We start from the raw sequence: 55,483 nt of genomic DNA, 5'->3' as shown, positions 1-55,483 counted from the left end.
GTGCGGCCGGAGACCGAGCGGACCGTCGGGGGTGAACTGCGCACCAGACTGCGCGTCGTCCTCGACGGCGGCGAGGAGGCGCTGCTGTCCTCCGCCGAGCCGGAGAAGCTGCGCGCCCTGCTGGCGAGTACGTGCCCGGGGCCGCTGGAGACGTCTCCCTCCCACCCGGCGGTGGAGGGGGACGACGGCGGCCGGGCGGTCTTCGAGGGCCACCTCTGGTACCACGAACCACGCCGGGGCGGCCCCCTGTGGCGCGGCGGTCAGGGCCGGCTCACCGCGGACGGGCTGGTGTGGAAGTCGCCGTTGGACGCCCGTCCCGCCCTGGTCCTGCCCGCCGACGACATCGCCGCGGTCCGGACCGTGCCGGCGCGCGCGCCGGCCGGCGGGGGAACCGTGGTCGCCGTGGAGACGGCCTCGCAGGGGACGGTGACGCTCGCGGCCGACGAACCGCGGCGCTGGGCCGAGTCCCTGGGCTCGCTGCTCGGCGCGCCGCCCCTGCCCTCGGCGTGACGCGCGCGGACGGCGATCCCGGAATGCAGCAGGTGGGAGGAGAAGGACATGGCCATCACAGTCGACGAGAAGAGCCTCAAGCAGGGGGTGCTGTCCCTGGTCGTCACCCTGGTCGAGGTGATCCAGGAGGCCCTGGAGCGGCAGGCGCTGCGCCGGATGAACGGCGGCGACCTGACCGAGGAGGAGCTCGAGCGCCTGGGCGACGCCCTGCTGGAGCTGGACGAGGCGATCGAGGAGATCAAGTCGGACCACGGCATCACCGACTCCGTCGCGGACCTGCACCGGGGCCTGGACGAGGTCGTGGACGACGTCGTGGACAAGCTGGTCAACCCCGGCCGCTGGGCCGAGGAGGCGCGGCGGTGACGGAACGGGCCCTGTACGTGTACGCGGTGGTGCCCGACCGGCCGGGCGCCGCCGACGGCGTCACCGGCGTCGACGGGCGCCCCCTGCGCCTGCTGACCGCGCCGGGCACGGGTCTGGCCGCCCTGGTGCACGACGCGGACCCGGTCCCCTACCAGGGCCCGGACGAGGACGTGCGGCGCTGGGTGGCCGAACAGGACCGGGCGGTGGTGGAGGTGTGGGAGCGCACCGGCGCGCTCCTGCCGATGACCTTCAACGTCCTGGTCGCGCCCGACACCTCCCCCGGGGACCCCCGCGACGCCGAGGACCGCCTGCGCGACTGGATCGCCTCCCGCGCCGCCGGGCTCCGCTCCCGGCTGGAGGCCCTGGCCGGACGGGCGGAGCTGCGGGTGGAGATCACGGTGGACCGCACGGCCGGCGCGCGGGACGACGAGCGCGCCCGCGCGCTGGAGGCGGAGATGGAGAACCGCTCCCCGGGACTGCGCCGCCTGCTGGCCAAGCAGTTGGAGCAGATCCGCCGGGAGTCCTCCGAGCGCCTGGCCGACGTCCTCCACGCGGACGTGCGCCGCAGGCTGCTGGCCGTGACCGAGGACCTGCGGGAGCGGTCGCGGACCGTGCGCGACCCGGGCGAGGTGGACGTCCTCTCGGCGGCCCTGCTGGTGCCCACCCGGGACATCGAGGCGGTGGGCGCGGTGCTGGCGGCCGTCCGGGAGGAGCGGCCCGCCGCCCGCATCCGCTTCCTCGGGCCCTGGCCGCCGTACACCTTCGCCGACCTCCCCGAGGGCCCCCGCGATCCCGCACCGGCGCAGGCGTACGGCGGTCAGGGCCTGCCTGGCGGGTCGTGACGGCTCCTGGGCGCGGGAGGCGCCACGCCCCGCGAGGGCGGGACGGCCGCCCGGCTACCATGTCCCGCGGTCGCGCACGGCCGGGGAGGGGACATGGGCGAGGGAGCCGCCGGCCCGGCGGCCGGGGGGCGAAGCGCCGGGTCCCCGCGTGCCGTGCCGCGGCACCTGGGCGCCATGCACCTGAGCGGAGCCGTACTCCTGCTCACGTTCCTGGTGCCGCCGGTGTGGATGCTGGACGCCGGCCACGCGACGCCGCCGGATGATCCCACCGCGGACGGCCCCTTCCTCCTCCTCTTCGCCGTGCCGCTCGCGTGCGCGGGCTTCCACGTGCTGGTGCAGATCCCGGCCGGGCTGCTGGGGACCCGGCTGGGCAGGGGCCGCACGGCAGCGGTCGGGTACGGGAGCGCGGTGGCGGTGGCGGGCGTGCTGAGCTGGTTCCTCCTGCGGAGCCTGGGGTGGGACGTCCGGAGCGGCATCGTGCCCGTGTGGGCCGACGCCGTGGTGCGCGGCTCACTCGGTCTGGCCGGGTACCTGTGGGTCATGCGGGCGCGGTCCGGGCCCGCGCGGCCCGGACGAGGCTGATCGCCGGGCGCCGGACTCCGTCCGGTGAACCGGGTGCCGGGTCCGCCGGCGCGTCCCGCCGGCGGGCCCGGTACGGCGCTCCGAACCGGGAACGGCCGTGCCGTCCCGGCCGTGAGCTGGTCCTCAGAGGCCGAACTCCGCCGGGGAGACGCCCAGCGCGGCGCAGGCCTCCCGGATGACCTGCTGCTCGGCCTGCTCGATGTGGCCGTCGGCGCCGGCCATGACGATGCCGGTCTGGACGACGGCCCTGGCCTCCGCCGGCTTCTTGGCGGCCTTGGCGATCTCCTGCAGGGCCTCCGCCTTGCCCGCCTGGAAGTTGGCCGCGAGCTGGTCCACGTGCCGGTTGAACCGCTGGCGCAGCTGGTCCGGCGGGAAGTTCTGCAGGACGTCGTTGCCGACGATCATCGACTCCATCTGCTGCCGCTCGGACGGGTCCACATGCCCGTCAGCGGCGGCCACCAGCGCGCACATCGCCATGCTCGCGTCCCGGTACGCGCCGCTCTTCAACTCCGCCTTCGCCGAGGTCAGCTGGGACTTCAGCATGCTCACCAGCTGGGCCTTCGACCCCCCGCCGGCCCCCGGGCGACGGCCCTGGCCGGGCCCTCCCGCGCCCTGCGCGCCCCGGGACTGCTGAAGGTTCTTGGCCTGGTCCTTGAGTCGGTCCCACATCGCCACCGGTGCCACCTCTGCTTCGGGCGCCGCCCGTCTCGCCCGGGCCGCCGCGTCTTCACTGTCCGACATCACAACGTGTCCGGGCGTGTCCGGGTTCCGCGGGCGGCCGGATCGCGGCACCGGGACCGGCCGGTCAGGAGTCGAGCACCGCGGCCACGGCCTCGATCTCCACGAGCTGGTCGTCGTAGCCGAGCACCGTGACCCCCATCAGGGTGCTGGGGACGTCGTGGTCCCCGAAGGCGTCCCGGACCACCTCCCAGGCGGTCACCAGGTCCTCCTGACGGCTCGACGCCACGAGGACCCGCGTGCTGATGACGTCCTCGACCGAGGCGCCCGCGTCGGCGAGCGCGGTCCGCATGTTCTCCACCGCCTTCGCCGCCTGCCCGGCGTAGTCGCCCTTCGCCGCCGTGGATCCGTCCTCGTTCAGGGGGCAGGCCCCGGCGAGGAAGACCAGCCGCGCGTCGGCGGGCGCGGTGGCCGCGTACGCGTACTCGGCGACGTCGGACAGGGAGTTGGAGCGGATGAGGGTGACGGCACGGGGCACGGCGGTTCCTCCCGGTCGGGTCTGCGGGCGTGAGTCGCCATCCTCCCAGAACCCCCCTGTCCGCGCCCCGGCGGGACCGGGCGGGGCCCGCCTCAGGCGGCCCCGTCGCCCAAGGCGGCGAGCAGCCAGTCGTGGGCGGAACCGGGGGTCGGCTCCGGCGGGCCGGACGGCGGGCTGATCAGCTCCGCGGTGAGGTCCCAGTAGCGGTCGATGCGCGGATCCGCGGCCAGCTGACGGCTGAGCCCGCGGCGGAAGGCGGGGGTGTCGCGCGCACCGCGCGAGCGGGCGTAGGCGGAGACGAAGCAGTCGAGCGCCTCGCCCCGGTGCGGTGGCCGCCCCTCCCGCATCCGCTCCGCCGCCAGCGCGTAGGCCTCCCCGAGCCCTCCGTAGAGCACGGCCGGACGGTAGCCCTCCCCCGGCCGGTGCGCCGCGGGCTGGCCGTGCGGGCCGGGGCCGGGACAGGAACCGGAGACGAGGGCGTGCAGCCGGGCGAAGGCCAGCACCTGGTCGGGGGCCGGGTCGGCGGGGAGCTGCGGAACCGTCTGTTCGAGGATCTCGGAGACCAGCCGGGCCGGCAGCCGCGGCGGCAGCCAGCGCCTCCAGAAACGCGCCAGCGCCGCCGTGCTGGGCGGGACGGACACGGCGCCGATCAGCCGCAGGCGGTCGGCGCGCTCCTCGGCGGCGCAGTCCCGCAGCAGGTGGAGCGCGGCCTCCCGCCAGCGCAGGGCGGCCAGTTGGGAGCCGAGTTCCCGCAGCCGCGCGGCGACGACGTCCTCCAGCACGTCCCCCCGCACGTCCTCCCGGCCGAGGACCCTGCCCAGCTCCGCGACCGGCACGTCGAGGGTGCGCAGCGAGCGGATCAGGCGGAGCCGGTCGAGCGCCTCGGGGCCGTACCGGCGGTGGCCCCCGGCGCTGCGGCCGGACTCGGGCAGCAGGCCGCGGTCGGAGTAGAAGCGGACGGTCTTGACGGTGACGCCCGCGTGCCCGGCGAGCTCCCCGATGCTCCACAGGCCGTCAGGGGACACGACTTGAACCTCCCTCAGGGGGAGTTCCTACCGTACCGGCGAGCGCGGGCGGCCGGTACGGGCGGCCCGCGGCCACGGCGCGCGAGGGGATGGTCATGACGGCATTCGTACTGGTACCGGGCGCCCACACCGGCGGCTGGGTGTGGGAGGAGGTGGCCGGCCGGCTGCGGGAGGCGGGGGCGCGGGCGCATCCGGTGACGCTCACCGGCATGGACGGCCGCCGCGGCGGCGCCTCCCGCGGCCGGCCGGCCACGGACCTGGAGACGCACATCGAGGACCTGGTGCGGCTGATCGACGGGTTGGAGGCGCCGCGGGTGGTGCTCGTCGGCCACTGCTACGGCATCCACCCGGCGCTCGGCGCCGCCGGCCGGCGCCCGGAGCGGATCGCCCGGATCGTCCACCTGGACACGGGGGTGCCCCGGGACGGCGACCCGGCGCTCAGGCTCGTGCCCGACAGGTCGGTCCACGAGCGGCTGTCGCAGGGGGCCGGGCGGGCGGAGGGGGACGACCCCCTGATCCCCCCGCCCTCGCCGGAGGGATGGCAGCGCTGGGGCAGCACCGCCGGCGTGCCCGGGGAGGCGCTGGAGCGGCTGGCCCGCCTCGCCGCGCCCCAGCCGCCGGGCACGCTCACCCAGCCGCTCCGGCTGTCCGAGGCGGTCTCCGGACTGCCCGCGACCGGCGTCCTGTGCACCGCCAACGGCCCGGGCATCGCCTCGATCGAGGCCATGGCGCGCCTGGGCGACCCCCGCGTCCGGGCCCTCGCCGATCCGCGGGTGGGCTTCTTCGAACTCGCCACCGGGCACTGGCCGATGCTCTCCTGCCCCGGCGAACTGGCCGACGTACTGCTGCGGGCCGCCGCGGGAGAGGGACGCCGGCTGTCGGTGCCGACCGAACGGCCCGCACACCTGCGGCCGTTCATCCTGGACGTACCGGAGGCGCCCCGCGAGCGGACGGGTCGGGTCGACCTCCACCTGCCCGACGCCGACGGCCCCCGCCCCGCGGTGGTGTTCGTCCACGGCGGCCCGGTTCCCCCCGGCACGCGCCCGACGCCCCGGGACTGGCCGGCCTTCACCGGCTACGCCCGGTACGCGGCGAGTCTGGGGGCGGTCGGGGTGACGGTGGACCACCGGCTGCACGACATCGCCGACTACGGGCGCGCCGCCGAGGACGTCGCCGAGGCCGTGGACCTCGCGCGGGCCGATCCGCGCGTCGACGGGGAGCGGGTCGCGCTGTGGTTCTTCTCCGGGGGCGGACTGCTGTCGGCGGACTGGCTGGCGAAGCCCCCGCCGTGGCTGCGGTGCGTCGCGGCCACCTATCCCCTGCTCTCGCCCCCGCCGGGCTGGCCGGTCGACGACGCCCGGTTCCGCCCCGCGGCCGCGCTGCGCACCGCGGGCCGGCTGCCGGTGGTGCTGACCCGGGTGGAGCTGGAACTACCCGAACTCGCGGCGACGGCCGAGGAGTTCCTGGCCGCGGCGGAGGACTGCGGGGCCGACGTGGAGGTGATCGACGTACCGGGCGGCCGGCACGGCTTCGAGACGGTCGACCGCACCGACCGGGCGCGCCGCGCCGTGGACCGCGCGGTGCGGTCCGTACTGGGCCACCTGCGGAGCTGATCCGCCCCGGGGAACCACCGGCGGGCCGCCGGCCGTCCCCTCCCGTACGGGGGTTCTCGTTCCGGACGGGAGGGGCGCGGTCACATGGCGGGGGGACGCGTCGCACGCGCGGCCGGGAGGACGCGCGAGCACGTGGCCGAATGCGTCGGCGAGGCGCTGTCCGAGATGGCGCTCACCATGGCCGCCTGCCTTCTGCCGGCAGTGGGGATCGCCGTCTTCCTGGCGGGCTGGAGGATCAGCCCCCTCGTCGCCGGCGGCTCGCTCGGCTGCTTCCTGCTCCTCGCCGGCTACGGCGCCCGGGAGGTGTTCCGGCCCGCGAAGCCCGGCCGGCGCGGGCGTCCGGCCACGACGGCCGTCACCGCGTTCGCCCTCGTCGCCCTGGTCCTCTACGGGGCTTCGTGCGGCTGCGTGTGACGCTCGGCCGCCACACACCCGCGACGCCGAACGCGGGGAGGGTCCCCGGCCCGGGCCGGGGGTCCCCCGCCGGTGGGCCCGTCACCGTCCCGGTCCGCGCCGTCGGCGTCCGGCTGCGTTGACGTCGCCCGCCGGTGCCGGGAAGGACGTCATGTGCTGCCGGTCAGGGGATGATCCGCAGGGCTCGGTAGTCGTAGCCGTCCTGCCGGAAACCCGGAGCCTCCCACACGAGGTCGACCTGCTGGCCGGCCCGCAATGTGCGGTACCCGTCCATCTCGATGCACGAGAAGTGGCCCCAGCAACCCCCCGGGGTCTCCGGGCAGTCGAGGACACCCCACCCCTCCTCCTCGTGCCACTCACGAACAGTCGCGATCACCATGTCCGGGACTGTACGACACGAACCGCTCCGGGCACGGCAGAGGCCCAGGTCTCCGGGTATCCACCCGCTGACCTGGGCCTCTGCCTCGTCCTGCTACCTGTGGGCGCAGACGGGTTCGAACCGCCGACATCTGCCTTGTAAGTTCGATCACGTCACCGCCCCACTGCTGGACTGCTATGCCATGGGTGACACTCTCACTCCACAGGACACCGCCGCGATCCGCCTGTGTCCGTCGCCGTTGATGTCAACCATGGATGTCAGCAGTGCGCCATCACTCCGCCCACGCGCCGACGAACACACGGCTCCGGAGGCCGCTTGAATCCGGAGTAACGCTGCTGATCAAGGCTGCTTCTGCGACTGGTTGGATACAGCCCGTCCACAGGTAGTTCACGCCGTCCTGACCGCGATCTTGGGATTGAGACGGGCAGCAGACCCTAACTGAGCCAACTGGTGTCCATGGCAATATCCGCGGTGTCAGTGCCATCGATTCGACTGGACAACACCAACACCAGTGCTGACTGGTCCCCGTCTGCAGCGGACAGCAGGCTCACGGACCGTCGTCCTTCCGGCTGGAGGGACACCTAGCCCACGGACCCGCTGGTGCTGGCGTGAGGCGCCTCTCAGCCAAGCTCCGATTCCATGTAAGATCGATCCCGAAGAGCGCGGGTCAGCTCCACAGAGTCGGCCGTGCCTCAGCGATTTTCGGTGACTATAGCGGCAGGGAAACGCCCGGTTACATTCCGAACCCGGAAGCTAAGCCTGCCAGCGCCGATGGTACTGCGAGGGGGACCTCGTGGGAGAGTAGGCCGTCGCCGAATCGGTTAAGGGCCCGTCCGGAGCTTTACCAGGACGGGCCCTTGTCATGCAAGTTGCCAGTGTTTCAGCTGTAGGGCCCGAGGAACCTTTCACCATTGAAATGGATCAGATGAGTAGGGTTGTCAGCGCACCACACATCTGTCTCCCATGCGATGTCCTTCAGATACTTGCGTAGTTCAATGCGAGACGGCAGAGCGGAAATGAACACCAGGCCGGCCGTCGAACCGCGGAACAAGTTGCTGAGTTCTCCGTATCTCTTGTGATCGACTGGGCCGTGGCTTGACGCGGCCTCAATAAGAACGAGCCAGCTCTTCTCCCGGAGGTAGACCACGACGTCAGGCATCTTCCCATGGGAGTCAACCGTTACGCCGAGTTCTGCAAATGCCTCCTTCTCGAAGACTTGCCATTTGTCGTCCGCATCTCCGATGTACAGCACCTCGCCGTTCGGCGTATATCGTTCGCAAAATTCTTTGATCACCTGGACAATTAGGACGTTCTGTCCGCCGGGGCTCAGAGTTACCTCCTTCCCACCGGGCAGTTGAAGGGGGATTCTGTTCATCTCACGCTCACGCGCGTACAGAGACTGCAAGCCGGGACGTTCAATAAGATAATCCTTGAGTCGCTCGCTGAAGTCGTCCCGCTTAAAAGCCGTAATGAGCCCATAGGCCACTGGCTCTATTTGATAGCACCACTGGGGCGAGTTCGTGGGACGGTCTGGCCGGTCAGGGTTCTGAACCACAAGTCCAGCCTCGACAAACTGATGCAATGTGGACCGACGAATCGTCTCCCGAGTGTTCGGCTTATAGTCTTTGCCGTACACATCGCGAAGCCACTGCATGATTTGTACTGTGCGCAACATGGGCCGCTCAGCTGCGTTCCACTCAGCCTCGGGCCTCAACTCCAATAGAGCAAGCAACACGAGGGCGGACCGTTCGTTGGAACGCTCGGCGTCGAAGTTCAACAAGCTGAGAATGTGTCGCGCCTCAGCTATCCGAGTTTCGCGCAAGTCGCTGCCGGAAACGTCTAATGCAGTCTGCTCGCTCACCTAGCTCCTACCTTGCCATTCACTTGATGTGCTGGCTGATCAACTCATCGATCTCTTCTTGCCCCAGCCAGGTGCCGTACTGCAACGAGCTACCCACTGCCGCAAGTTGCTCGATGCTCGGATACCGCATGTTTCTCAGGTCCGTTGCGTTGACCTGTGTATGCCCGTTGAAGCGTCGAATGAAGCGGTCGAGGAGGGTTGAGTTCAGCCAGATACACAACCCGCGCGCCACTTCGACGGGCAGGCCGGCGCCGTCGACATGGAACACGTTCACATGATTCTCGAAGCCGATCCGCTCACAGGGAACCTGCTCCGGGTCGAACACGGCAGCGATTACACGACGCTTCTCCTCCTTTGAGGAAAGGCGTTTGACGACTACGTAGTAGCCTGACGGGAACGTCAACTTCTCCGTTTCCCCGTTGAGCATGATCGCGTTGTTCTTCTTCGCTCCAGGGACCGGCCAGACGATGGCACCGTCCCGCATATGGAGCGGATAGATCAGCGGCACTGCCCCGTCAACATGGTCCGGGCGGAGATGCTCCTTGCTGCGGAAGTCAACAACCCGCCCTGTGGAGACCTGAAGCCCCAAGTCAGGAAGTGTGGCTGGCAAGTTCGCGTGTGATGCAGCGAGCTGGGCGTCCTCTTCATCCGCGCTGATGTGAATGAAAAATTCGCGGTCGTCAGGATTCACCATCTCCGCGTAGGCCACGGACCGTTGCTGAACCTCGTCGGAGTAGCTTCGGCTGGTCGACACCACGACCGGACCTCGCTCAGCAGTGGCCACCCGAGTTGCAGCGAAGATGACATTCTCTTGCAGTACGGCAGTATCGGCGAAGACCTTGTTACGTGCCTCGAAGACGTGCACGCGGTCGAGGTGCATCCGATCAAGGAAGTACTGGCGGAAGAGCCGGAAGTAGGGGCCATTAGCGAAGCTTCGAGGAGTGATTGCCACGAGCTGGCCGCCAGGACGCAACAGGTGGACGCCGAGCGCCATGAACGCCGAATAAAGGTTCGAAGTCTCGGTGCAAACCGAGGAAACGAGCTTCCTCTCGCGCGAACTTGCTGCGAGCTTTTTGTACGGCGGGTTCATGATCACCAGGTCGAAGGGCTCTGGCGGTCCAGCCAACAGGCCGTCTCCCTCGGTGGCCCAAGAGATGAAGTCAGCGCGCACCAGGTTCACCTCGACATGCGCGTTGAGGCTCTTGGCCGTCTCAACGCAGTCGTCGAGAGTGGTCTGCAGTGTCGGGTACAGCTGAGGGTCCACCTCGCACGCGGTGACGTTGATCTTCACCCCTGGACGCTCTACCAGAAGCCTCGCGACGAGAGATGCGGTCAGAGAGCCAGCTCCAGCCCCGGGGTCGAGGATGCGGAGAGTGTCCGCTTCTGCCAGCTCCGCCAGCGAGGCGATGAAGTCAGCAACCGGCGCGGGGGTGAAGAACTGGCCGAGCTTGGCCCGCAGGCTTGAGTCAAGAGCGGCCGAGGATGCCTGTCGCCGCGCTTCCGTCCTGAGGACAAGATCCCTCGCTACTGCGGGTGCTTCCGTTGCCATGCGCATAGCCTACGCATCCGGAAGCGCAGGCATGGCCCAGTGCCTCTCACGAACCTCCTGTCGCCGGCGCGCGTCGGACCAACGGTTGGGCGTCGGGCCAACGGTTGGGAAGCCATGAGGCTGCGGAGGGTGGTTCGGAGCTAGCGAGCCTCAGAGTACAGGCCAGACCTTCGCGCCCACGGTGACTGACGTCGTGGGCGAGTGACCTAGCGTGCTGCGAGTAGCAGCCTACTGGCCTGGATTTCTTGCTCGTGCACCGTTCATGCAGACAGACTGAAGGGAGAAGCTCTATGCTGCTCGTCAGCAGGCGCAGTTATAGATTGGCAGGGCGGGGAATTGATCAAAAGGGTGCAGTTCACTCGGTTCAAGCAGTTCGAGCAGGCGTCTTTTAATTTCCGCCCATCGGATGTCACGTTCCTGGCCGGTGGCAACAACTCTGGTAAGTCGTCGATACTGCACGGACTGGCAGTCTGGGAGTTCTGCAAGATCGCATCCTTGATGGAGCGAGGGGAAGATGCCTTCCTTGCGGTGGCCGAAGGAAGGCAAGGGTTCGGTTTGGGGGATGATGAGTTCTCGCCCATCAACCTGCCTTCCCTCAAGCACTTGTGGACCAATCTCAAAACAGCCAAAGGCGAGTCTGATCCTGACGGCTACACGCTGAAAATTCGATGCGAGTGGGACGGTGCCGCTGAAGAGAAGCATCTGGAATTTGCCCTGTCGCTGGCGAACGACCGATTGTTTATCAAGCCAGTCGCGAGTAATCTACAGGCTGGCGATCGGGTACCCACGGCTGCCTTGCTCCCGCCATTCGCAGGTATTTCTGCTCGTGAGGCTCGAATTGTGGGTGCACTCCGGCGCCGCAGGATCGGCGAGGGACTTGCGGGGGCCGTTCTGAGAAATCTCCTGCTCGACATGTATCAAGAAAATTTGCGTGAGCGTGAGCGCCTACGGGGAGGCAAGTCCAAGATTTCTGACAGTGACCTTCGGCGGCTTCGCGAGTCGGATCCTTGGGAACTTATCCAGGATGCCCTGAGGCGGACTTTTTCGGCTGAGCTGATTATCGGTGAATTCCGGGAGGAATATCACTCATACATCAATGTGCAGGTGGCCAAGGGGGATGTTGAAGGGTATAAGCTTACCCGTTGGCCTAAGTACAACCCCAAAGATCTTATGGTGGAAGGTAGTGGTTTCTTGCAGTGGTTGAGCGTATTTACTCTCGCTACAGCAGATGACGTTGACGTTCTGCTTTTGGATGAACCTGATGCTCATCTCCACCCGACTCTACAAGCTCAGATGGTAGAGCAGTTGGAGACCTTGGCCAGTAGAAAGAATAAGCAGGTACTGCTTGCCACACACTCAAGCGAAATTCTGAAAACTGTTGACCATCGAAAGATCTTCCAGGCGAGAAGAGGTAGGTCAGGATACCTGCAAGAGGATCACCAGAAGGTTGGCCTTCTTGCGGGAATCGGATCGGATTACGCGCCAAAACTTGATCGTGTGCGTAAGACTAAAAGGATCCTGTTCATTGAAGGGACCTCCGACCTCTCTGTTCTTAAGGCCTTCTCGGAGGTACTCGGCATCGAATGGCGTACGACCTGGGTGCCGTGGCATTCGACTGCTTCACAGAAGGAAAGAGCTCACATCTTCAGGGCAATCGCTGATGAGGTTCCGGGCTTGGTGGCGTACAGCCTACGGGACCGTGACGACGAAATTCTGAAGACAGTGGGCCCCGCCTTGGAGGACAAGAATGTCAATCCTGCACCGAACTTCATGGCTCGAAAATGGCGCAGGCGGTACATCGAAGGGTACTTGATCTACCCTCGCGCTCTTGCTGAGGCGGCTGGCCTTTCAGAGGGTGAAGTGGCGGATATTTTGCGTGATGAATTTGGTATTGCGATCGGGGATAGTTTTCGTCAAACAGAAGCGCCGTCGGCGATCTTGGATATGCGTGCTAAAGAGGTTCTAAAGAAACTCAAGGTGCCTGCTGCTGCCGTAGCATCTTCGTTCCAGGCCGATGAGGTTTGCGATGACATCGTGACCGTATTGAAGGAGCTGGATGCGCATGCTGAGTGATGGGTCACGTCCCACTAAAAGGTCGGTGGAGCGGCTTTGGGCTGGAGCTGCTTTGGCGCGAGTGATCATGGCCCCGTAAGCTTGTGGCGCGTCGGGCAGTCTGTGGACCTGCCCGCTAAAGCACGACGTTGGGGCCATGATCTGCGAGGCTCGCGCCAAAGTGGCTGCCTAAAGCCGCGGAGCCGACCGCCCCAGCCACGACGTACCCCTCTCTCTGACGGCAAGCGGCTGATTGCTGTGCGCGCGGCACGGGCGCTGGCCGGGCTGGAGCGGGGCGGAGACAGGAGCGCAGGCCCGGCCGGGGGCCGGGCCGCGCGCGGTGAGCGGAGCGAGCCGCCTTGAACTCGTAGAGAAGATTGTTACTCAGTCGGCCGGTTGGGCTGACGTTGGCGGTCGTGCTCGATGGTGTAGGCAACCGTTTCGGCGCACTGGATGACCATCTGGAGGCGGTTGAGCACGTCGCGGCGGGCGGCCTCGATCAGCTCGTGGTGCGTGGGCGTCGGCTCGGTGTCGGTTCTTGGTGTCCAGAAGCCCCGGTGGCTGTGCTCGGTGACGATGACGCGGCAAGCGCGGACGACGGCATTCAGGGCGGCGGTGATCTCGTAGCGGTACAGCTGCTCGTTGTCGGCGGAGCGGTCGTGGGTCATGGGCGGGACCTTGTGGTGGGTCGGGCGGTGAGCAGGTAGCGCACGGCGTCTTCGAAGATCGTGTGGCTGTAGGGCGCGCCATGGGCGAGATTGGCTAGCGCGTGTTCGTGGGCCTGGGCATCGCCGAGCCAGTGGAGGACCGGCCTTGCGGCTGGCGGGTCGAGCTGGTCGCTGATGTGGCGGGCGCGGTGCCGGAGCCAGCGCAGGGCGAGCCGCGGTGAGCCGGCTGCGTGGGAGCCGAGCCAGAACGTGCGGCCGTCATCGGGGGTGTGAGCGATCACTTCACACCAGTAGGAGCGGGTCAGCATGGTTGGGCTTCCCGTGCGGCCGGCTGCGGTGCAGAGGCGGGGAGGCGAGCGGTCACCGTGTGGCCGTGGCCGTCGTGGTGGATTTCCAACGCTGCGGCGAGGACGGTGACGATGGCCAGTCCTCGGCCGTGGGTGGCGTCCTGGTGAGGGTGGGTGATGCGCGGGTGCGTGGTGGTAGCGCCGGTGTCGGTGACGGTGAGCATCACGGCCTCAGGGGTGCGGGTGATGGTGACGCGGAAGGCGGGCCCGGTGGTGTGGGTGACGGCGTTGGCGCCCAGCTCCGTGACGATCAGTGCCGCGTCGTCGGCGCAGGGGCTGTCGTGGAGGATGTCGCGGGTCCAGCGGCGGGCGCGACCGACCTCGTCCAGGAGTCTCGGGCAGGAGAGTTCCCAGACTCGCACCGTACTCGTATACTCGTCCATACAAGTTCCTTCGTGCTGGTAGGCGGCCATGGGCAGTGGGTTCGGGCTAGACGAGTTTCACGCCGTCGTGCGCTCGGACGGCCGGCGGGGCTGCCGCGTCCAAGGCGTCCAGGACGCGCACGGCATACGCCTCGTCGGCGAGTTCGGTGACGTCCTCGCGGGTGGCCCAGCGCAGCGCGTAGGTCTCGTCGCCGGTGGTGGGGGTGCCGTCGATCGCCTCGCAGCGGAAGACGAGGGAGACGATCAGGCCGGTCATGTTCTTGTAGACGCCGGTCAGGGTCGCCGGAAGTGCGATCTTGATGCCGGTCTCTTCGAGGACTTCGCGCTGGAGGGCCTCGGGGATGGTCTCGCCCGGTTCGAGGACTCCGCCGGGCGGCTCCCAGTGCCCGTTATCCCTGCGCTTGATCAGCAAGGCTCGGCCGCGGTCGTCAACGATGACTCCGGCGACGCTCACGGAGTGGGGGCGTTCGGCAGTACTCACGGTCCTCGGCTTCCTCGGCTGGCTAGGCTCTCCACCGTAGCAACGACACTTAGCCTCTCGTCTAGATATCCAAAGGAGTAAAGATGGCGGCCTCCCCTTCCGGCGCTCTCGGAGCGTTGGACCCGACCAGTGACCGCGCGGTGTTTAGGCAGATCGCCGACCAGATCCGCGAAGCCATCGACAAGGGCCGGTTCAAGGAGGGCGACAAGCTGCCGTCCGAATCCGAACTGGTCGAGCACTACGGCGTTTCCCGGATGACCGTGCGCAACTCGCTGTCGATTCTCCAGACCGAGGGCCTGGTGGTCTCCGAGCACGGCAGGGGCGTCTACGTCCGGCCGCGTCCGCCGGTGCGGCGCCTGGCCTCGGACCGCTTCGCCCGGCGCCACCGGGAGCAGGGGAAGTCGGCGTTCATCGTGGAGGCGGAGGCGGCCGGGAGCAAGTCGGAGGTGGACAGTCTGGAGGTCGGGGAGGAGCGGCCCAGCCAGGACATCGCCGCGCGCCTGGGCTCGCCGCGCCGGGTGCTGGCCCGTCGTCGCCGGTATCTGCTGGACGGGCGGCCGGTGGAGTTCGCCACCTCCTACCTCCCACTCGACCTGGCGCGGAACACCCCGATCGCCCAGCCGAACCCCGGTCCGGGCGGCATCTATGCCCGGCTGGAGGAGCTGGGGCACCGCCTGGATCACTTCGACGAGGAGATCAAGGCACGGATGCCCACTCCGCAGGAGGTGCGGACGCTGCGGCTGGCCTCCGGTGTGCCGGTCATCCACCTGATCCGCACCGCCTACGACACCGAGGGGCGCGCGGTGGAGGTCTGCGACACGGTGATGGCCGCTGACGCCTACGTCCTGTCGTACCGGCTGCCGGCCACCTGACGGCCGGGGGTGGCGAGGTGTGGTGCGGCCCAGTGTGCGGCTGGTTTCGACTCGTACACACCCAGACGCATACTCGTATAGACGAGTGGGCAAGCTGTGTGGCACAGTGGTCCGCGTTCCGAACTGACTCGGGATCACTTCGACGCATCTTGTCTAGACGAGTAGGCGTCAGTGGTTCCGGTGCGACCCAAGGAGAGACAAGACGTTGCGCACCATCCGTGTGGAGACCTCGACCGCCACGATCCTGCTGACCGAAGCCCCTGAGCCCAAGGTCCGCGACCGGCAGACCGGCGAGGTGGCCAAGGACGCCGTGAGCGGCGAGACGCTGATGACGATCGGCGTCGTCTACATCGACGAGGGCGAGTCCGCGCTGATCCGGGTCACCGTGCCGGAAAGCGGCGTCGCCGAGGGCCTGGCTCTGGGCGCTCCGGTGTCCCTGCCGGGCCTGGTGGCCAAGCCGTGGGAGAACGTCTTCAACGGCCAGCAGCGCCACGGCATCGCCTACCGGGCCGCCGCCGTCACCCCCGGTGCCGTCCCGGCCGCGGTGGGGGCTTGACCGTGTCCGACCTGATGACATGGCTGGAGGTGGGCGGTCCCGTCGCCATAGCCGGTGGCGGGGCCGCTGCCTGGACCAAGTCCCGGCACCCGGCGGCCTACTGGTCCACGATCGGGCTGTCGGTGTCGGTGGCCCGGCTGGTCACCTCTTACGGGGCGGTCATGGACTCCTGCGGGCTGACCGTGCCGCCCTTCCGGCTCCGGGCGCTGGCCACCTGGGCGACCAGCCGCCGAGAGGTCCGCCCGGTGCCGCCTCGTCGGGGCCTGATCCGCCCCACCTCGACCGGCCTGCGGGTCCGGCTGCGGCTGGTGCCGGGGCAGGAACCGGCGGACCTGGCTGCCTCGGCCGAACGGCTCCGCCACGCCTGGGGCGTCCACGCCGTCTACGTGGCGGAGATCAAGCCGGGCGTGGTCGAGCTGCGCTTGGTCGGCTTCGACGTCCTCGACCGGGTGCGGATGCCGCGCAAAGTTGAGGGCGGGTTCCTCAAGGTGCCGGTGGCGCTGCGGGAGGACGCGACCGCCTTCGTCCGCGACTACCGCGCCATCCCGCACCAACTCACCCTCGGCGCCACGCTGTCGGGCAAGTCCATGTACCTGCGCAACCTCGTCACCGGCCTGGCCCGACAGCCGGTCGCGCTGGCCGGGATCGACTGCAAGCGTGGGGTGGAGCTGGCCCCGTTCGCCCCGCGCCTGTCGGCGCTGGCGACCGACCCGGCGGAGGCGACCGAGCTGCTGCCCGTGCTGGTCAAGGAGATGGAGGACCGATACGACCTGATCAAGGCCCGGCAGGGCATCGCCCCCGGCACCCCGGACGAGGAGATCACCTCCGACATCTGGGGCCTGCCCGACGACGAGCGGCCCGTGCCGATCGTGCTGGTCGTCGACGAGGTGGCCGAACTCTTCCTCACGGCCTCGAAGAAGGACGAGGAGCGGCGCGACGAGATGGTCACCCACCTCGTCCGCCTCGCCCAACTCGGCCGGGCTGCCGGGATCTATTTGGAGGTCTGCGGGCAGCGCTTCGGCGCCGAGTTGGGCAAGGGCGCCACCATGCTCCGCGCCCAGCTCTCCGGCCGCATCTGCCACCGGGTGAACGACGAGGCGTCGGCCAAGATGGCGCTCGGCGACATCGCCCCCGAAGCGGTGGAGGTGGCCTGCTCCATCGCCCCGGAACGGCCGGGCCTGGCCGTGGCCGGTGACACCTCCGGCGGCTGGTCCCGCATCCGCACCCCCTACCTGTCCCTCACCGACGCCGCCGCCGTCTGCCGACAGACGGCGCACCTCGCACCCGACGTGCCCGCCCTCGACCCGTTCCGGCCCGCTGCTCCGGCGGCTCCGGTCGAGCATTCGGCTCCGCTGGTCACACCGCGGCCCGTGACCGACTGAACCACCCCGCACCACGGTCGGCGCGACCGCCCTCGCGCCACGTCCCTACCCCTCCCATGCCGAAAACCGAAAGGAGGTGCCACCCATGCGCCGCTACCTGGCCCGCGTTGACGCCGTGCTGATCCAGGCCGTCATCGCCGGTGCCCTGTCGTTCGCGCACCTGCACGACCTGGCCGCAGCGGCCGGACAGCACGGCTGGAAAGCCTGGGCCTACCCGATCAGCGTCGACCTGCTGATGGTCGCGGCCTGGCGGCGGCTGCGCTCGGGTACCGCGACGGCGGCCGGGTGGTGCTGGTTCGTCATCGCCCTGGCCGCCTCGCTCGGCGCGAACGTCGCCACCGCCGGCCTCCTCGACTTGGACGACGTGCCCGACTGGCTGCGCATCCTCGTCGCCGGCTGGCCCGCCGTCGCCTTCCTCGGCGGAACCCTCCTCGCCCACTCACCGGGCATGGCGGCACCGGATGAGCCGAAGGAGGACGCCGCCGAGCTGCCCGCGGCTGCCGACCCTGAACCGGAACCCACACCCGAACCGGCCCGGCCTGCCGCTCCTGCTCCGGCGCTCCCGGCGGCACCCGCCGTCCCGGCCGCGCTCGTCGAGCACGCTCGGAAGGTCGCCGACGCCCACCGCGCCCGGACCGGTATGCCCATCGACACCAACACCCTGCGTACCCGCCTCGGCGTCCCGCCCGCCCTGGCCGACGCCATCGCCGCCCAACTCGCCTGACAAGGAGGACTGCTCATGCCCGCGCACCGCCGCTTCCGCCGCGTCGTCCGCATCGGCCCCGTCCAGGTCGCCACCGCCTACGACAGCCGGGGCCGTGAGAAGCACACCGCCGCCTGCACCTCGCCGCGCTGCGGCTTCTCTGCCGACTACGACAGCCGCTCGGCTGCCGAGCTGGCCGCCCGTACCCACCGCTGCCCCGTCCGCTGACCGGAGGTTCCCCGTGACCGTCTCCCTGCCCCTGGTCCTCGTCCTGGGCGTCATCGCCTGGGCCACCGTGAAGTTCCTCGGCATCCGCCTGTGGGTCGTCGTGGTGATCGCCCTCTTCGGCTTCTACCTCGCTGACACCTTCCTCGCCCCGGCCATCGACACCGGTACGCGCACCGGGGTCGAGGTCGTCAACGGCACCGACAAGTGAGAGGAGATCCCGCCGTGTTCCTGCGTCCGCAGCTCCCCACCACACCGCAGCTCCCGGCCATCGCCGAGCAGAGCCAGCCGCCAGCCTGCTCCTGCCACTCCGCCCCGGCCCGGCGCCCGATGCCTTCGGCCACGACCGGCGCGGTGGCCGCCGTGCTCGTCGGCGGCGTGGTGCTGACCGCGCTCCTGGCCGCCGTCGCCGTCACGGCGGTGTCCGTGGCCGTCGCGGCTCTCGTCCTGCGCTCCCTGCTCGCCACCGGCCACCGCCGCTGAACGGCCGGTCGGGGCGGCCTCGATACCGCCAAGCATCCCGCCGCCCCGACCGGCCTCACTCCCCCGTCCGACCCGCAAGCCAGACAAGGAGAGTCCCCATCATCCCCCGCACCACCGCACCGCCGCTGAAAGAACTCGGCATGCTGGCCTCCTGGGGCAGCCTGCCCGGCCTCGTCCGGCAGCTCTCCGGGCTGGGCGGCTGCGCGCGGCCGATCCGGCTGGCCGGCTACCGAGCCGAGCACGCCCTCAACACCACAACGGGCGAGATCGGCGCCGAACTGCACCGGCTGGACTCAACTGACCTGCCCGCCGGCCACCTGCTGGTGCGCTGCAACAACCGCCGCACCACCCGGTGCGCCACCTGCGCCGAGACCTACCGCCGCGACACCTACCACCTGATCACCGCCGGACTGCGCGGCGGCAAGGGCACCCCGGAGCAGGTCACCGCGCACCCGCGCGTCTTCGCCACCTTCACCGCGCCGAGCTTCGGCCCGGTCCACAACCGACCCGACTCCGGCCGCTGCCGCTGCGGCACCCGCCACCCGGCCGACGATCCCGCCCTCGGCACGCCGCTTGATCCGGAGGCTTACGACTACGAAGCGGCCGTGTTGTGGAACGCGCACGCCGGGGCCATCTGGCGGCGCTTCTCCATCTACCTGCGCCGGGAGGTCGCCAAGCGAGCCGGTCTCACCCAACGGGCCTTCCGCCAGTACGCGCGGGTGTCCTTCGCCAAGGTCGCCGAGTACCAGAAGCGCGGAGCGGTCCACTTCCACGCCGTGATCCGCCTCGACGGCCCGACCGGCGGCGACGCCCCGCCGCCGTCCTGGGCCAGTGCCGAGCTGCTGACCGACGCCATCCGCGCCGCCGCATCCGCTGCCCGGATCACCGGCCCCACCCTCGATGGACGGGCGCACACCTTCGCCTTCGGCCGCCAGCTCGATGTCCGTCCGATCCGCTCGGCCGACTTCGACGGCGGCGCCGAGCTGACCGACCGGGCCGTCGCGGCGTACATCGCCAAGTACGCCACCAAGGGCGCCGAGACAGCCACCGGCACCCTCGACCGGCCGCTGAAGTTCCTCGCCGAGCTGGCCGCCCTCGACCTCACCGACCATGCCCGGCGCATGATCCGCACCGCCTGGACCCTCGGCGCCCGCAAGGACCTGGAACACCTGCGGCTGCGAGCCTGGGCCCACATGCTCGGCTTCCGCGGCCACTTCTCCACCAAGACCCGCCGCTACTCCACCACCCTCGGCGCCCTCCGCACCGCCCGCGCCGAGTGGCAGCGCCTCCAAGCGGCCATCGCGCGCGGCGCCGACCCGTCCACCGCACCGGACGAAACCACACTCGTCCTCGCTCACTGGGCCTTCGCCGGCACCAGCCTCACAGCGGGCGAGCAATGGCTGACCGATGCCCTTACCCCCAGCACGGAAGGAGAGATCACCCATGCCTGACGAGGAACTGCTGACCGTGCCGGAGGTGATGGCGCGGCTCCGGCTCGGCCGGTCCACGGTCTACGACCTGATCCGCTCCCGGCGCCTGCCCTCGGTCACCATCGGCCGGTCTCGGCGCATCCCCGCATCAGCAGTGCGGGAGTTCATCTCTCACCGACTGGCGGAGGCCGCGTGATGGCCGGGCAGCGCAAGCGCAACCCCAACGGCGCGGGCACCGTCACTAGGCGGAAGGACGGCCGCTATCAGGCGGCGGTCTATGTCCTCCAGCCGGACGGCACCCGCGCCCGGAAGTTCGTGTACGGCCGGACATGGGCCGAGTGCGACGCCAAACGCCGTGAGCTACTGGGCAAGGTCGAGAGCGGCGTACCGGTGCCGACCCGTTCGGCGAAGCTCGCCGAGTGGCTGCCGTACTGGCTGGAGAACGTCATCAAGCCGCGCCGGAAGCGCACCACGTACGCCAAGTATGAGGTACACGTGCGCCTCTACCTCGTACCGCTGCTCGGTGCGAAGCGGTTGGAGTCGCTGAGCGTCGCCGATGTCCGGCGCTTCGTCGCCCAGGTGGAGAAGCAGACCACGGCCGCGACGGCGCGGGAGTCGCACAAGGTGCTGCGGTCGGCTCTCACCGCCGCCTGCCGCGAGGAGCTGGTCACCCGGAACGTGGTCACGCTCGTGGAACCGCCGCGCGTGCAGTCTCCCGACCTGACGCCCTGGTCGCTCGATGAGACGTTGGCCTTCCTGGCGGCCTCCCGGCGTGACCCGCTGTACGCGGCCTTCGTGCTCGCCATCACCATGGGCCTGCGGCGTGGGGAGATCGTCGGTCTGCGCTGGGCTGACGTGGACCTGGAGCGGCGGGAGATCCGCGTTCGGAAGCAGCGGCAGCGGGTCGGCGGGGAGCTGTACGAGGACGACCCCAAGGGGCGTCGCCGTCGCCAGACGTTGCCGCTCCCGGCCATGTGCATCGCTCCCCTGCGGTGGCAGCGGATGAGGCAGGCGGCACAGCGGGAAAAGGCCGGCCAGGACTGGCAGGAGTCGGGGCACGTCTTCACCACCCGGACCGGCCGTCCGATCGAACCGCGGAACCTGTACCGGTCCTTCACCCGCGTCGCGAAGAACGCTGACCTCCGAGTGATCCGGCTGCACGACGCCCGGCACGGCTGCGCGACGCTGCTGACCGCCGCCGGGGTGGCTCCCCGCGTGGTGATGGAGATCCTCGGGCACAGCCAGATCGCCATCACCATGAACACGTACGCGCACGTCGTTCAGGACACCCAGCGTGAAGCGGTGAGCCACATGGACCGGCTGCTTCGGAGACGGCCCGACCACGGCTGACCGCCGCCGTTGATGTCAGATGGTGATGTCAAAGCCCCCCGGCCTCGTTCGGCCGGGGGGCTTCTCCCTGGTGGGCGCAGACGGGTTCGAACCGCCGACATCTGCCTTGTAAGGGCAGCGCTCTACCGCTGAGCTATGCGCCCGGGGTGAGCTCACAGCGTACCGTGCCGTGCCGCGTGCGCCACAAACGCGGGAGGGCGGGGGCTGTCCCCACCCCGGGGCCGGTGGGGTGCCGGATGTCGTCGCCGGGCGGAGGTCCATAGCGTCGGAGGGCGCCGCGAACAGCCCTGCCGAACGGATACGGAGACCGTCCATGACCACCGAGACCCGCCGCAGCACCCTGCGCGCCCTCGTCGCCGTCGTCCTCGCGGCCGCCGCCACCGCCGGGGTGGCCGGGTGCGTGGACGCCGGCGACGTGCCGCCCGAGCACCGGGGTTTCACGGTGGGGAAGGAGATGGGGACGCTCGTGGTCGACGTCGAGGACTCGCCGGTGGAGCTGGTGGCCGCGGACCGGGCCGACGTCCGGGTGACCCGGTGGTTCGACGGGATCGCCTACGGCGGCAGCACCGGGGCGCGGTGGTCGATGGAGGGCGGGACGCTCTCGCTGGGGCCCGACTGCTCCGGACTCGCGAGCTGCGACATCCGGCACCGGGTGGAGGTGCCGCGGCGGCTCGCGGTACGGGTCGAGAGCCGCAACGGGGACGTCACCGCCCGCGGCTTCCGGAAGGCGCTCGCGGTCTTCGCCGACAACGGCGGGATCGAGGTCCGCGACGTCACCGGGCCGCTGGAGCTCAGCGGCGACAACGGTTCCGTCGAGGCCACCGGGATCGGCTCGCGCGAGGTCACCGCCGAGGCGGACGACGGGGGGCTGGAGCTGGCCCTGGTCCGGGTCCCGGAGCGGGTGGAGGCCCGCGGCCGCAACGGCTCGGTCACCGTCGAGCTGCCCCGCGCCGCGTACCGCGTGGACGCCGCCGCCGACAACGGCGGCGCCCGGGTGGACGTGCCGCGGGGCGGCGACGGCGATCCCTCCGTCACCGTCCGCGCCGTCAACGGCGATGCGACCGTGCGCCCCGCGGACCGGCGGGACCGGTCGTGAGGTGATCGCCTCCCGTGTGTTCGCCGGTGCCGGATGGGAGAATGGCAGCCGGGCCCGCGAGCGCGTACGGGGAGAGGACACACGTGGCGGCTATGAACGGCGGCGGCGCACGCCGCTGGGGCTGGGGAGGCGGCGGTCGTGCCGAGAGCCGGCGTGCCGAGGCCCAGGCCGCGAAGGACGCGGCGGCCGCCGCGTTCTACGAGCTGGACACCGCGCAGCGCGATCTGCGGATCTCCATCGAGACCCTCGCCGCCGTCGACGACTCCCCGGCCGCGCACCGGGCCGTCGCCGACTTCGCGGAGTTCGGGCGGCGGATCGACCAGGTCAGCCACGCGTACATCGCCGCCGTGGACGCCCATGACCTGGACCGCGACGACCTGGACGCCGACACCGCCGCCCGGGCCCGCCGGGCCCTGGACGGGGCCAGGGAGGACCTGGAGCGCACGCGCACGGACCTGGAACGGTTCGGGCAGGGGCTCGGTCCGTTGCTGGAGAAGGCCGAGACGCAGCTCGCCCGCCTCGCGCCCGCCGTGGAGCGGGCCCGGCAGGCGCTGCTGGACGCGACGAAGGCGCTGGACGCCGTACGCGCCTCGGGCCTGCGGGCCGACGGCCCGGCCGCCCGGCTGGCCGCCCTCTCCCCCGAGCTGACCAGACTCAACGAGGGGGCCGCCCGCCACGGCGTACGGGAGACCGTCCAGCGGGCCGACCGCGTGCTGCGCGAGGCGGAGGCGGTGCGGCGGGAGGCCGAGCGGCTGCCGGAGCGGGCGGCCGAGATCGACCGGCGGCTCAGTTCCCTGCGCACCCGCGCCGAGGCGCTGCGGAACCGGACGGACGGCGTCCAGCCGGTGCTGAGCGAGCTGCGGCGGCGGTTCGCCGTGGCGTGCTGGGAGGACCTCCAGAACGTGCCGGAGCAGGCGGCGCGCGCGGTGCGGCAGGCGGAGGAGAAGCTGGCCGAGGCCCGCGGGGCGCGGGAGGAGCAGCAGTGGGCGGACGCCACCGCCCGGCTGTCGACGGTACGGGCGCTGCTGAACGACGCCGACGAGGCGGTCTCGGCGGCCGGCGAGCGCCTGCGGCGGCTGAACGAGGTCTCCTTCGACCACACCGGCGAGGTGGAGCGGGCGCGCTTCGCCGTCCGTGACGCCCAGCGGCTGGCGATGGCCGGGCGCAGCCACCCCGACCCCCGGCACGCGGGCCCGCTGGACGACGCGGTGGCCCGGCTGGACCGAGCCGTGGCGGGGCTGACCGGGCGGCACCCGGACTGGTGGCACTTCGTGACGGAGCTGGACGCCATCCGCGAGACGGCGGCGCGGGTGGTGCGCGAGATACGCGAGGAGCGGGCGGCGGGCGGCTGAACGGCCCGCCGTCCACAGTCCCGCCGTCCACAGCTCGTCGTCCACAGCCCGGCCGCGGCGGCCGGTCCGCGGCTTATCCTGCTCCCATGCCCCGATACGAGTTCCGCTGCCGCGCCTGCGGCACCACGTTCGAAGTGAACCGACCGATGGCCGAGTCCGGTGCGCCCGCCGACTGCCCGGAAGGCCATGACGACACGGTGAAGCTGCTGTCCACGGTGGCCGTGGGCGGCAGCGCCGCCCGGTCCTCCGCACCGGCGCCGAGCGCGGGCGGGGGCGGCGGGGGGTGCTGCGGGGGCGGCTGCTGCGGCTGACGGGCCCGCGGCGGCTCCGCAGTGGGTCGGCGGGAGCCGGCAGCAGGTCCGCGGCAGTCCGCGGCGTCAGAGCCTGCGCGCGATGGTCACGCCGTCCGCGACCGTCAGCATGACCGCCTCGGTCCGCCTGTCGGCGGACACGTGGTCGTTGAAGGCGCGGATCGCGGCGGCGGCGCCGGTGGCGTCCGGGTCGGCGACCTCGCCGTGGAAGAGCACGTTGTCCGCGACGATCAGCCCGCCCGGCCGCATCCGAGGCACCAGCTCCTCCCAGTAGCCGATGTAGTTCTCCTTGTCGGCGTCGAGGTAGGCCAGGTCGATCCCCGGCTCGGCGGGCAGGGCGCGCAGCGTCTCCAGGGCGGGGGCGAGGCGCAGGTCGACGCGGTCGGCCACCCCTGCCCTGGCCCAGGCCTCGCGCCCGAGGGCCGTCCACTCCTCCGAGACGTCGCAGGTGATGAGCGTGCCGTCCTCGGGCAGGGCCTGGGCCAGGGCGAGGGCGGAGAAGCCGGTGAAGGTGCCGACCTCCACGATGCGGCGGGCCCCGACCAGCCGTGCCAGGAAGGCCAGCAGCGGGCCCTGCTCCTGGGCCGACTGCAGGCCGGCGCGCTCGGGGAAGCGGGCGCGCGTGGTCTCCACCAGGTCGCGCAGGACGGGGTCGAGCGGCGGGTTGTGGTCGAGTACGTACCGGTAGAGCTCGGCGGTCTGGACCGGGCGCTTGTCACGGGGTGCCGGTGTCGTCATGTCCGCATCCTCACTCAGGCTCCTCCGGCGTGCAGCAGGAACTCCCGCAGCACGCGCTCCCCGGCCGCCACCCCGCGCTCGGGCAGCGCGGTGACGTGCGGGGCGGACCAGCCCAGGTCGGCCAGTTCGCCGTGGCCGGGCCGCCAGCCGGCGTCGGCGGCCAGCAGCAGGTCGGCGTCGAGGAGGGAGTCGCCGGCGGCCAGGACGCGTTCGGCGCCGGTGCGCCGGGCGACCTCGGCCATGGCGGCGCTCTTGGTCAGCGGACGGGGCACGGCGTAGATCTTGCGGCCCTGGAGGGAGACCGTCCAGCCGCGCGGCCCGGCCCAGTCGGCCAGTTCCTTGACCCAGGTGTCGGGCAGCTTCTCGCGGTCCACGACGAGGTAGGCGAACAGGTCCTCGGCGACGCGCTCCTTGAGCAGCCACTCGGGGCCGGCGGCGGCCACCATGCGGGCGCGCACCTCCTCCAGGGCGGCGCAGTCGGCGTCCAGGGCGCGCCGTACCCGGGCGTGCCAGCCGGGGTCGGACTCGCCGTCCACCATCAGATGGCCGCCGTTGGCGCAGATCGCGTAGTGCGGGGGCGGGCCGGGCAGGTGGATGCGGCCGTACTGCTCGCGGGTGCGGGTGGTGGTGGGGACGAAGACGGACCGGGCGGCGAGTGCCGTCAGCAGGGCGGCGGCGGCCTCGGTGACGTACGACAGCGGCCTGGCCTGGTAGACCTCCACGCACAGCAGGCGCGGGGCCTCGGCGTCGGGCATGGTCAGGCCGAGGGCGGCGGCGGAGTAGATGAGGGTGCGGTCCAGGTCGCTGGCGACCAGGGTCGTATGGTGCCCGGGCGTGGAGTCGGTCATCGGACGGCCTTTCCGTCGGCGCCGGTGGCGCCCCGCGTGTAGCGGGGATGGATGAGGCCGACGCAGGAGTACGGCAGGTCGTCGGTCTCCTCGACGGGCACGCCGCGCTGCTCGGCCAGGAGCCGTATGTGGTCCAGGTCGGTGCCCGCGCCGCGCCGGGCCAGTACGCGCCAGGGGACGCGGCGCAGCAGCACCCGGGTGGTCTCGCCGACGCCGGGCTTGACCAGGTTGACGTCCCCGATGCCGTACTCCTCGCTGATCCGCTCCACCGCCTTCCAGCCCGCCCAGGTGGGGGCGCGGTCGGCGGCGAGCAGCTCCTCGGCGTCGGCCGCGGCCTCGGCGCGTACGGCGTCGAAGCGGGCGGCGACGGTGTCCAGGAAGAGGGTGGAGACGTCCGCGTCCGCCAGGTCGCGGTAGTGCTTGGCGCCGTGGAAGTCGTCGGGTCCGACGAGGTCGGCGCGGAGCACGGTGCGCGATATCAGCCCGGAGACGGTGGAGTTGAGGCAGGCGGAGGGGATGAGGAAGTCCTCGCGGGTGCCGTAGGTGCGCACGCAGCCGCCGGGGTCGGCCAGGACGGCGAGTTCGGGGTCGAAGCCGGGGAAGGGGCGCAGGGCGTCGGCGAGTTCGCGGGTGATGGCGCCCTTGCCCGTCCAGCCGTCGACGAAGACCACGCCGGCCGGGTCGTGGTGGGCGGCGAGCCAGCGCAGGGCGGTGGTGTCGATGCCGCGGCCCCGGACGATGGAGACGGCGTAGTGCGGTACGTCCAGGCCGTGGACGTGCCGGGCCCAGCGGCGCATCAGCACCCCGACGGGCGTGCCGGCGCGCGCGAGGGAGGCCAGCACGATGCCGTGTTCCCCACGGCCCCGGCCTCCCCGCTCGGCGAGCAGCGTCTCGGTGACCGCGCCGACCGCGCGGGCGATGCGGTCCGCGGACGCCTCCAGCGCCTGGTGGAACAGCCTCTGGTACTCCTCGCTGGGCTGGTACTCCACCGGCAGCGACTCGGCGTAGTGGGCGCCGCCGCTCTGGATGGCCTCCTCGCGCTCCTCGGTGGGCGCCTCCAGCGTGACGCCGGAGAGGTCCTGGAGCAGCCAGCCGACGTCCTCGGCGGCGTAGGAGGAGAAGTCCGGGCCGCGCAGCGGGGCGGGCAGCGGCCGGTGGGAGGGCACGACGGCGAGCAGCACCCGGCCGGTGTGGGCGGCGAGGTGGGCCAGCAGGCCGTCGGGGGCGTGGAGGGCGGGGGTGTCGGCGGCGGAGTCCACGACCGCCACGACGGCGTCGAAGCCCCGGCCCGCGGTGCCGTGGACGTTGTAGGCGTAGCGGAGGCCCGGCGCGTCGGGGATGCCGTCGGCCGGATCGTCGTGGGCGGGGAAGACCAGGCGGGTGCGTATCGCGTAGCCGGGCTCGTCGACCGCCAGGACGGGCGAGCGGGTGGTGGTGGAGTAGCGGACCTCGGCGCCGGTGGCGCCGGTGAGGGCGTCGGCCAGCCGCAGCGGGGCGTACATCAGCTCCTCGCACCCCAGGACGAGCACCCTGCGCGCCCCTTCGGGGAGTTCCGCCGCGATCCGTTCGGCCATCGCCGGCAGCGCGGCCTCCAGCCGGGCGCGGTGGGCGGGGGTGAAGCCGTGCCGGCCCCCGTCGGGCAGGCCCAGCGGCCAGCCCAGGTCGACGCGGCGCACCTCGTACGGTCCGGGGGCGGGCGCGGGCGGCGGGCCGTCGTGGGCCTCGACCAGGGCGGCGCCGCGCTCCAGCACGTCGTCGGGGAGGCGTACGGTGCCGCTCGCCAGGGCCACCACGTCGACGCGGGCGCCGAGTTCGGCGGCGAACTTCTCCAGCCGGGCGCGGTCCTCCGGCCCGCGCAGGTCGGTCAGCGCCACGATCACGTACCGCTCGCGCGGGAAGGCGCGGTGCAGGGCGGTGACGGTGTTGAGGACGGTGGTGCCGGTGGAGAACTCGTCGTCCACCAGCACCAGCGGACCGCCGCCGGCCAACAGCTCCGGGTCCTCGGGCAGCAGCAGGTGGGAGGTGGCGTGGGAGTGCTCCTCCTCGAAGCCGCCCACCGGCTCGGCGCCGGGGACGGCGCGGCGCGTGGAGTGGAGGTAGGGGACGGTGCCCAGGCCGTCGGCGACGCTGTGGCCGAGGCCGGTGGCGGTCTCGGCGTAGCCGAGGACGACCGCGCGGTCGGCGTCCGCGCCCAGCAGGGTGCGCACGCGCTCGCCGAGGCCGAGGCCGGTGCCGTAGACGACCCCGGGGAGCTGGGGGACGTGCTTGCCCAGCACCTGCGAGACCAGCAGGTGCGCCCGGCGGGGGTTGCGCCGCAGGGCCAGGCCGAGCAGGTCGCGCAGTCCGTCCCCCTCGCCGGGCGGGGCCTCCAGCCGGACGTCCAGCCGCCGCGCGACCCACTCCCCGGGCCACGGTCCGCGGCCGGCTTCCCCGCTCGCCCCGTCCTCCCGTCCGTCCGTGCGCCTGTTCGCGTCCGCCTCCTGCGTCACCCTGCCGTGCCCCTCGCCGTGTTCGTGGTCGCGGTCGTGTTCGTGGTCTCGGTCGTGGTCATGGTCGTGGTCGCGGCCGTGTTCGTGGTCGTCGCCGTCCTCGCCCGTACGGGTCATATGGTCCCAGCCGCCAGCAGCTCCACGAACCCCACGCCCTCGCGCGCGACCCCGAAGGCCTCGGCGCGCAGCAGGGTGCGCTCGGCCCAGGCGCGGTGCGGCTTCACCTCGTTCATCTTGTTGGTGTACGCCGACCGCAGCACTCCGCCGCCGCAGCGCTCGGGGCGCAGTATGTCCGTGGCGTCGCTGAACTCCTCGTGGCTGACCACCGACAGGGCGTGGACGGGCGCGACGTGCGAGGGGTGGATGCACGTCTTGCCCTGCAGGCCGTTGGCCCGGTCCAGGCCGATCTCGCGCAGCAGTCCGTCCATGTCGTGCTCGATCAGGGCGGCGCGCAGCTCCTCGGCCCGGCCGGTGAACGGGCTGTGGCGCAGCTGCGGCTTGAACATCCGCTCCTGGAGCCGGAAGTACTCCCACACGGGCCCGGTGACGGTGAAGCCGGTGCCGTCGGCCCGGCCGAGCACGTTGACCACGTCGGCTATCACCGAGGCGACGATCTGCACGTCGTAGGCGGTCATGTCGGGGCTGCGGCGCAGTCCGTAGGCGGAGCAGAAGTCGGTGACGCCGAGCCGGAGCGCCAGGACGCGGTCGCGGTACTTGTCGACGGTGCGGGCTATCCCGGTGAGCGCCTCCACCCGCGTCTCCAGGTGCAGGAGCTCGGGGGACTCCAGGACGGGCATGGCGAAGAGCCGCCGTCCGCAGGCGGCCTCGGCCGCGGTGAGCGCCTCCAGGAAGGGGATGCCGCGCTCCTCGGTGAACTTGGGCAGCACGAAACCGGACAGCAGGCGGACGCCCGGGCCCAGGCGCCGTACGAGGGAGGTGATCTGCGCGGGCTCGCGGACGCGGACGAACAGCAGCGGCGGCTCCACGGGGCCGGGCGCGGAGCCGGACGCGGAGCCGGACGTGGAGCCGGGGACGGCCAGCTCCGTGAACTGCCGGACCAGGTTCTCCTCGGCGTCGGCCACGTCGGCGTCGTCGATGGAGTCCTCCAGGCAGAGCACCATGGAGACCACCCCGCGCCGGGCCTGCTTGAGCACGTCGTCGGCGAGCCGGGGGCGGGTGGCGGGGCTGTAGAGGGTGGCGCCGAGGGCCACCGAGAGGAGGCGGGCCGGGGACTGCGAGGAGAACTCGACCGGTTCCCGGTGGAACAGTTCCCGCCGGACCGCCGGCGAAAGGTGTCCGAAGTGCCGCACAGGACCCCCGTTCCATTACCGGCCTCATGTACTTCATGAGCGAGATCCGGCCGATCATCGTAAGCACGCACGTGGCTCAAAAGTTACCCGAACGCATGAACAAAGCATTACTTGCGCATAAACCCGGGGTGCCGAGGCACCCGCGTTGTACCGGAGGGCCGCGACAGGCAGGATGGCGCTATGACGCACGCGATGCTGAAGGGGTCGAACATCCAGCTCCACGCGACGGCCGTACGCGCCGTGCTGCGCTGGACGCCTGGCACGAGTGCGCGCGACGTCGACATCGACGCCTCCGCACTGCTGGTGGGCACGGACGGACGCGTGCGCTCCGACGAGGACTTCGTCTTCTACAACCAGCCGCGGCATCCCTCCGGGCTGGTCCGCCACCTGCCCAAGAGGCGCGAGCCGGAGGGGCTGACCCACTCGGTCGAGGCGGACCTCGCCGGGCTCGACCCGTCCGTGGACCGGGTGATGCTGGCCGCCTCGGCGGACGGCGGCACCTTCGCCGACGTGCGCGACCTGGTGCTGCTGGTGGTGGACGCCGGCGGCGGGGAGACGATCGCCCGGTTCGAGATCCACCCGGAGACGGGCTCGGAGACGGCGCTGATCTGCGGTGAGCTCTACCGGCGCGGGGACGGCTGGAAGTTCCGCGCGCTGGGGCAGGGGTACGACACCGGGCTGATCGGACTGGCGACGGACTTCGGCATCTCGGTGGAGGAGGCCGAGTCGGCCGCGCCCGGCGAGCCGGGGCAGACGATCCCGCAGCCGCCCCCGGAGCCGCCCTTCCCCCGGCCGGAGCCGACGCCCGAGCCCCACCCGGAGCCGCAGCCGCACCCCGAGCCGCCGCCCGGGCCGAACCCTCCGCCGCCGCGTCCCGTCCCCGGCCCCACGCCCGGGCCGGAACCGCTGCCCGAGCCCGGTCCCGGGCCGGAGCCCCAGCCCGAGCCCGCCGCCGCGGCGCACCCGACCGCGCCGGTGCCGGTCCGGGCCGGGACGGGGGTCCCCCCGGCCCAGCCGGGGGGAGGGTTTCCGCAGCCGCCGGCCCACGCGCCGCAGCCCGCGTACGGCTATCCGCACGTGCCCGCGCCTCCGCCCCCGCCGACCCGGCCCCCGGCGTACGGGTACCCGCAGCCCGATCCGGCGTTCACGCTGCCGCCGCAGGGACCGCAGTTCGTGGGCCGCTAGAGGGCCGGCGCGCGCCCCCGCGCGGACGGCCCGCCGGGCACGGGGCGGGAGCGGGAGCGGGAGTCACGCCCGGCTGGTCTTCTTCTTGTAGCCGCGTCCCCACTGCAGGCCCCAGCCGTAGAGCCGGTCGAGCTCCGACTGGAAGCCGTAGACGTAGCGGACCTCGCGGCGCACCACCAGATGCCCCTTGCCGTCGTGCTCGATCAGCACCACGGCGCAGGAGCGGGCCTCGGGGGCGCGCTCGTCGAGACCGATCTCGATGCGGGGGCCGTTGCCGGGGATCAGCGTGACCACGGCGTGGGTGCGGTCGAACGCTGGGGTGCCGTCGTAGATGTAGACGAAGACCAGCAGCCGTTTGATCTCGTCCTTGTGGTCGAGGTTGACGTAGACGGTCTCGCCCGAGGAGCCGCCGAACCGGTCGTCTCCGCTGAGCTTGACGTACGGCGGCGCGTTGATCTCCCCCAGCAGGCCGCCGAGGGGCTGCACGACGCCCTTGGAGCCGTCCTTCAGCTCGTACATGCAGGCCAGGTCGAGGTCGACCGTGACCATGCCCTGGGTGTGCCCCTGCACCGGCTCGGGCTTGAACGCCTGGAGGGGGTTGCGCAGCAGGCCGCCGCGCCGCGGCCGTCCGCCGAAGTCGGACGAGCGCATCCGCCAGGAGAGGTTGATCTGCAGGTGGCCGGTGTCGGCGCCCTGCCGGGTGAGCGAGATCGTCGGGTGCCGTCTGGTCAGCTCCACCGCGTACGTCGTCGGGCCGCCGACGGTGTCGAACCTCGGGCCCCTGCGCATGCCGCCGCGCCAGTTCTCCCACAGGGAGACCATGTCTTCCTACCCCCACTCCCGTCCGGACCGTCCCATGACCGTGCCTGCGGCGTCGTGCCGCGGGGGCGGCCACGAGGTTCCGCCTCGTGGCCGCCCCCGCACAGAGCGTTCCGCAATCGGGCCGCCGTCACACGCCGGAGGGGACTCCCGGCTTCTCCGCCGGAGCGCCGCCCTCGCCGCCGCTCGCGGCGTCCCTGCGGTTGTGCCGCACCGAGGTCCAGAAGGCGGTGCCGATCAGGGCGACACCGATGAGGCCGGTGATCACCTCGTTGACGTGCCACCTGATGGTGATCAGCAGCAGGACGCCCAGGGCGCCGATGGCGTAGTGGGCGCCGTGCTCCAGGTACCGGTACTCGTCCAGCGTGCCCTGGCGGACCAGGTAGACGGTGATGGACCGGACGTACATGGCGCCGATGCCCAGACCCAGGGCGATGACGACCGGGTCGTTGGTGATGGCGAAGGCGCCGATGACGCCGTCGAAGGAGAAGGACGCGTCCAGGACCTCGAGGTAGAGGAACATGAAGAACGCGGCCTTGCCCGCGAGCAGGACGACGGGGGGCTGCTTGCCGGCGCGCCGGGCGGCCTCCTCGGCCTCGTGCTCCCGCTCCTCGTCCTCCTCGATCTTGTTCTCGAAGTGGCTGGAGAGGCCGTTGACGATGAGGTAGGTGAGCAGACCGGCGATGCCCGCGAGGTAGACCGTCGCGGACTCGTCGGCGTGGCCCTCGTAGAGCACGGCGTGGGTGCCCAGGACGGTGCCCGAGATCAGCAGGGCGATCAGGGCGACGACCACCGCGAGACCCTCGACCTGTCCGAAGCGGGCCAGCGGGCGCTCGATCACCTTGAGCCAGTGGACGTCGCGGTCCCCGTCGAAGAGGAAGTTCAGGAAGATCATCAGCAGGAACATGCCGCCGAAGGCCGCGATCGACGGGTGGGCGTCGGTGACCAGCTGCTCGTACCGCTCCTGGTCGTTGAGCGCCAGGTCGACCGCCTCGATCGGCCCCAGCTGGGCCGAGACGGAGACGATCACGATGGGGAACACCAGGCGCATGCCGAAGACGGCGATGAGGATGCCGATGGTGAGGAAGATCTTCTGCCAGAACTCGTTCATCTTCTTCAGCACGCCGGCGTTGACGACGGCGTTGTCGAAGGAGAGCGAGATCTCCAGGATGGAGAGGATCCCCACCAGGGCGAACGCCTCCCACCCCCCGAACAAGAAGGCGGTGACGAGTCCCGCGGCGGTGACGCCGAAGGACCAGCCGAATGTCCTTAGAACCACTGAGTACCCAATCTTCTCTCTGGTGGGAGTCCCCCCACGTCGTGGGCGGTGGGGCCGCTGCGCGCGACCCGTTTTACGAGACGTTTACTCCGAAGTCTAGGGCGATGCCCCGCAGCCCGGACGCGTACCCCTGCCCCACCGCACGGAACTTCCACTCGCCCCCGTACCGGTAGAGTTCGCCGAAGATCATCGCGGTTTCCGAGGAGGCGTCCTCGGTGAGGTCGTAGCGCGCCAGCTCGTTGCCGTCGGCCTGGTTCACCACGCGGATGTAGGCGTCGGTGACCTGGCCGAAGGTCTGCCGCCGGTTCTCGGCGTCGTGGATCGACACCGAGAAGACCACCTTGTCGACCCGCTCGGGCACCTGGGCGAGATCCACCAGGATCGTCTCGTCGTCGCCGCCCGTGCCGCCGACCAGTTCGTCGCCGGTGTGCTCCACCGAGCCCTCGGGGCTCTTGAGGTTGTTGTAGAAGACGAAGTACTCGTCGCCGAGCACCCGGCCGCCCCCGCACAGCAGCGCGCTGGCGTCCAGGTCGAAGTCGGCGCCCGTGGTGGAACGGGCCTTCCAGCCCAGGCCGATCTGGACCTGGGTCAGGTTCGGTGCGGCCTTGGAGAGGGAGACATTGCCCCCCTTGGCGAGCGTGACGCCCATGATGCTGGTCCTCTCCCGATGCGATGCGCCCAGTGTTCCCAACACATCCGGCGCCGCACACCTTCCGGACACGGAAGTCTGCGGCGCCGGAGCCTGCCGGGACCGGGTGCAACCGATCGGCGGCAGGAGGTGACCGACAGGTCTCAGACGTTCACCCCGAAGTCCTGCGCGATGCCGCGCAGGCCGGAGGCGTAGCCCTGGCCGATGGCGCGGAACTTCCACTCCGCGCCGTGGCGGTACAGCTCGCCGAAGACCATGGCGGTCTCGGTGGAGGCGTCCTCGCTCAGGTCGTAGCGCGCCAGTTCCTTGTTGTCGGCCTGGTTCACCACGCGGATGTAGGCGTTGCGGACCTGGCCGAAGCTCTGCTGGCGGCTCTCGGCCTCGTAGATCGACACCGGGAACACGATCTTGGCGACGTCCGCCGGCACCCCGGCGAGGTTCACCTTGATGACCTCGTCGTCGCCCTCGCCCTCGCCGGTGAGGTTGTCGCCGGTGTGCTCCACCGAGCCGTCGGGGCTGGTGAGGTTGTTGAAGAAGACGAAGTGCTGGTCGGAGATGACCTTGCCCTCGGCGCTCGTCAGCAGCGCGCTGGCGTCCAGGTCGAAGTCCGTGCCCGTGGTGGTGCGGGCGTCCCAGCCGAGACCGACGATCACCGCGGTCAGGTTGGGGGCTTCCTTGGTCAGCGAGACGTTGCCGCCCTTGCTGAGGCTGACTCCCACGAGTCCTCCCGGTTGTTCATGAGGAGCACTGCGTGCCCCCGTTGCGTGGATGCCGTTCGATAACGAGCCGATCCTAGTGATCGGTTCCCGGCGTTTGCAGGGACCTACAGGCTTTCGAGGGCCTTTGCGTACTCGTTCAGATCGCGTGCGTCGGGCAGCCCGTTGACCACCGTCCAGCGCACCACGCCCTCCTTGTCGATGATGAAGGTGCCGCGCACCGCGCATCCCTTCTCCTCGTCGAAGACGCCGTACTCGCGCGCGGCGTCGCCGTGCGGCCAGAAGTCCGACAGCAGCGGGTAGTCGAGCCCCTCCTGCTCCGCGAAGACGCGCAGCGTGAAGGGGGAGTCGCACGAGACGGCCAGGAGCTGGACGTCGTCGTTGACGAAACGGGGCAGTTCGTCGCGCAGGGCGCACAGCTCGCCGGTGCACACCCCGGTGAAGGCGAAGGGGTAGAAGAGCAGGACCACGTTCTTCCGCCCCTTGAAGTCCGCGAGCCGCACGGTCTCGCCGTGCTGGTTCCTCAGCTCGAACTCCGGGGCCTTGGTACCCACCTCGATCGCCATGGACGCGTTTCCCTTCGGTGTAGGTGACGCCTCCACCCTACGCAGGCCCCGTACCGGCCCCGGAAGCGGCGAGCCCCCGCACGGCGGGCGCCGTACGGGGGCTCGGCCCGGTCTCGGAGCCGGGGGGTCAGCGGTGGATCACCGCTTGCCGCTGCGGGCGGTCTTCGGGGTGACCAGGCGGTTGCCGGTCCAGTCCTTGCCGGCGTTGACGGTGCTGGTCTGGGCCAGGCCGGCGGTCTGGGCCGCCTCGCCGATCTCGCTCGGCTCGACGTACCCGGGCCGTCCGGTCTTCGGCGTCATCAGCCAGACCGGGGCACCGTCCTCGACCAACGTGATGGCGTCCACCAGCGCGTCCGTCAGGTCGCCGTCATCCTCGCGGAACCACAGCACCACGGCGTCGGCCATGTCGTCGTAGTCCTCGTCGACGAGTTCCTGGCCCGTGATGGCCTCGATTCCCTCGCGGAGGGCCTGCTCGGCGTCGTCGTCGTAACCGAGCTCCTGGACCACCTGCCCGGGCTGGAAACCCAGCCTTGCGGCGGGGTTGGTCCGCTCCTCCGCGTGGTCCGCGGTCGCGCTCACGGATTGCCTCCTGTCATCTTTCGAAAGTGCGTGGTGCCCGCGCGGGCGCGCGGGGCATTGGGCGTAGTCCACACGGGCGGGACCGATCGCGCAAGTACCCGGCCGCTGATCCCGCCCAAACGTTGACGTGTCGCCGCACACCGCCTGAACCGCTGTGGTGCGCGGCACACCCGTACGCCTATTTTGCCCCATTGGATGGCGAATGAGGATGGGCTCGAACGGCCGTGCGCCGACCGCGGCCCCCATGGGCGTAGGGTTGCCGTTCGGCCGCCTCACGCCCCGGCCGCACGGGCCCGGGCACCCGGGCGTCTCACGGAGTGGGGTTACCACTCGGTAGAGATGACGTATCCGCCCCAGCGGTACACGATGGGAGACGGCGCGACATCCCAGCAGAGCAAGACCGAACAGCGAAGGAACAGCGTGGCTTCCGGATCCGATCGCAACCCGATCATCATTGGTGGCCTTCCCAGCCAGGTCCCGGACTTCGATCCCGAGGAGACCCGGGAGTGGCTCGACTCGCTCGACGCCGCCGTCGACGAGCGGGGCCGGGAACGTGCCCGCTACCTGATGCTCCGCCTCATCGAGCGCGCCCGCGAGAAGCGTGTGGCCGTGCCGGAGATGCGCAGCACGGACTACGTCAACACCATCGCGACCAAGGACGAGCCGTTCTTCCCCGGCAATGAGGAGATCGAGCGCAAGATCCTCAACGCGACCCGCTGGAACGCGGCCGTGATGGTCTCACGCGCCCAGCGGCCCGGCATCGGGGTCGGCGGCCACATCGCCACCTTCGCCTCCTCGGCCTCGCTGTACGACGTGGGCTTCAACCACTTCTTCCGCGGCAAGGACGGCGGCGACGGCGGCGACCAGATCTTCTTCCAGGGCCACGCCTCGCCCGGCATCTACGCCCGCGCCTTCCTGCTGGACCGGCTCAGCGAGGAGCAGCTCGACGGGTTCCGCCAGGAGAAGTCGAAGGCCCCCAACGGCCTGTCCAGCTATCCGCACCCGCGGCTGATGCCGGACTTCTGGGAGTTCCCGACCGTCTCCATGGGCCTCGGTCCGATCAGCGCGATCTACCAGGCCCGGCTGAACCGCTACATGCAGGCCCGCGGGATCGCCGACACCTCCAACTGCCACGTGTGGGCGTTCCTGGGCGACGGCGAGATGGACGAGCCGGAGTCGCTCGGCCAGCTCTCCCTGGCCGCCCGCGAGAGCCTGGACAACCTGACCTTCGTGGTCAACTGCAACCTCCAGCGGCTCGACGGCCCGGTGCGCGGCAACGGCAAGATCATCCAGGAGCTGGAGTCGTACTTCCGCGGCGCCGGCTGGAACGTGATCAAGCTCATCTGGGACCGCTCCTGGGACCCGCTGCTGGCCCAGGACCGCGACGGTGTGCTGGTCAACAAGTTGAACACCACCCCCGACGGCCAGTTCCAGACGTACGCCACCGAGACCGGCGCGTACATCCGCGAGCACTTCTTCGGCGGCGACCACCGGCTGCGGAAGATGGTCGAGAACATGACCGACGAGCAGATCCTGCACCTGGGTCGCGGCGGTCACGACCACCGCAAGGTGTACGCGGCCTACAAGGCGGCCCGGGAGCACAAGGGCCAGCCGACGGTGATCCTGGCCCAGACGGTCAAGGGCTGGACCCTCGGTCCGAACTTCGAGGGCCGCAACGCCACCCACCAGATGAAGAAGCTGACGGTCGAGGACCTCAAGCGCTTCCGCGACCGGCTCCACCTGCCGATCTCCGACAAGGAGCTGGAGTCCGGCCTGCCCCCCTACTACCACCCGGGGCGGGACTCGGAGGAGATCCAGTACATGCACGACCGGCGGCGCGAGCTGGACGGCTTCACGCCCCGGCGCGTGGACCGCTCCAAGCCGCTGGTGCTGCCGGGCGACAAGACCTACGCCACGGTGAAGAAGGGCTCCGGCCAGCAGCAGGTCGCCACCACGATGGCGTTCGTGCGGCTGCTCAAGGACCTGATGCGGGACAAGGAGATCGGCAGGCGGTTCGTGCTGATCGCCCCCGACGAGTACCGCACCTTCGGAATGGACTCGTTCTTCCCGTCGGCCAAGATCTACAACCCGCTGGGGCAGACCTACGAGTCGGTGGACCGCGAGCTGCTGCTGGCGTACAAGGAGTCCCCCAACGGCCAGATGCTGCACGACGGCATCTCCGAGGCCGGCTGCACGGCCTCGCTGATCGCCGCGGGCTCGGCCTACGCCACCCACGGCGAGCCGCTGATCCCGGTCTACGTCTTCTACTCGATGTTCGGCTTCCAGCGCACCGGCGACCAGTTCTGGCAGATGGCCGACCAGCTCGCGCGCGGTTTCGTGCTCGGCGCCACCGCCGGCCGCACCACGCTGACCGGCGAGGGCCTGCAGCACGCCGACGGCCACTCCCAGCTGCTGGCCTCCACCAACCCGGCCTGCGTCGCCTACGACCCGGCCTTCGGCTTCGAGATCGCCCACATCGTGCAGGACGGTCTGCGGAGGATGTACGGCGAGAACGCCGAGGACGTCTTCTACTACCTGACCGTCTACAACGAGCCGATCAAGCAGCCCGCCGAGCCCGAGGGCGTGGACGTCGAGGGCATCGTCAAGGGCCTGTACCGGTACAAGCAGGGCGAGGGCGGCTCGATCCCGGCGCAGATCCTCGCCTCCGGCGTGGCGGTGCCCTGGGCCGTGGAGGCCCAGCGCATCCTCGCCGAGGAGTGGAACGTCCGGGCGGACGTCTGGTCGGCGACCTCGTGGAACGAGCTGCGCCGTGAAGCCGTCACGGTCGAGGAGCACAACCTGCTCCACCCGGAGGAGGAGCAGCGGGTGCCGTACGTGACCCGCAGGCTCCAGGAGACCGAGGGCCCGGTGCTGGCCGTCTCCGACTGGATGCGTTCCGTACCGGACCAGATCTCCCGCTGGGTGCCGAACCGCTACCAGTCGCTGGGCGCGGACGGCTTCGGCTTCGCCGACACCCGCGGCGCGGCCCGGCGCTTCTTCCACATCGACGCCGAGTCGATCGTCCTGGGCGTGCTCACCGAGCTGGCCGGCGAGGGGAAGATGGACCGGTCGGTGCTCAAGCAGGCCATCGACCGGTACCAGCTGCTCAACGTGGCCGCGGCCGACCCGGGCCCGGCGGGCGGGGACGCCTGACGCCCGACGCCCGACCGCGGACTCCGCCGACGCGCTTCGGCCCCGGCTTCCAGGCCGGGGCCGAGGCGCGTCACGCGTACCGCGCCGTCATGGCCACAGCCCCCACGAGCCGGAGGCGGCGAGGAGCCACCCCACACCGAGGACGGTGTCTATCGCGCCCAGGACCACGGCCACCAGGGCCGGCACCGAGCGGGTTCCGGTCCAGCGGCGGCCCATGGCCAGCCAGCCGCAGACCATCGCGATGGGGCCGAGCACGAAGCCCATCACGAAGAATCCGGCGACCGCGCAGACCACACCGATGACACCGAACGTCGAGCGCTCGTCCCCGGTGAGGTCCCCACCGCCGCGCCGCTTGCCTTCGAAGTACCGCGTGCCCGTCATCTTCCCTCCCAGGGTCGTAGGACCGGGCTGTGGCTCCGGATACCCCGAACCCCCCGTACGATGCCGGGCATGGCGGACATACGGGCCAAGGAGCGCTGGGAGCGCCGGACACAGGGACCTCTGCTGCTGCTGTCGGTCCTCTTCGCCGTCGCCTATGCCGTGCCGATCGTGCGCACGGACATCGCTCCGTGGGCGCGGGAGGCGTGCCGCGCCGTGGAGTGGAGCGTCTGGGCGGCCTTCGCGCTGGACTACGCGGTGCGGCTCTGGCTGGCCCCGCGGAAGTGGGTCTTCGTCCGCGGCCAGCCGCTCGCGCTCCTGGCCGTACTGCTTCCCCTGCTCCAGCCGCTGCGGCTGCTGCGGCTGGTCTCCGCCCTGCTGCTGGTCGGGCAGCGGGCCCGGATGGCCTCCCGGGTACGGGTGACCACCTATGTGGCCGGTTCCTGCGCGGGACTGCTGGTGTTCGGCTCGCTGGCCGTGCTGGAGGTCGAGCGGGGCTCGCCGAACGGCAACATCACGACGCTCGGCGACGCGGTGTGGTGGTCGTTCACCACCATGACCACCGTCGGCTACGGCGACCTGGCACCGACCACCGGCCTGGGCCGGCTGCTGGCCATCGGGCTGATGCTCTCGGGGATCGCCCTGCTCGGTGTGGTCACCGCGAACATCGCCGCCTGGTTCATCGCGCGGTTCGACGAGGAGGAGGCCGGGGAACAGCGGCAGACCGCAGCGATCGAGGCGCTGACGGCCGAGGTGCGGGCCCTGCGGGCTGAGGTCGCCGAGCTGCGGGGCGGGCGCACGGCTTCCGGTGGGGCCGGGGGCGGACCGGTGGCCGGTGCCGCGGGCCACGTCAGCTCTCCCAGATCTTGACGGCCCGCACCCGGTAGTCCGTCCGCGGCGCCCAGGAGCCCGACGGGTAGGTGTCGAACTCGCCGGTCTCGGCGCACTCCGCGCTCTGGTATGCCGTGACGGGCCGGCCGGTGCGGTTGGCGAGCGAGGCGGCGGACGCGCCCCCGGACAGCGGCACGCAGCTCTCGATGTCGGTGTCCGCCAGCTCATGGGTGTGGCGCGGTCCCTTGAAGTCCCCCCGCTCCCACAGGCACAGCTCCCCGGCCGCGCACTCCCCCAGCCTCGGCACCGGCGCCGCCGCCGAGGCGGCGGTCTGCGGCGTCAGGACCGTGAGCAGAGCCGCCGTGAGCAGGGCCGTGAGCAGGGCCGTGGGCAGCGCGGCGCTGCGACTTCCGCCGGTGCGGTGCGCGTCGGTGCGGTGCGTGTGGCGCATGTGGGTCTCCCCCGTGTCGGTCGTTGTGCGATCAGCTTCGACACGGGCCGGCCGGCCTGCCAAGAGCAGACCGGCCGTTTCACCGGGACGGGTAACGGAGTTGTCCACAGCCGGCCGGTTGTCCACAGGCCGGCGCCGTCTCAGATGTGCACCGAGGGCTCCGTGCCATGCTGACCGCCCTTGGTGAACAGTGCGACGCCCGCGGCCAGGGCGGCCACGATGCCGGCGAGGGTGAAGGCCAGGCCCATGCCGGAGAGGAAGGAGTCGTGCACCACCTGGACCATGGCCTCGGCCACCTGCCCGGGAGTGCCCTCGGGTGCGGGCGGGGCGATGCCGAGTTCGGCGGCCTCCGCCAGGCGCTCGGCGTCCTGCGGCGGCAGCGGGGGGAGCTGGGCGTCGGCCCACTGCTCGGGCAGGGCCTCGTGCACCCGGGAGGCCATCACGGCGCCCAGGACCGCCGTGCCGAGGCTGCCGCCGACCTGCATGGCGGCCTGCTGGAGACCACCGGCGACCCCGGCGTGCTCCATCGGGGCGTTGCCCACGATGACCTCGGTGGCGCCCACCATCACCGGGGCGAGGCCGAGGCCGAGGACGGCGAACCACAGCGACATCTCGAGGGTGCCGGTCCCCCGCTCCAGGGTGGACAGGCCGAACATGGCGACCGCGGTGACCAGCATCGCGCCGACCAGCGGGAGGCGCGGGCCGACCTTGGTGATCAGCCCTCCGGCGACGGGCGAGGAGACGATCATCATCGCGGTCAGCGGCAGCAGGTGCAGTCCGCTGTCCACCGGGCTCATCCCGTGGACGTTCTGGAGGTAGAAGGTGACGAAGAAGAGGCCGCCCATGAAGCCGAAGGCCATCAGGACCATCAGCACGGTGCCCGCCGAGAGCGGGACGGAACGGAACATCCCCAGCGGCAGCAGGGGTTCGCGGACCTTGGCCTCCCAGAGCAGGAAGGACAGGAAGGCCCCCACCGCGGTCGCGAGGAACCACAGCGTCGCGCTGTCGCCCCAGCCCCACTCGGGCGCCTTGATGATGGCCCACACCAGGCAGAACATCGCGCACGACAGCAGGACGACGCCGGGGACGTCGAAGGAGCGGGGGGCCTTCTCCGCCCGGTGGTCCACCAGGATCGCCAGGCACAGGAGCACGGCCAGCAGACCCACGGGCACGTTGATGAAGAAGACCGACTCCCAGCTCACGTGCTCCACCAGCAGTCCGCCGACGATCGGGCCGGCGGCGGTGGAGGCGCCGATGACCGCACCCCAGATGCCGATCGCCATGTTGAGCTTCTCGGCCGGGAAGGCGGCGCGCAGCAGGCCCAGGGCGGCGGGCATCAGCAGGGCTCCGAACAGACCCTGGAGCACCCGGAAGGCGATGACCATCGCGACGCCCTCGGACAGGCCGATGGCGGCGGAGGTGGCGGCGAAGCCGACGATGCCGACGAGGAAGGTCTGGCGGTGGCCGAAGCGGTCCCCGAGCCTGCCGGCGGTGATCAGCGAGACGGCCAGGGCGAGCAGATAGCCGTTGGTGATCCACTGGACGTCGGCGAGCGAGGCCTTGAGGTCCGCCTGGATGGCGGGGTTGGCGATGGCGACGATGGTGCCGTCCAGGGTCACCATCACCACGCCGAGCGCGACGGCGAGGAGGGTCAGCCAGGGGTGGCCGCGCAGTCCGGCACGGGAGGCGGGCGTGTCCGACTCCGGTGCGCCGGGGGTGACGGAGGCGGTCTTGGAAGTCATGGCCGAGAGCCTAGTGTCAGCGGCTGACACTTTGGAGGTCGATATGTGCCGACGAGCCGTCACACGGCCCGCGGGTAGGGTGACCGGCACCGTTGGGACAGCAGGAGGTGGCCGGGTGACCGGAACGCGCGAGCGCAGGAAGCGGCGCACCCGGGACGCGCTGGTCCGTACGGCACACGAACTGTTCGTCGCCCAGGGGTACGAGCGCACCACGGTCGACGAGATCGCCGCCTCCGTGGACGTCTCCCAGCGGACCTTCTTCCGCTACTTCGCCAACAAGGAGGAGGTCGCCTTCGCCCTCCTGCGGACGGTCGAGGACCGGTTCTTCACCGCCGTCGAGGAGCGTCCCGGCCACGAGACGCCCCTGCAGGTCCTGGGCAACGCGCTCGGCACCGCCTGGGACGGCATCGGCGACGCCATCCAGGAGGTCGTACCGCTCGACCTCTACATGAGGATGTGGCGGGTCATCGAGACGACCCCGGCCCTGATCGCGGCCCATCTGCGGCACTCCGCGGAGCAGGAGGACCGGCTCGTCGCCGAGATCGCCCGCCGCGCCGGGGTCGATCCCGGGAGCGACCCGCGACCACAGGTGCTGGTCGCCGCCTTCTCGGGGGTGCTCCAGCTCGCCGGACGCCGCTGGGCCGCCGGCCCGGACATCAGCACGGAGAGCGCGCGCAGGCTCTTCCAGGGGTACATCGGCCACCTCGGCCCCGCCCTGACCGAGGACTGGTCGCCCGCCCCGCGGAACGCGGGGCCCCCTCCCCCGTCCTCCCGGCCCCCTCGGACCTCCCAGGCTCCCCGGACTTCCCGGACTCCCCGGTCCTCCCAGGCTTCCCCGCACCGGGAGTGACGGCCGGGCGGCCCGCCGCCGTTCACCCGCTCGGGTACGTTCGCGTTCCCGAAACGTGAGATGGATCACGCGGCGGGCGTGTCCTCGCGGGCCTCTCCTAGGGTGGCGGTCCAGTGACTCCCATCCCCTTCCTCGACGCCCCCTCGCACGCCACCGACACGCACCCGGACGCGCACCCGAATGAAGCCGCGGACACCGCCGACGGCACGCCGGCCACCGGCGGCACGACGGACGGAACCGGCCCGGACGGCCGCGTCGGCCCGGGCGCCGGCACCGCCCCGCGCGCTCCCCACCGCGTGCTGTCGGCCCTCGCGGTGGTCCTGGTGCTGCTGGTCACCTCCGGCTGGACGGCCGTACGGGACCGCCACCCCGAGCCGGGGACGCGCACCGCCGCCCTGCTGGCCTGGCGGGACGGCCGCATCGGCGGCAGGCCCCTGCCCGCCCCGGACGCCGCGCCCCGCCTCGTCGCCCGCTTCTTCCGCGGTCTGACCGGAACCCAGCAGGACCGCCTGGCCGCCCGCCACCCCCTGGTGGTGGGCAACCTCGACGGCGTACCCGTCGCGCTGCGCTACCGCGCCAACCGGATCGCGCTCGCCCGCGCCCGCGCCGCCGAGCACCGCCGGACGACCGACGAGCGGCTGACGGAGGAGGGGCGTCACGAGGCGACCCGCCGGATGCACCGCTTCGCCTCGCTGATGCGCGCGGGACGCAGGATCCTCGCCTTCGACCCGACCGGCCGCGGCCGGGCCGTGGAGGTCCTCGGCGATCTGGAGCGCGCCCAGCGGGTGTCGGTCGTGGTGCCCGGCGCGGACACCGAGCTGCTGACCTTCGAGCGCACCCACCGCAGGTACTCCGCCCCGGTCGGCATGGCCCGGGCGCTGCACCACCGCGAACGCGCCACCGCCCCGCGGGTGCGCACGGCCACCGTCGCCTGGGCCGACTACACCGCGCCGCGCGGCGTCGGCGTGGACGCCGCGTCCGGCGAGCTGGCCGCGGCGGGCGCCCGGCGGCTGGTCTCCTTCCTGGAGAGCCTGCCCGGCCGCTCCACCGTGGCGCTGTTCTGCCACAGCTACGGCTCGGTGGTGTGCGGAATGGCCGCCGGCGGGCGGGAGGAGCGCCTGCCGGGCCGGGTCACCGACATCACCGTGGCCGGCAGCCCCGGCATGCGCGCCGACCGCGCGGACGAGCTGGAGACGGGCGCCCGGATATGGGCGATGCGCAGCGAGGGCGACTGGATCGCGGACGTGCCGTACCTGGAGCTCGGCGGGCTCGGCCACGGTGCCGACCCCCTCTCCCCCGCCTTCGGCGCCCACCGCCTGGCCGCCGACGGCGCCACCGGCCACACCGGGTACTTCGAGCCGGGCACCGGGAGCCTGGCCAACATGGCGGCCGTGGGTACGGGGGCCTACCACCGGGTGGACGAGCTGTGACGCGTGCGGCACGGCGGAGGGGGACGGCCGGGGCACCGGCGCATACGATGACCCGTATGGGTGACGTACTGGCCGGAATTAACTCCTCCTGGGAGTTCGACACCGACTCCGTGCTCATCCGCTTCGAACGGGGAATCCGCACTCCGAAGCTGTTCCACGTACTCGGCGAGCGGCGCGTCCCCTACGAGGCGCTGAGGTCGGTGGAGCTGGCACCCGGCACCAGAAGGGGCACGGTCGTACTGCGCGCCGAGCCGCGGCCGGGCGCCGACCCGCTGGTGGAGGCCGCCGCCGGACAGCTCAGGGAGACCAGCGACCCGTACCGCCTGGTGCTCCCCGCCGAGCGCGAGCCCCTGGCCGCCGCCTGGATCAGCGAGCTGGCCTCCGTCCTCGGCCCGCGGGCGGACGAGCCCGCCGACCGCCACCTGGTCGCCGCCCCCGCCGCTCCGCTGCAGTTCAAGGCGTACGACGGCAAGGTCTCCTTCGACGGGCGGACGGTGTCCTTCCGCTGGTTCTGGACCGGTGCCTCCTCGGCGAAGTGGAAGGCGGGCGACCAGTCGTTCGCGGTCGGCGAGCTGCAGGGCGTCGAGTGGCGCTCGCCGGAGGTCATGGGCGGCCACCTGCGGCTGGTGCGCCGCGGCGAGACGGACGACCGGGAGCACCCGGAGGCCGACCAGGATCCGGCGGCCGTCGTCTTCGGGCTGGGTTACGGCCTGGTGCACGAGTCGCTGCCGCTGGCGGCCTCGGTGCTGGAGGCGGTACGGGCGGCCGAGCCCGCACCGGCCCTGGAGACGGCGGCGTCCGGGCCCCGCGCGGCGGCCCCGTCCGCCCCGGTCCGGCCCGCCCCCGCCGACATCGCCGACCGCATCCGGCACCTGGGCGAGCTGCACGAGGCCGGGCTGCTCACCGACGACGAGTTCAGCACGAAGAAGGCCGAGCTCCTCGCCGAGCTGTGACGCGGCCGGCCGCGCCATGACCGGCCGCGCCGCGGCCCGGCGGCCCCGCGCGTACGGCCCGGCCCGCTACTCCCTCCCCGCCGATGTGAAGCTCACGTCGGCGTAGCGCCCGCCCGCCACCCGTGCGGCGATCGGCTCCAGCGCGGCCAGTTCGTCCGCCGTCAGCTCGATGCGGGTGGCGGCGGTGTTCTCCTCGACCCGGGCGCGCCTGCGCGTGCCCGGAATCGGGACGACCGGCAGCCCGTGCACCGCGGCCCGCTGCTGCGCCCATGCCAGCGCGACCTGCCCGAGCGTGATCCCGCGCGCCCGGGCGATCGCGCGCAGCGGCTCCAGCAGGGCGGCGTTGGCCACCGCGTTCTCCCCGGTGAAGCGGGGCATCGTGCGCCGGAAGTCGTCGCTGCTCAGCTCCTTCTCCGCGTCGGTGAACGAGCCGGTCAGGAAGCCGCGTCCCAGCGGCGAGTACGGCACGAAGGTGACGCCCAGCTCCTTCGCCGCGGGCACCGCCGTGCGCTCCACGTCCCGGCTGAAGACCGACCACTCGGACTGGATCGCCGCGATCGGGTGGACCGCGTGCGCCGCGCGCAGTTCGTCGCCGGTGACCTCGCTCAGCCCGAGCCACCTGACCTTGCCCTCGGCCACCAGCTCGGCCATGGCGCCGACGGTCTCCTCGATCGGCACCCCCACGTCGCGGCGGTGCATGTAGTACAGGTCGACGGCGTCCACGCCGAGCCGCTCCAGGCTGCCCTCGGCGCACTGCCTGACGTACGCGGCGTCGTTGCGGACGCCGCGCCTGGCCGGGTCCGCCGGGTCCATGACGATGCCGAACTTGGTGGCCACCACCACCTCGTCCCGGTGCGCCCTCACGAAGGGCGCGATGAACCTCTCGTTCTCGCCGAAGCCGTACATGTCGGCGGTGTCGTAGAGCGTGACGCCCAGTTCCAGGGCGCGCTCCAGCGTGGCGCGGGCCTCGCCGGCGTCCGTGGGCCCGTAGGCGAAGCTCATGCCCATGCAGCCCAGGCCCTGGACGCCCACGTCGGGGCCGTCCGCGCCGAGCCGTGCCGTGGCGATCCGTCCGGTCTTCTCCGTGCTCATACGGGTTCAGAACCTCTCCGACGCCCGCCGGGCGTCCGCATAGAACTCGATCTTGAAGTCGAGGACCGCCAGCGTGCTCCGCAGCTCGTCGATCCTGCGCCTGACGTCCTCGCGGGTGGCGCGCAGCAGTTCCTGCCGCTCCTCGAAGGTGTGGTCGCCGGCGCGCACCAGCTCCGCGTAGCGCACCATGTCCGCGACCGGCATCCCGGTCAGGCGCAGCTTGCCGACGAAGGCCAGCCAGTCCAGGTCGCGGTTGGTGAAGCGGCGCTGGCCGGTGTGCGAGCGGTCGATGTGCGGCATCAGCCCGATCCGCTCGTACCAGCGCAGCGTGTGGGCGCTCAGGCCGGTGAACGCGGCGACCTCGCTGATCGTGTAGCGGTCCTGCCCGTCCGGCCGCGGATGGGCCACCTCCGCCGTCGCGCACGCGTCCGTCCGCAGTTCCCCGGCGTCCCCGCCCGTGTCCGTCCCCGTCTGCGCCTGCGTCTGCGTCTGCGTCTGCGTCACGGTCATGGGGGAACGCTACGGAGTTGGAGTGCGCTCCAGGCAAGCGGGTGGCGACGGCGAAATCCCGCCACGTCCGCCTCCACCGCCCCGCGTTAGGCTCAGGGCCATGGAGAGCCTGCGCACGATCGAGAACTGGCCTGTCACGACGGCGGCGGCGGCCGTCGTACGCGCCGACGGCACGGTGGCCGGAACGCACGGCCCCGACGGCCACCGCTTCGCGCTCGCCTCGGTCACCAAGCCGCTGGCGGCGTACGCGGCGCTGGTCGCCGTCGAGGAGGGCGCGATCGAGCTGGACGAGCCGGCCGGACCCGAGGGCTCCACGGTGCGGCACCTGCTCGCCCACACCTCCGGCCTCGCCTTCGACGAGCACCGCGCGATGGCCGGGCCCGGCACCCGCCGGATCTACTCCAACACCGGCTTCGAGGTGCTCGGCGACCACATCGCCAAGGCCACCGACATCCCCTTCGCCGAGTACCTGCGCCAGGCCGTCCTCGTCCCCCTGGGCATGGCCGCCACCGAGCTGCCGGGCTCCCCGGCCAAGGACGGCGTCTCCACCCTCGCCGACCTGGTCCGCTTCGCCGCCGAGCTCCAGGCCCCGCGCCTGCTGGACCCGCGCACCGTCGCCGAGGCCACCTCCGTGGCCTTCCCCGGCGTCTCCGGCGTCCTGCCCGGCTACGGCAACCAGAAGTCCAACGACTGGGGCCTGGGCTTCGAGATCCGCGACGGCAAGTCCCCGCACTGGACCGGCGCCTCCTCCTCGCCGCGCACCTTCGGCCACTTCGGGCAGGCCGGTACGTTCCTGTGGGTGGACCCGGACGCGGGCGCCGCCTGCGTGGCCCTGGCCGACCGCGCCTTCGGTCCCTGGGCGGTCGAGGCGTGGCCGCCCTTCACCGACGCGGTGCTGGCCGAGCTGCGCACGAGCTGACGCGGAGGAGCGGAGCATGGGCGGGCGGCCGCGCGTACTGACGGTGCAGCACACCCCGAACGGCGGGCCGGGCCGGTTCGGCGCCTGGCTGGCCGAGGGCGGCCTGGCGCCGGACGTCGTCCGCGCGTACGACGGCGAGCCGCTGCCCGACCGGCTGGACGGCCACCGGGGCCTCCTCGTCCTCGGCGGCGGTTATCTGCCGGACGACGACGCGCGCGCCCCCTGGCTCGCCCCCACCCGCGCCCTGGTCGCCCAGGCGCTGGACGGCGGCGTCCCGGTGTTCGGGATCTGCCTGGGCGGCCAGATGCTGGCCCGGGTCGCGGGCGGCGCGGTCGCGGCGGAGCACGGCCGGCCGGAGATCGGCAGCACACCGCTGGCGCTGCGGCCCGAGGCGGCCGACGACCCGCTCTTCCACGGCCTGCCCGAGCGCACCGCCGCGATCGAGAACCACGTCGACGCCGTCACCGCGCTCCCGCCCGGCGCCCGGTGGCTGGCGCAGAGCGAGCGGTGCCCGTACCAGGCGTTCGCCGTCGGCGACCGGGCGTGGGGCACGCAGTTCCACCCCGAGGCGACGGCCGCGCAGGTGCGGACGTGGGACCCGGAGCGGCTGCGGCGCCTGGGCTTCGACCCCGCCGAGGCCGTACGCCGGGCCGAGGCCGACGAGCCCGCCTCGGCCGAGGTGTGGCGCACGGTCGCCCTCCGCTTCGCCTCGCTCGTACGCGACGGCTGAGCTGACCGGGGACGGCCTCCCGGCCGGTGAAGTCGCTACGGCCGCAAACGCCCCCCCCCGCCAGCCGCGCTCCGTTCGCGCTCCCCTTCCCGGGGCCCGCCGGGCGAGCCGCCCGTCCCGCCGCGATCCCCTCCACAGCCGCGCTCCCGGGCGCCGGTCCCCCTCGCCGCCTCCACCGCGGGCGGCCCTCAAGACCCCGCCCGAGGACGCCCGACGCCTCCCTGCGGCCCCTGTGGCCTCATCGAGCAAATTAATCAGGCGAGTTCACGAATTCCTCTTGTCTTTCCGCCCGGGCCGATTAGGGTCGCTCACGCCCACCGGACGGCAACGGACCCTGGAGGTCGGACAGCCCATGAGACGGAGATCGTCCCTGACGAGCCTGCTCACCGCGGGAGCCCTCGCCGCGACCGTTCTTCTGACCTCCCACGCCACCGGGGCCCTGGACACCGGGGAACGCCCCGGCTCCCACGCCTCCGCCACCCCGGCGGCGTCGAAGAAGGCCGCGCGGCACTGGGTGAACACCTGGACGTCGATGCCGCAGCTCACCGAGCCGCACAACATGCCGCCCGCCCCCTTCACCGAGGACGGGCTGGTCATGGACGACACCACGCTGCGGCAGACCGTCCGCGTCACGGTCGGCGGCGACAGGGTGCGGCTGCGCTTCTCCAACGCCTTCGGCGGCGCGGCCCTGCCCATCACCGCCGCCTCCGTGGCCCTTCCGGAGGGCGGGAAGGCCGGGGTCGGCGCGATACGCCCGGGCACCTCCCGTCCGCTGACCTTCAGCGGCAGGCCCTCGACGGTGGTCCCGGTCGGGGCGCAGACGGTCTCCGACCCCGTGGACCTGAAGGTCGCGCCCGGGTCCAACCTCGCCGTCACCCTCTACCTGGCCGAGGGCCAGGCGTCGAACGACATCACCTCCCACCCCGGCTCCCGGACCACCTCCCACCTCCTGCGCGGCGACCACGTCGGAGCCGAGGACCTGCCGGGCGCCACCCCGACGAACCACTGGTACTTCCTCAGCGGCGTCGAGACGTGGTCGGCGAAGTCCACCCGGGCGGTCGCCGTCCTGGGCGACTCCCTGACCGACGGCCGCGGCTCCACCACCAACGGCAACGACCGCTGGCCGGACCAGTGGTTCGACCGCCTCCAGTCCCGCCGGAGCACCTCCGGCCTCGCCGTCCTCAACCAGGCGGCCGGCGGCAACCGCGTCCTCAACGACGGTCTGGGCCCCAACGTCCTGGCCCGGCTGGACCGTGACGTGCTGGCGCAGACCGGGGTGGAGTCGCTGATCGTCTTCGAGGGCGTCAACGACATCGGCACCGCGGAGGCCACCGAGGCCGCGCAGCAGCGGGTCGCGGCCGACCTGATCGCCGCCTACGAACAGATCGTCACCCGCGCCCACGCCAAGGGCATCGAGGTCCACGGCGCGACGCTGCTGCCCTTCGGCGGCAACGAGATGTACGACGACCCGGCCGGGCACCGCGAGAGCGCCCGGCAGGCGGTCAACGAGTGGATCCGCACCAGCGGCCGGTTCGACGCCGTCATCGACTTCGACCGCGCCGTCCGCGATCCGAACGCCCCCGAGCGGCTCCGGCCGGACGTCCACGACGGCGACCGGCTCCACCTGAACCCGTACGGCTACGGCCTGCTCGCCGCCGCCGTCCCCGGCCACCTGTTCCGCTAGGCCGGCCGGCTCCGCCGACCCGGCCCGGGCCCGGCCACGATCGCCGCGAGCGGCCGTGGACGGGCCGAGGGCGTCAGGCGGTGGAGCCGTCGGCCTCGCCGGACCGGGCCCGGCCGTGCAGCAGCAGGAAGAACGTCCGCACCGACTCCTGCGGGCCGTACGCGAAGCGGTTGACCACCCTGCCCGGCGGATTCCACACGCGCCCGTCGGGCATCCGCACGCCCACCGGCTGCCCGAACCGCTCGCGCTGCGCCGCGTCGAAGTCCACCCACACCGCCCCGGCGTGCCGGACCATCACCTCCCCCACGTATCCCCCGAGGCCGAACAGGGCTTCCGTCACCTGCCCGGGCTCCGTGCCCCGGCGGCGCATGCCGCCGATGACCGCGTCCACGATGCGCAGGCTGTTCACGGAGTAGTCCAGGGGCAACCGGTGCCCCGCCCTCCCCGCCGTCAAGCCCGTGACGAACTCCGTCACGTGCCCGCGCATCTCCTCGGCCGTGGGTTCCGCTGCGGTCCGCGTGCCCATGGAACGTCTCCCCTCGCGTTCGGTCCGGCACCGGGCAGCGGTGCGCCGGACGCCGCCCGTGGAAGGGTCCTTCCACCCCCCACCAACCGAGCGCCGCCGCGTACTGCCTGGTCACGCCTTCGGGATGTGGCGGTACTCATGTTTACGCGGCGTCAGCAGAGCCGTCCGGCGAGGCCGGGGCGAGGAGGCCTCGCCGGCCTCTCGCCCGGAGGAACTCCACGTGAACTTCAGCCGTACACGCCCCCCGCCGGAGGCCGAGCGGCATCGGGGCGCACGCTCCCCGGGTGGCCATGCGGAACCGCCCTCCCGTTCGTGTGGCGCCGCCCCGGCCCCGGCCGCGGTCCTCGCGAATCCCCTGGTGGTGACGGACCTTCTCGTCCGGTTCGGGGGAGGTGCCGGCGGCCGCGGCCACCCGCACCGGAACCAGGGGCCGCCCCGCCCCGGCCCACTCCACCCCTCCGCCCTCTGCCGTTCCGCACCTTTTCCGGCCTTTGCCCCCACGCATGACGCACGGTGATCCACTGGGGTATAACCGGCCCGTCCGACAGTGGACGGACGGCCGCGCTCCGGCCTGCCGTACGTACCGGGCGCGGTGCCGCCGCCCCGGGACGGGCCGGGCGTGCCGCGGCCGGCGGGCCACGAGGGGCGGAAACCGCCGGTGTCCACAGCGCCCCGGCGCGTACGACGAGCCGCCGCGCGCGACCCGTGCCGCCCGTACGGCCGCTCCCGTCCGCTGTCCGCGTCCGGGCCCGAACCCGCCGAACGCCGAACGGGCGGAGCCAGACCGGCAGCGGCCACCGGACGCACCGGGATCTTCCAGAGGGGGTTGGGAACACGTGGGATCGAAGAGAGGCCGCACCCGCCGGCCGGCGGACACGAAGCGCCGGACCTGGTTGGCGGTCGGCTCCGTCGTGCTCGGGGCGTCGGTGGTGACGACGGTCGCCGTCACCGCCACCTCGGGCACCTCGGGCACCTCGGGCACCTCGGGCACCTCGGACGAGCAGACCCGGAGCGGGAGGATGCGGCCCGTGGCCGCGTACACCGAGGCGTTCCAGGGCGGCGATCCGGGGAAGCGCTCGGTGCCGCGCAAGGACACCCGGCCCTTCTCCCTGCTCGGGGTCTCCTGGGAGGACCCGGAGGCCGAACTCGACGGCACCGCCCAGGTCCGCACCCGCAGCGCGGAGACCGGGCAGTGGACGCGGTGGCGGGACCTCGACCTCGGCATACGGCCGCCGGAGACCGACGAGGGCGACGGCAGCGGAGTGCGCGGGGCCTCCGAGCCCCTGTGGGTCGGCAAGTCCGACGGGGTCGAGGCACGGGTGCTGGCGGACGGCGGGGATTCGGCCGAACTGCCCGGCGGGCTCCGCTTGGTGACGATCGACCCCGGCATGCTGGGCGAGGACATCGGGAACGGCTGGCGCAAGGTCGGCGACATGAGCGGGGGCGGGAACTCGCAGGAGCCGTCGCAGCAGCCCTCGACGGAGCCGGAGCCCGGCCGGGGCGAGCCCTCCGCGGAGCCGTCCGCCTCCGCCCCCGCCACGGAGGAGCCCGAGCCCAGCCCGGAGCCGTCCCAGCGACCCACCACGGAGGCCCCCACCGGCGAGCCGGCCGGCGACCCGAGTCCGGAACCCTCCACCAACCCCACCGGGGAGCCGACCACCGGGCCCACCGGGGAGCCGAGCCCGGGGCCCTCCACCGAACCGGCCCCCACGGGGGAGCCCACCGGTGACCCGAGTCCGGAACCCTCCACCGAACCGACCCCCACCGGCGAGCCGACCGGCGACCCGGGTCCGGAACCCTCCCCCGAGCCCACCCGGAGCCCCACCACCGAACCCACCACCGAGCCGTCCACCACCGCACCGGCCCCCGAGCCGTCCGGGACACGGACACCGCGGATCGTCAGCCGCGCCCAGTGGGGCGCCGACGAGTCGCTGGTCGAGGACCCGCCCTCCTACCTGAGCCGGGTGGACGCCGTCTTCGTCCACCACACCGCCGGCACGAACGACTACACCTGCGCCGAATCGGCCTCCATCGTCCGGGGCATCCTCACGTACCACGTCAAGACCAACGGCTGGAACGACGTCGGCTACAACTTCTTCGTCGACAAGTGCGGCACGATCTTCGAGGGCCGCGCGGGAGGCGTCGACAAGGCCGTCCAGGGCGCCCACACCTACGGCTTCAACGGCTACTCCTCCGGTGTCTCCCTGCTCGGCGACCACGAGGACGGCGGTCGGCCCACCCAGGCCGCGCTGGACGCCGTCGCCCGGATCTCCGGCTGGAAGCTCGGCCTGTACGGCGCCGACCCGGCCGGCGAGGTGACGCTCACCGCAGCCGCCGACACGGGCGTCTGGAAGAAGGGCGAGCGGGCGACGCTGTACCGGATCTCCGGCCACCGCGACGGCTACGCGACCCTGTGTCCGGGAGTGAACCTCTACTCCCAGCTCCCGGCCATCCGCACCAAGGCCGCCGCGTCCTCCTGACCCGCTTCCGCGACCGAGCGGAACCGGAACCAGGAGCAGGACCGGTCCCGTACTCCCCGCTGCCCCAGCCGGCCGCGGTCCGGGCGAGCTTGCCCGCCCGGGCCTCCGTCGTGCCGTCGCTGCTGTGCTTGACCTGCGACAGACGCTCGCCCCAGGGGCTGTACCGGTACGACTTGGTCAGCGCACCGGAGACCTCCTCGGTCGGCACCTCGCCGCCTCGGACGTGACGCTGCCCCGGAGGAAGACCGTGGAGGTCCCCCTGGGCGAGGAGCCCACCGTCAGCATCCCCTCGGCGAGGAGGGCGGCGAGGCCGGTTGCGCCCTCGCCGTCCGCGGCGGGCACGTCCGGCGTTCCACCGCCTTCGGCTCCTACGGGCGCGCCACCTGCTCCGGCGCGCTCCCCGCACCGGGGTCCGCCGTGCAGGAGTCCGCCGTGCAGGGGCCCGCCGCGGACGGTCCGTCTCAGCCGTAGGACGGCTCCGAGTGCATCTCCCAGATCAGCGCCTCGGCCCCCGCCTCGCTCCCGGACGCCTCCAGTGACTCCGCGTCCGTGATCCGCGCCGCGTCGCCGGCCTCCAGCGACTCCCCGCCGACGCGCAGCCCGCCGCGCACCACGTGCACGTACACCCACGGCGCGTCCGGTACCGCGGTGCGCTCCCCCGCGCCCAGCCGCCGCACGTGCAGCACCGCGTCGGCGCGGTCCAGGGCGTAGGGGGTGTTGTCCGCTATGCCGCGCACGACGTCGTACTCCGCGTCGCCCCCGAACACCCCCGGCACCAGCCACATCTGCACGAACCGCAGCGGCTCGTCCCCCGCGTTGCGCTCCACGTGCCGGATGCCGCGCCCGGCGCTCAGCCGCTGCACGTCGCCGGGCCGGACGGTCGCGCGGCGTCCGGCCGAGTCCTCGTGCGTCAGCTCGCCCTCGACCACCCAGGAGACGATCTCCACGTCCGCGTGCGGGTGTTCGGCGAAGCCCGCGCCCGGTGCGAGCCGCTCCTCGTTGCAGGCGACCAGCAGTCCGAAGCGCGTGTTGGACGGGTCGTAGAAGCCGGAGAAGGAGAAGGCGTGCCGTGTCTCGATGCCGGCCGCCGGGTCCCCGCCCCGATAACGGTCCGCACCACGCCATATGTGCAGCATTCCTCCACGGTACGCGGACGGGCCCGCACGCCGTGCGGCGGCCGTGTCCCCCACGCGGATCCGCCCGGCCCGATCGGCGGCCCGCCGCGGGGCCTCCCCGAATCCCCGCCGAGCCCCGCCGAGCCCCGTCGGCGCGGACGGCGCGGACGGGAGGCCGGCTACGGCCGGCCCGCGCCGCCCCTCTGCGCGCAAGTGCGGGCGACCGTGTCCGCGAAGGCGCGGGCGATCGGCGTGAGGGCGTCCCAGCGGCGGACGGCCCAGCCCGCCGACAGCGGCGGCAGGTCGGGGACGGGCACCAGGCGCAGGGGGCCGTCCGCGCCGGGGACGCGCCAGCCGGGCAGGGCCGGTACGACGGCGTGCCCGAGGCCGAGTTCGGCCAGCAGGACGGCCGTGTCCCAGTCGGCCACGCTGGTGTCGGACCTGACGCGGACGCCCAGTTCGGCGAAGGCCGCGTCCAGCCGGGCCCGGGAGGTGGAGTTCTCCGGGAGCCGGATGTGCCGGATGCCGGCGAGGTCGGCGGCCTCGATGCGGGAGCGCGCCGCGAGCGGGTCGTCGGCGCGTACGGCCAGGACCCAGGGCAGGTCCACGACGGGCCGCTGCTCGATGCCCCGCACCGGGGCGCCGACGGTGATCCAGGCCAGGTCCAGGTCGTTGGCGGTGAGGGCGTCGAAGCAGCTGCGGCTGGAGTTCTCGGTCTGGAACTCCAGCCGCACCCCGGGGTGGCGCCGACGGAACTCGACGACGGCCTCGGACATGAAGTGCCGCACCGTCGTCGCGCCCGTGGTGACGCGCACGGAGCCGGCGTCGCCGCGCGCGAGGTCCCCCAGACGGCGCAGGGCGAGGTCGAGTCCGGCGATGCCGTCGGCCGCGGCGGCCTGGAGGACGCGCCCGGCGGCCGTGGGCACGACGCCGCGCGCTTGGCGCTCCAGCAGGCCGACGCCGGTCTCGCGCTCCAGCCGCTTCACGTGCTGGCTCACCGCGGACTGGCTGCGGCCGAGGTCCCGGGCGACGGCGCTGAGGCTGCCCGCCCGGCACACGGCCACGAAGACACGGAGGTCGTCGAGGGTCATGAGACCCAAGCTATCCCTTGGATGCGGTGAGGAAACCGGAGGATTGACTTGGGTCCGCAGGTGCACGACGATCGTCGCAGGGCCCGCGGGCGGCAACCCGTTCCGCGTTCCCGCCGCGGTCCGGATCGCGGGGGGGACCCGGAACGGGTGCCGACCCCCCGGTTCCGGGGGGCTTACCCGCGGGTCCCGCCGGAGCGGGGGGGGCCGTGCGGGTCCGCTCCGGGCGCTCCCGCCTCCCGGGGCGTCGCGCGCCTGCGCGTTCTCGGCGCCGGGGCCCGCCCGCCCCCCGGCGGCACCCGCCTCGCCCCTCTGGAGCGCGGTCGGG

Annotated in this window: 58 protein-coding genes, 1 tRNA gene and 1 rRNA gene (1 of these 60 cut by a window edge); 31 read left to right on the top strand and 29 right to left on the bottom strand. The window is 72.1% G+C overall.

Annotation, left to right across the window (positions count from 1 at the left end; all coding sequences use genetic code 11):
- From QC029_RS06130 to QC029_RS06115, 4 genes are all read left to right on the top strand, one after another.
- A protein-coding gene (locus tag QC029_RS06130; protein ID WP_279554373.1) for a gas vesicle protein crosses the window boundary here: on the top strand, positions 1-510 show its 3' portion. Its footprint begins 414 nt before the window's first position; 510 of the gene's 924 nt are visible here — the last part of the coding sequence; the start codon falls outside the window, past its left edge; its stop codon occupies positions 508-510.
- Positions 511-558: 48 nt separating this feature from the next.
- Entirely contained in the window at positions 559-873 is a 315-nt protein-coding gene (locus QC029_RS06125) for a gas vesicle protein K (protein ID WP_279554372.1), read from the top strand.
- Complete coding sequence (locus QC029_RS06120; RefSeq protein WP_279554371.1) at positions 870-1,715, top strand: GvpL/GvpF family gas vesicle protein; 846 nt, start codon at positions 870-872, stop codon at positions 1,713-1,715. Before QC029_RS06125 ends, QC029_RS06120 begins: the two co-directional genes overlap by 4 nt.
- Before the next feature lie 174 nt (positions 1,716-1,889).
- Positions 1,890-2,297: a hypothetical protein gene (locus QC029_RS06115; RefSeq protein WP_279554370.1), complete on the top strand. Its 408-nt coding sequence runs from the start codon at positions 1,890-1,892 to the stop codon at positions 2,295-2,297.
- Positions 2,298-2,420: 123 nt separating this feature from the next.
- Here QC029_RS06115 and QC029_RS06110 read toward each other — a convergent pair whose 3' ends face one another.
- The 3 genes from QC029_RS06110 to QC029_RS06100 form a co-directional block, all read right to left on the bottom strand.
- Positions 2,421-2,972, bottom strand: a complete 552-nt coding sequence (locus tag QC029_RS06110) for a TerB family tellurite resistance protein (protein WP_279554369.1) — start codon at positions 2,970-2,972, stop codon at positions 2,421-2,423.
- A gap of 130 nt (positions 2,973-3,102) precedes the next feature.
- Positions 3,103-3,513: a Rid family hydrolase gene (locus QC029_RS06105; RefSeq protein WP_279554368.1), complete on the bottom strand. Its 411-nt coding sequence runs from the start codon at positions 3,511-3,513 to the stop codon at positions 3,103-3,105.
- Positions 3,514-3,605: 92 nt separating this feature from the next.
- Positions 3,606-4,538, bottom strand: a complete 933-nt coding sequence (locus QC029_RS06100; RefSeq protein ID WP_279554367.1) for a MerR family transcriptional regulator — start codon at positions 4,536-4,538, stop codon at positions 3,606-3,608.
- Positions 4,539-4,633: 95 nt separating this feature from the next.
- Between QC029_RS06100 and QC029_RS06095 the strand changes: the two genes are divergently transcribed.
- Positions 4,634-6,151, top strand: coding sequence for an alpha/beta fold hydrolase (locus tag QC029_RS06095; protein ID WP_279554366.1), 1,518 nt, complete (start codon positions 4,634-4,636; stop codon positions 6,149-6,151).
- A 132-nt stretch (positions 6,152-6,283) separates the two neighbouring features.
- The gene (locus QC029_RS06090; protein WP_279554365.1) at positions 6,284-6,565 is read left to right on the top strand and encodes a hypothetical protein; all 282 of its coding nucleotides are present in this window, start codon (positions 6,284-6,286) and stop codon (positions 6,563-6,565) included.
- 163 nt (positions 6,566-6,728) lie between these two features.
- Here the strand turns inward: QC029_RS06090 and QC029_RS06085 are convergent, their stop codons facing one another.
- Positions 6,729-6,944 carry a cold shock domain-containing protein gene (locus QC029_RS06085; protein ID WP_279554364.1) on the bottom strand — a complete coding sequence of 72 codons (216 nt, stop codon included), beginning with the start codon at positions 6,942-6,944 and terminating at the stop codon, positions 6,729-6,731.
- 701 nt (positions 6,945-7,645) lie between these two features.
- Between QC029_RS06085 and rrf the strand changes: the two genes are divergently transcribed.
- Positions 7,646-7,762: ribosomal RNA gene (gene rrf / locus QC029_RS06080) — 5S ribosomal RNA — on the top strand.
- 62 nt (positions 7,763-7,824) lie between these two features.
- Here the strand turns inward: rrf and QC029_RS06075 are convergent.
- Both QC029_RS06075 and QC029_RS06070 read right to left on the bottom strand, forming a co-directional pair.
- Positions 7,825-8,805, bottom strand: a complete 981-nt coding sequence (locus tag QC029_RS06075; RefSeq protein WP_279554363.1) for a BsuBI/PstI family type II restriction endonuclease — start codon at positions 8,803-8,805, stop codon at positions 7,825-7,827.
- A gap of 19 nt (positions 8,806-8,824) precedes the next feature.
- Positions 8,825-10,354 (bottom strand): Eco57I restriction-modification methylase domain-containing protein, encoded by a 1,530-nt coding sequence (locus QC029_RS06070; RefSeq protein ID WP_279554362.1) that lies wholly within the window; start codon positions 10,352-10,354, stop codon positions 8,825-8,827.
- Positions 10,355-10,702: 348 nt separating this feature from the next.
- Between QC029_RS06070 and QC029_RS06065 the strand changes: the two genes are divergently transcribed.
- Positions 10,703-12,427: an AAA family ATPase gene (locus QC029_RS06065; protein WP_279554361.1), complete on the top strand. Its 1,725-nt coding sequence runs from the start codon at positions 10,703-10,705 to the stop codon at positions 12,425-12,427.
- A gap of 359 nt (positions 12,428-12,786) precedes the next feature.
- Here the strand turns inward: QC029_RS06065 and QC029_RS06060 are convergent, their stop codons facing one another.
- Genes QC029_RS06060 through QC029_RS06045 form a run of 4 tightly spaced genes read right to left on the bottom strand, consistent with a single transcriptional unit; the run spans position 12,787 to position 14,258 of the window.
- On the bottom strand, positions 12,787-13,074 hold the full coding sequence (locus tag QC029_RS06060; RefSeq protein WP_279554360.1) for a hypothetical protein: 288 nt from the start codon (positions 13,072-13,074) through the stop codon (positions 12,787-12,789).
- Positions 13,071-13,382, bottom strand: coding sequence for a hypothetical protein (locus tag QC029_RS06055; RefSeq protein ID WP_279554359.1), 312 nt, complete (start codon positions 13,380-13,382; stop codon positions 13,071-13,073). Before QC029_RS06055 ends, QC029_RS06060 begins: the two co-directional genes overlap by 4 nt.
- The gene (locus QC029_RS06050) at positions 13,376-13,804 is read right to left on the bottom strand and encodes an anti-sigma regulatory factor (RefSeq protein WP_279554358.1); all 429 of its coding nucleotides are present in this window, start codon (positions 13,802-13,804) and stop codon (positions 13,376-13,378) included. Before QC029_RS06050 ends, QC029_RS06055 begins: the two co-directional genes overlap by 7 nt.
- Positions 13,805-13,850: 46 nt before the next feature.
- Entirely contained in the window at positions 13,851-14,258 is a 408-nt protein-coding gene (locus QC029_RS06045; protein ID WP_279554488.1) for an NUDIX domain-containing protein, read from the bottom strand.
- Positions 14,259-14,368: 110 nt separating this feature from the next.
- On the opposite strand from QC029_RS06045, the gene QC029_RS06040 reads away from it, so the two are divergent.
- The 10 genes from QC029_RS06040 (at position 14,369) to xerC (ending at position 21,286) form a co-directional block, all read left to right on the top strand.
- Complete coding sequence (locus QC029_RS06040) at positions 14,369-15,157, top strand: GntR family transcriptional regulator (RefSeq protein WP_155070952.1); 789 nt, start codon at positions 14,369-14,371, stop codon at positions 15,155-15,157.
- A 205-nt stretch (positions 15,158-15,362) separates the two neighbouring features.
- A complete protein-coding gene (locus QC029_RS06035; RefSeq protein WP_093852181.1) occupies positions 15,363-15,713 on the top strand; it encodes a hypothetical protein in 351 nt (116 codons plus the stop codon).
- Positions 15,714-15,715: 2 nt separating this feature from the next.
- Positions 15,716-17,095, top strand: coding sequence for an FtsK/SpoIIIE domain-containing protein (locus QC029_RS06030; RefSeq protein WP_279554487.1), 1,380 nt, complete (start codon positions 15,716-15,718; stop codon positions 17,093-17,095).
- Between the two features lie 85 nt (positions 17,096-17,180).
- Positions 17,181-17,819, top strand: coding sequence for a DUF2637 domain-containing protein (locus QC029_RS06025; protein WP_279554357.1), 639 nt, complete (start codon positions 17,181-17,183; stop codon positions 17,817-17,819).
- A 15-nt stretch (positions 17,820-17,834) separates the two neighbouring features.
- Complete coding sequence (locus QC029_RS06020; protein WP_279554356.1) at positions 17,835-18,026, top strand: mobile element transfer protein; 192 nt, start codon at positions 17,835-17,837, stop codon at positions 18,024-18,026.
- Positions 18,027-18,039: 13 nt separating this feature from the next.
- On the top strand, positions 18,040-18,234 hold the full coding sequence (locus tag QC029_RS06015; RefSeq protein WP_279554355.1) for a hypothetical protein: 195 nt from the start codon (positions 18,040-18,042) through the stop codon (positions 18,232-18,234).
- A gap of 14 nt (positions 18,235-18,248) precedes the next feature.
- Positions 18,249-18,506 carry a SpdD protein gene (locus tag QC029_RS06010; RefSeq protein ID WP_279554354.1) on the top strand — a complete coding sequence of 86 codons (258 nt, stop codon included), beginning with the start codon at positions 18,249-18,251 and terminating at the stop codon, positions 18,504-18,506.
- A 140-nt stretch (positions 18,507-18,646) separates the two neighbouring features.
- On the top strand, positions 18,647-19,957 hold the full coding sequence (locus tag QC029_RS06005; RefSeq protein WP_279554353.1) for a replication initiator: 1,311 nt from the start codon (positions 18,647-18,649) through the stop codon (positions 19,955-19,957).
- Positions 19,950-20,132, top strand: coding sequence for a helix-turn-helix domain-containing protein (locus tag QC029_RS06000; RefSeq protein WP_279554352.1), 183 nt, complete (start codon positions 19,950-19,952; stop codon positions 20,130-20,132). Before QC029_RS06005 ends, QC029_RS06000 begins: the two co-directional genes overlap by 8 nt.
- Entirely contained in the window at positions 20,132-21,286 is a 1,155-nt protein-coding gene (gene xerC / locus QC029_RS05995; protein WP_279554351.1) for a tyrosine recombinase XerC, read from the top strand. Before QC029_RS06000 ends, xerC begins: the two co-directional genes overlap by 1 nt.
- Before the next feature lie 68 nt (positions 21,287-21,354).
- Here xerC and QC029_RS05990 read toward each other — a convergent pair.
- Positions 21,355-21,429, bottom strand: a tRNA-Val gene (locus QC029_RS05990).
- Between the two features lie 170 nt (positions 21,430-21,599).
- Here QC029_RS05990 and QC029_RS05985 point away from each other — a divergent pair.
- From QC029_RS05985 to QC029_RS05975, 3 genes are all read left to right on the top strand, one after another.
- Positions 21,600-22,382, top strand: coding sequence for a hypothetical protein (locus tag QC029_RS05985; RefSeq protein WP_279554350.1), 783 nt, complete (start codon positions 21,600-21,602; stop codon positions 22,380-22,382).
- Positions 22,383-22,474: 92 nt separating this feature from the next.
- Entirely contained in the window at positions 22,475-23,734 is a 1,260-nt protein-coding gene (locus tag QC029_RS05980; protein ID WP_279554486.1) for a hypothetical protein, read from the top strand.
- 86 nt (positions 23,735-23,820) lie between these two features.
- Positions 23,821-24,045 (top strand): zinc ribbon domain-containing protein, encoded by a 225-nt coding sequence (locus QC029_RS05975; RefSeq protein WP_279554349.1) that lies wholly within the window; start codon positions 23,821-23,823, stop codon positions 24,043-24,045.
- Between the two features lie 66 nt (positions 24,046-24,111).
- On the opposite strand, the gene QC029_RS05970 is transcribed toward QC029_RS05975, so the two are convergent.
- From QC029_RS05970 to QC029_RS05955, 4 genes are read right to left on the bottom strand one after another with little or no spacing between them, the layout of a single operon-like run.
- Entirely contained in the window at positions 24,112-24,783 is a 672-nt protein-coding gene (locus QC029_RS05970) for an O-methyltransferase (protein WP_279554348.1), read from the bottom strand.
- Between the two features lie 14 nt (positions 24,784-24,797).
- Positions 24,798-25,631: an HAD family hydrolase gene (locus QC029_RS05965; protein ID WP_279554347.1), complete on the bottom strand. Its 834-nt coding sequence runs from the start codon at positions 25,629-25,631 to the stop codon at positions 24,798-24,800.
- Positions 25,628-28,237 carry a phosphoribosyltransferase gene (locus QC029_RS05960; RefSeq protein WP_279554346.1) on the bottom strand — a complete coding sequence of 870 codons (2,610 nt, stop codon included), beginning with the start codon at positions 28,235-28,237 and terminating at the stop codon, positions 25,628-25,630. Before QC029_RS05960 ends, QC029_RS05965 begins: the two co-directional genes overlap by 4 nt.
- Entirely contained in the window at positions 28,234-29,430 is a 1,197-nt protein-coding gene (locus QC029_RS05955; RefSeq protein ID WP_279554345.1) for an HpcH/HpaI aldolase/citrate lyase family protein, read from the bottom strand. Before QC029_RS05955 ends, QC029_RS05960 begins: the two co-directional genes overlap by 4 nt.
- 180 nt (positions 29,431-29,610) lie before the next feature.
- Between QC029_RS05955 and QC029_RS05950 the strand changes: the two genes are divergently transcribed.
- The gene (locus QC029_RS05950) at positions 29,611-30,615 is read left to right on the top strand and encodes a TerD family protein (protein ID WP_279554344.1); all 1,005 of its coding nucleotides are present in this window, start codon (positions 29,611-29,613) and stop codon (positions 30,613-30,615) included.
- 63 nt (positions 30,616-30,678) lie between these two features.
- On the opposite strand, the gene QC029_RS05945 is transcribed toward QC029_RS05950, so the two are convergent.
- From QC029_RS05945 to QC029_RS05920, 6 genes are all read right to left on the bottom strand, one after another.
- Positions 30,679-31,437 (bottom strand): Tellurium resistance, encoded by a 759-nt coding sequence (locus QC029_RS05945; RefSeq protein ID WP_279554343.1) that lies wholly within the window; start codon positions 31,435-31,437, stop codon positions 30,679-30,681.
- A 127-nt stretch (positions 31,438-31,564) separates the two neighbouring features.
- Positions 31,565-32,713 (bottom strand): DUF475 domain-containing protein, encoded by a 1,149-nt coding sequence (locus QC029_RS05940; RefSeq protein ID WP_279554342.1) that lies wholly within the window; start codon positions 32,711-32,713, stop codon positions 31,565-31,567.
- Between the two features lie 73 nt (positions 32,714-32,786).
- Positions 32,787-33,362, bottom strand: a complete 576-nt coding sequence (locus QC029_RS05935; protein WP_279554341.1) for a TerD family protein — start codon at positions 33,360-33,362, stop codon at positions 32,787-32,789.
- Between the two features lie 143 nt (positions 33,363-33,505).
- Positions 33,506-34,081 carry a TerD family protein gene (locus tag QC029_RS05930; protein WP_279554340.1) on the bottom strand — a complete coding sequence of 192 codons (576 nt, stop codon included), beginning with the start codon at positions 34,079-34,081 and terminating at the stop codon, positions 33,506-33,508.
- A 104-nt stretch (positions 34,082-34,185) separates the two neighbouring features.
- On the bottom strand, positions 34,186-34,644 hold the full coding sequence (locus QC029_RS05925; protein ID WP_279554339.1) for a peroxiredoxin: 459 nt from the start codon (positions 34,642-34,644) through the stop codon (positions 34,186-34,188).
- 138 nt (positions 34,645-34,782) lie between these two features.
- Positions 34,783-35,223, bottom strand: coding sequence for a DUF3052 domain-containing protein (locus QC029_RS05920; protein ID WP_279554338.1), 441 nt, complete (start codon positions 35,221-35,223; stop codon positions 34,783-34,785).
- A gap of 420 nt (positions 35,224-35,643) precedes the next feature.
- On the opposite strand from QC029_RS05920, the gene aceE reads away from it, so the two are divergent.
- Positions 35,644-38,376: a pyruvate dehydrogenase (acetyl-transferring), homodimeric type gene (aceE, locus tag QC029_RS05915; protein ID WP_279554337.1), complete on the top strand. Its 2,733-nt coding sequence runs from the start codon at positions 35,644-35,646 to the stop codon at positions 38,374-38,376.
- An 87-nt stretch (positions 38,377-38,463) separates the two neighbouring features.
- Here the strand turns inward: aceE and QC029_RS05910 are convergent, their stop codons facing one another.
- Positions 38,464-38,757 (bottom strand): small hydrophobic protein, encoded by a 294-nt coding sequence (locus tag QC029_RS05910; RefSeq protein ID WP_279554336.1) that lies wholly within the window; start codon positions 38,755-38,757, stop codon positions 38,464-38,466.
- Positions 38,758-38,817: 60 nt separating this feature from the next.
- Between QC029_RS05910 and QC029_RS05905 the strand changes: the two genes are divergently transcribed.
- Entirely contained in the window at positions 38,818-39,624 is an 807-nt protein-coding gene (locus QC029_RS05905; RefSeq protein ID WP_279554335.1) for a potassium channel family protein, read from the top strand.
- On the opposite strand, the gene QC029_RS05900 is transcribed toward QC029_RS05905, so the two are convergent.
- Positions 39,605-40,036 carry a peptidase inhibitor family I36 protein gene (locus QC029_RS05900; RefSeq protein WP_279554334.1) on the bottom strand — a complete coding sequence of 144 codons (432 nt, stop codon included), beginning with the start codon at positions 40,034-40,036 and terminating at the stop codon, positions 39,605-39,607. The genes QC029_RS05905 and QC029_RS05900 overlap by 20 nt on opposite strands.
- 140 nt (positions 40,037-40,176) lie before the next feature.
- Positions 40,177-41,778 carry an MFS transporter gene (locus QC029_RS05895; RefSeq protein ID WP_279554333.1) on the bottom strand — a complete coding sequence of 534 codons (1,602 nt, stop codon included), beginning with the start codon at positions 41,776-41,778 and terminating at the stop codon, positions 40,177-40,179.
- 115 nt (positions 41,779-41,893) lie between these two features.
- Between QC029_RS05895 and QC029_RS05890 the strand changes: the two genes are divergently transcribed.
- The 3 genes from QC029_RS05890 to QC029_RS05880 all read left to right on the top strand — a co-directional run bounded on the left by QC029_RS05890 (position 41,894) and on the right by QC029_RS05880 (position 45,011).
- Positions 41,894-42,628 carry a TetR family transcriptional regulator gene (locus QC029_RS05890; protein WP_336621559.1) on the top strand — a complete coding sequence of 245 codons (735 nt, stop codon included), beginning with the start codon at positions 41,894-41,896 and terminating at the stop codon, positions 42,626-42,628.
- 296 nt (positions 42,629-42,924) lie between these two features.
- Positions 42,925-44,058, top strand: coding sequence for an alpha/beta hydrolase (locus tag QC029_RS05885; RefSeq protein WP_279554485.1), 1,134 nt, complete (start codon positions 42,925-42,927; stop codon positions 44,056-44,058).
- Positions 44,059-44,114: 56 nt separating this feature from the next.
- On the top strand, positions 44,115-45,011 hold the full coding sequence (locus QC029_RS05880; RefSeq protein ID WP_279554332.1) for a DUF4429 domain-containing protein: 897 nt from the start codon (positions 44,115-44,117) through the stop codon (positions 45,009-45,011).
- 66 nt (positions 45,012-45,077) lie between these two features.
- On the opposite strand, the gene QC029_RS05875 is transcribed toward QC029_RS05880, so the two are convergent.
- Entirely contained in the window at positions 45,078-46,103 is a 1,026-nt protein-coding gene (locus QC029_RS05875; protein ID WP_279554331.1) for an aldo/keto reductase, read from the bottom strand.
- Positions 46,104-46,109: 6 nt separating this feature from the next.
- On the bottom strand, positions 46,110-46,613 hold the full coding sequence (locus tag QC029_RS05870; RefSeq protein WP_279554330.1) for a MerR family transcriptional regulator: 504 nt from the start codon (positions 46,611-46,613) through the stop codon (positions 46,110-46,112).
- A 100-nt stretch (positions 46,614-46,713) separates the two neighbouring features.
- Here QC029_RS05870 and QC029_RS05865 point away from each other — a divergent pair, with 100 nt between their 5' ends.
- The 3 genes from QC029_RS05865 to QC029_RS05855 all read left to right on the top strand — a co-directional run bounded on the left by QC029_RS05865 (position 46,714) and on the right by QC029_RS05855 (position 49,946).
- A complete protein-coding gene (locus QC029_RS05865) occupies positions 46,714-47,532 on the top strand; it encodes a serine hydrolase (RefSeq protein WP_279554329.1) in 819 nt (272 codons plus the stop codon).
- Positions 47,533-47,548: 16 nt separating this feature from the next.
- Positions 47,549-48,262: a type 1 glutamine amidotransferase gene (locus QC029_RS05860; RefSeq protein ID WP_279554328.1), complete on the top strand. Its 714-nt coding sequence runs from the start codon at positions 47,549-47,551 to the stop codon at positions 48,260-48,262.
- Between the two features lie 352 nt (positions 48,263-48,614).
- Positions 48,615-49,946, top strand: a complete 1,332-nt coding sequence (locus tag QC029_RS05855; protein WP_279554327.1) for an SGNH/GDSL hydrolase family protein — start codon at positions 48,615-48,617, stop codon at positions 49,944-49,946.
- Between the two features lie 73 nt (positions 49,947-50,019).
- Here QC029_RS05855 and QC029_RS05850 read toward each other — a convergent pair whose 3' ends face one another.
- Positions 50,020-50,472: a hypothetical protein gene (locus QC029_RS05850; RefSeq protein ID WP_279554326.1), complete on the bottom strand. Its 453-nt coding sequence runs from the start codon at positions 50,470-50,472 to the stop codon at positions 50,020-50,022.
- Positions 50,473-51,308: 836 nt separating this feature from the next.
- On the opposite strand from QC029_RS05850, the gene QC029_RS05845 reads away from it, so the two are divergent.
- Positions 51,309-52,952: a peptidoglycan recognition protein gene (locus tag QC029_RS05845; RefSeq protein ID WP_279554325.1), complete on the top strand. Its 1,644-nt coding sequence runs from the start codon at positions 51,309-51,311 to the stop codon at positions 52,950-52,952.
- Positions 52,953-53,413: 461 nt separating this feature from the next.
- Here QC029_RS05845 and QC029_RS05840 read toward each other — a convergent pair whose 3' ends face one another.
- Positions 53,414-54,088 carry a pirin family protein gene (locus tag QC029_RS05840; protein ID WP_279554324.1) on the bottom strand — a complete coding sequence of 225 codons (675 nt, stop codon included), beginning with the start codon at positions 54,086-54,088 and terminating at the stop codon, positions 53,414-53,416.
- A gap of 158 nt (positions 54,089-54,246) precedes the next feature.
- Complete coding sequence (locus tag QC029_RS05835; RefSeq protein WP_279554323.1) at positions 54,247-55,158, bottom strand: LysR family transcriptional regulator; 912 nt, start codon at positions 55,156-55,158, stop codon at positions 54,247-54,249.
- Positions 55,159-55,483: the final 325 nt, after the last annotated feature.

It is taken from the genome of Streptomyces sp. DH37 (assembly GCF_029813835.1).
Classification (GTDB): Bacteria; Actinomycetota; Actinomycetes; order Streptomycetales; family Streptomycetaceae; genus Streptomyces.
Note: the sequence above shows the minus strand (reverse complement) of the source record. Positions and strands in the feature narration are given on the sequence as shown.

Bases quoted from the DNA above. Each gene is read 5' to 3' on its own strand.
- QC029_RS06125 (WP_279554372.1), top strand. From the start codon at position 559: ATGGCCATCACAGTCGACGAGAAGAGCCTCAAGCAGGGGGTGCTGTCC.
- QC029_RS06115 (WP_279554370.1), top strand. From the start codon at position 1,890: ATGCACCTGAGCGGAGCCGTACTCCTGCTCACGTTCCTGGTGCCGCCG.
- QC029_RS06095 (WP_279554366.1), top strand. From the start codon at position 4,634: ATGACGGCATTCGTACTGGTACCGGGCGCCCACACCGGCGGCTGGGTG.
- QC029_RS06085 (WP_279554364.1), bottom strand. From the start codon at position 6,944: ATGGTGATCGCGACTGTTCGTGAGTGGCACGAGGAGGAGGGGTGGGGT.
- QC029_RS06070 (WP_279554362.1), bottom strand. From the start codon at position 10,354: ATGGCAACGGAAGCACCCGCAGTAGCGAGGGATCTTGTCCTCAGGACG.
- QC029_RS06060 (WP_279554360.1), bottom strand. From the start codon at position 13,074: ATGACCCACGACCGCTCCGCCGACAACGAGCAGCTGTACCGCTACGAG.
- QC029_RS06055 (WP_279554359.1), bottom strand. From the start codon at position 13,382: ATGCTGACCCGCTCCTACTGGTGTGAAGTGATCGCTCACACCCCCGAT.
- QC029_RS06050 (WP_279554358.1), bottom strand. From the start codon at position 13,804: ATGGACGAGTATACGAGTACGGTGCGAGTCTGGGAACTCTCCTGCCCG.
- QC029_RS06040 (WP_155070952.1), top strand. From the start codon at position 14,369: ATGGCGGCCTCCCCTTCCGGCGCTCTCGGAGCGTTGGACCCGACCAGT.
- QC029_RS06025 (WP_279554357.1), top strand. From the start codon at position 17,181: ATGCGCCGCTACCTGGCCCGCGTTGACGCCGTGCTGATCCAGGCCGTC.
- QC029_RS06020 (WP_279554356.1), top strand. From the start codon at position 17,835: ATGCCCGCGCACCGCCGCTTCCGCCGCGTCGTCCGCATCGGCCCCGTC.
- QC029_RS06005 (WP_279554353.1), top strand. From the start codon at position 18,647: ATGCTGGCCTCCTGGGGCAGCCTGCCCGGCCTCGTCCGGCAGCTCTCC.
- QC029_RS06000 (WP_279554352.1), top strand. From the start codon at position 19,950: ATGCCTGACGAGGAACTGCTGACCGTGCCGGAGGTGATGGCGCGGCTC.
- xerC (WP_279554351.1), top strand. From the start codon at position 20,132: ATGGCCGGGCAGCGCAAGCGCAACCCCAACGGCGCGGGCACCGTCACT.
- QC029_RS05985 (WP_279554350.1), top strand. From the start codon at position 21,600: ATGACCACCGAGACCCGCCGCAGCACCCTGCGCGCCCTCGTCGCCGTC.
- QC029_RS05980 (WP_279554486.1), top strand. From the start codon at position 22,475: ATGAACGGCGGCGGCGCACGCCGCTGGGGCTGGGGAGGCGGCGGTCGT.
- QC029_RS05975 (WP_279554349.1), top strand. From the start codon at position 23,821: ATGCCCCGATACGAGTTCCGCTGCCGCGCCTGCGGCACCACGTTCGAA.
- QC029_RS05970 (WP_279554348.1), bottom strand. From the start codon at position 24,783: ATGACGACACCGGCACCCCGTGACAAGCGCCCGGTCCAGACCGCCGAG.
- QC029_RS05965 (WP_279554347.1), bottom strand. From the start codon at position 25,631: ATGACCGACTCCACGCCCGGGCACCATACGACCCTGGTCGCCAGCGAC.
- QC029_RS05960 (WP_279554346.1), bottom strand. From the start codon at position 28,237: ATGACCCGTACGGGCGAGGACGGCGACGACCACGAACACGGCCGCGAC.
- QC029_RS05950 (WP_279554344.1), top strand. From the start codon at position 29,611: ATGACGCACGCGATGCTGAAGGGGTCGAACATCCAGCTCCACGCGACG.
- QC029_RS05945 (WP_279554343.1), bottom strand. From the start codon at position 31,437: ATGGTCTCCCTGTGGGAGAACTGGCGCGGCGGCATGCGCAGGGGCCCG.
- QC029_RS05935 (WP_279554341.1), bottom strand. From the start codon at position 33,362: ATGGGCGTCACGCTCGCCAAGGGGGGCAATGTCTCCCTCTCCAAGGCC.
- QC029_RS05925 (WP_279554339.1), bottom strand. From the start codon at position 34,644: ATGGCGATCGAGGTGGGTACCAAGGCCCCGGAGTTCGAGCTGAGGAAC.
- QC029_RS05910 (WP_279554336.1), bottom strand. From the start codon at position 38,757: ATGACGGGCACGCGGTACTTCGAAGGCAAGCGGCGCGGCGGTGGGGAC.
- QC029_RS05905 (WP_279554335.1), top strand. From the start codon at position 38,818: ATGCCGGGCATGGCGGACATACGGGCCAAGGAGCGCTGGGAGCGCCGG.
- QC029_RS05900 (WP_279554334.1), bottom strand. From the start codon at position 40,036: ATGCGCCACACGCACCGCACCGACGCGCACCGCACCGGCGGAAGTCGC.
- QC029_RS05895 (WP_279554333.1), bottom strand. From the start codon at position 41,778: ATGACTTCCAAGACCGCCTCCGTCACCCCCGGCGCACCGGAGTCGGAC.
- QC029_RS05880 (WP_279554332.1), top strand. From the start codon at position 44,115: ATGGGTGACGTACTGGCCGGAATTAACTCCTCCTGGGAGTTCGACACC.
- QC029_RS05875 (WP_279554331.1), bottom strand. From the start codon at position 46,103: ATGAGCACGGAGAAGACCGGACGGATCGCCACGGCACGGCTCGGCGCG.
- QC029_RS05870 (WP_279554330.1), bottom strand. From the start codon at position 46,613: ATGACCGTGACGCAGACGCAGACGCAGACGCAGGCGCAGACGGGGACG.
- QC029_RS05865 (WP_279554329.1), top strand. From the start codon at position 46,714: ATGGAGAGCCTGCGCACGATCGAGAACTGGCCTGTCACGACGGCGGCG.
- QC029_RS05860 (WP_279554328.1), top strand. From the start codon at position 47,549: ATGGGCGGGCGGCCGCGCGTACTGACGGTGCAGCACACCCCGAACGGC.
- QC029_RS05855 (WP_279554327.1), top strand. From the start codon at position 48,615: ATGAGACGGAGATCGTCCCTGACGAGCCTGCTCACCGCGGGAGCCCTC.
- QC029_RS05850 (WP_279554326.1), bottom strand. From the start codon at position 50,472: ATGGGCACGCGGACCGCAGCGGAACCCACGGCCGAGGAGATGCGCGGG.
- QC029_RS05840 (WP_279554324.1), bottom strand. From the start codon at position 54,088: ATGCTGCACATATGGCGTGGTGCGGACCGTTATCGGGGCGGGGACCCG.
- QC029_RS05835 (WP_279554323.1), bottom strand. From the start codon at position 55,158: ATGACCCTCGACGACCTCCGTGTCTTCGTGGCCGTGTGCCGGGCGGGC.